Source organism: Pseudomonas sp. LA5 (assembly GCF_028640825.1).
GTDB classification, from domain to species: Bacteria; Pseudomonadota; Gammaproteobacteria; order Pseudomonadales; family Pseudomonadaceae; genus Chryseomonas; species Chryseomonas aestiva.
Window position 1 is genome coordinate 567,694 of record NZ_JAQYZY010000037.1, and the last position, 48,496, is coordinate 616,189.

The 48,496-nt window shown below is 66.6% G+C and carries 48 protein-coding genes and 1 tRNA gene (1 of these 49 cut by a window edge); 17 read left to right on the forward strand and 32 right to left on the reverse strand.

The genetic code is table 11. From position 1 onward, the window contains the following. Positions 1 to 420: the beginning of an alkaline phosphatase family protein gene (locus tag PVZ72_RS14555; protein WP_273862302.1), read on the reverse strand. It extends 1,473 nt beyond the left edge of the window; the window shows 420 of its 1,893 coding nt (coding positions 1–420); it begins with the start codon at positions 418 to 420; its stop codon lies off the left edge, out of view. Between the two features lie 138 nt (positions 421 to 558). Here PVZ72_RS14555 and PVZ72_RS14560 point away from each other — a divergent pair, with 138 nt between their 5' ends. Then, positions 559 to 1,875 carry a DEAD/DEAH box helicase gene (locus tag PVZ72_RS14560; protein WP_273862303.1) on the forward strand — a complete coding sequence of 439 codons (1,317 nt, stop codon included), beginning with the start codon at positions 559 to 561 and terminating at the stop codon, positions 1,873 to 1,875. Between the two features lie 150 nt (positions 1,876 to 2,025). On the opposite strand, the gene cysS is transcribed toward PVZ72_RS14560, so the two are convergent. Together cysS and PVZ72_RS14570 are read right to left on the reverse strand one after the other, a co-directional pair. Beyond that, on the reverse strand, positions 2,026 to 3,411 hold the full coding sequence (gene cysS / locus PVZ72_RS14565; RefSeq protein ID WP_273862304.1) for a cysteine--tRNA ligase: 1,386 nt from the start codon (positions 3,409 to 3,411) through the stop codon (positions 2,026 to 2,028). Next, positions 3,411 to 5,099 (reverse strand): glutamine--tRNA ligase/YqeY domain fusion protein, encoded by a 1,689-nt coding sequence (locus tag PVZ72_RS14570; RefSeq protein WP_273862305.1) that lies wholly within the window; start codon positions 5,097 to 5,099, stop codon positions 3,411 to 3,413. Before PVZ72_RS14570 ends, cysS begins: the two co-directional genes overlap by 1 nt. Before the next feature lie 146 nt (positions 5,100 to 5,245). Here PVZ72_RS14570 and PVZ72_RS14575 point away from each other — a divergent pair, with 146 nt between their 5' ends. The 3 genes from PVZ72_RS14575 (at position 5,246) to PVZ72_RS14585 (ending at position 7,462) form a co-directional block, all read left to right on the forward strand. Further along, complete coding sequence (locus PVZ72_RS14575) at positions 5,246 to 5,740, forward strand: peptidylprolyl isomerase (RefSeq protein ID WP_007158996.1); 495 nt, start codon at positions 5,246 to 5,248, stop codon at positions 5,738 to 5,740. Further along, entirely contained in the window at positions 5,737 to 6,465 is a 729-nt protein-coding gene (lpxH, locus tag PVZ72_RS14580) for a UDP-2,3-diacylglucosamine diphosphatase (protein ID WP_273862306.1), read from the forward strand. The genes PVZ72_RS14575 and lpxH overlap by 4 nt, the downstream gene beginning before the upstream one ends. A gap of 184 nt (positions 6,466 to 6,649) precedes the next feature. Further along, the gene (locus PVZ72_RS14585; RefSeq protein ID WP_187979714.1) at positions 6,650 to 7,462 is read left to right on the forward strand and encodes an HDOD domain-containing protein; all 813 of its coding nucleotides are present in this window, start codon (positions 6,650 to 6,652) and stop codon (positions 7,460 to 7,462) included. Positions 7,463 to 7,536: 74 nt separating this feature from the next. Here the strand turns inward: PVZ72_RS14585 and PVZ72_RS14590 are convergent. The 13 genes from PVZ72_RS14590 to aroC form a co-directional block, all read right to left on the reverse strand. After that, a tRNA-Ser gene (locus PVZ72_RS14590) sits at positions 7,537 to 7,626 on the reverse strand. A gap of 533 nt (positions 7,627 to 8,159) precedes the next feature. Further along, entirely contained in the window at positions 8,160 to 8,897 is a 738-nt protein-coding gene (locus tag PVZ72_RS14595; protein WP_273862307.1) for a proteasome-type protease, read from the reverse strand. A 97-nt stretch (positions 8,898 to 8,994) separates the two neighbouring features. Next, the gene (locus tag PVZ72_RS14600; protein ID WP_273862308.1) at positions 8,995 to 9,795 is read right to left on the reverse strand and encodes a transglutaminase family protein; all 801 of its coding nucleotides are present in this window, start codon (positions 9,793 to 9,795) and stop codon (positions 8,995 to 8,997) included. Then, positions 9,792 to 10,745 (reverse strand): alpha-E domain-containing protein, encoded by a 954-nt coding sequence (locus PVZ72_RS14605; RefSeq protein ID WP_158891247.1) that lies wholly within the window; start codon positions 10,743 to 10,745, stop codon positions 9,792 to 9,794. Before PVZ72_RS14605 ends, PVZ72_RS14600 begins: the two co-directional genes overlap by 4 nt. 62 nt (positions 10,746 to 10,807) lie before the next feature. Beyond that, positions 10,808 to 12,217, reverse strand: coding sequence for a circularly permuted type 2 ATP-grasp protein (locus PVZ72_RS14610; RefSeq protein ID WP_187979718.1), 1,410 nt, complete (start codon positions 12,215 to 12,217; stop codon positions 10,808 to 10,810). 257 nt (positions 12,218 to 12,474) lie between these two features. After that, on the reverse strand, positions 12,475 to 12,816 hold the full coding sequence (locus PVZ72_RS14615; protein ID WP_133861144.1) for a ribonuclease E inhibitor RraB: 342 nt from the start codon (positions 12,814 to 12,816) through the stop codon (positions 12,475 to 12,477). A gap of 103 nt (positions 12,817 to 12,919) precedes the next feature. Then, positions 12,920 to 13,771 carry a polyamine aminopropyltransferase gene (speE, locus tag PVZ72_RS14620; protein ID WP_273862309.1) on the reverse strand — a complete coding sequence of 284 codons (852 nt, stop codon included), beginning with the start codon at positions 13,769 to 13,771 and terminating at the stop codon, positions 12,920 to 12,922. 96 nt (positions 13,772 to 13,867) lie between these two features. Further along, a complete protein-coding gene (locus tag PVZ72_RS14625; protein WP_026083979.1) occupies positions 13,868 to 14,080 on the reverse strand; it encodes a PLD nuclease N-terminal domain-containing protein in 213 nt (70 codons plus the stop codon). A 105-nt stretch (positions 14,081 to 14,185) separates the two neighbouring features. Then, the gene (gene mtnC, locus PVZ72_RS14630) at positions 14,186 to 14,872 is read right to left on the reverse strand and encodes an acireductone synthase (RefSeq protein WP_187979720.1); all 687 of its coding nucleotides are present in this window, start codon (positions 14,870 to 14,872) and stop codon (positions 14,186 to 14,188) included. Further along, positions 14,869 to 15,420, reverse strand: coding sequence for a 1,2-dihydroxy-3-keto-5-methylthiopentene dioxygenase (locus PVZ72_RS14635; RefSeq protein ID WP_263258927.1), 552 nt, complete (start codon positions 15,418 to 15,420; stop codon positions 14,869 to 14,871). Before PVZ72_RS14635 ends, mtnC begins: the two co-directional genes overlap by 4 nt. Then, a complete protein-coding gene (locus tag PVZ72_RS14640) occupies positions 15,417 to 16,031 on the reverse strand; it encodes a methylthioribulose 1-phosphate dehydratase (RefSeq protein ID WP_133861148.1) in 615 nt (204 codons plus the stop codon). Before PVZ72_RS14640 ends, PVZ72_RS14635 begins: the two co-directional genes overlap by 4 nt. Before the next feature lie 139 nt (positions 16,032 to 16,170). Further along, complete coding sequence (locus tag PVZ72_RS14645; protein WP_133861149.1) at positions 16,171 to 17,334, reverse strand: MFS transporter; 1,164 nt, start codon at positions 17,332 to 17,334, stop codon at positions 16,171 to 16,173. A 14-nt stretch (positions 17,335 to 17,348) separates the two neighbouring features. Next, positions 17,349 to 18,440 carry a chorismate synthase gene (aroC, locus tag PVZ72_RS14650; protein ID WP_273862311.1) on the reverse strand — a complete coding sequence of 364 codons (1,092 nt, stop codon included), beginning with the start codon at positions 18,438 to 18,440 and terminating at the stop codon, positions 17,349 to 17,351. 135 nt (positions 18,441 to 18,575) lie between these two features. Here aroC and PVZ72_RS14655 point away from each other — a divergent pair, with 135 nt between their 5' ends. From PVZ72_RS14655 to PVZ72_RS14700, 10 genes are all read left to right on the forward strand, one after another. Then, the gene (locus tag PVZ72_RS14655) at positions 18,576 to 19,544 is read left to right on the forward strand and encodes an alpha/beta hydrolase (protein ID WP_273862312.1); all 969 of its coding nucleotides are present in this window, start codon (positions 18,576 to 18,578) and stop codon (positions 19,542 to 19,544) included. Between the two features lie 43 nt (positions 19,545 to 19,587). Beyond that, positions 19,588 to 20,367 carry a hypothetical protein gene (locus tag PVZ72_RS14660; protein ID WP_273862313.1) on the forward strand — a complete coding sequence of 260 codons (780 nt, stop codon included), beginning with the start codon at positions 19,588 to 19,590 and terminating at the stop codon, positions 20,365 to 20,367. Between the two features lie 145 nt (positions 20,368 to 20,512). Next, positions 20,513 to 22,894, forward strand: a complete 2,382-nt coding sequence (locus PVZ72_RS14665; protein ID WP_273862314.1) for a penicillin acylase family protein — start codon at positions 20,513 to 20,515, stop codon at positions 22,892 to 22,894. A gap of 242 nt (positions 22,895 to 23,136) precedes the next feature. Further along, a complete protein-coding gene (locus tag PVZ72_RS14670) occupies positions 23,137 to 24,333 on the forward strand; it encodes a CmpA/NrtA family ABC transporter substrate-binding protein (RefSeq protein ID WP_273862315.1) in 1,197 nt (398 codons plus the stop codon). 11 nt (positions 24,334 to 24,344) lie between these two features. Further along, positions 24,345 to 24,917, forward strand: a complete 573-nt coding sequence (locus tag PVZ72_RS14675) for an ANTAR domain-containing response regulator (protein WP_027599890.1) — start codon at positions 24,345 to 24,347, stop codon at positions 24,915 to 24,917. A gap of 133 nt (positions 24,918 to 25,050) precedes the next feature. Beyond that, the gene (gene alaC / locus PVZ72_RS14680) at positions 25,051 to 26,292 is read left to right on the forward strand and encodes an alanine transaminase (protein ID WP_187979727.1); all 1,242 of its coding nucleotides are present in this window, start codon (positions 25,051 to 25,053) and stop codon (positions 26,290 to 26,292) included. Between the two features lie 94 nt (positions 26,293 to 26,386). Further along, on the forward strand, positions 26,387 to 26,581 hold the full coding sequence (locus PVZ72_RS14685; protein ID WP_273862316.1) for a hypothetical protein: 195 nt from the start codon (positions 26,387 to 26,389) through the stop codon (positions 26,579 to 26,581). Further along, positions 26,581 to 27,336 (forward strand): hypothetical protein, encoded by a 756-nt coding sequence (locus PVZ72_RS14690; protein ID WP_273862317.1) that lies wholly within the window; start codon positions 26,581 to 26,583, stop codon positions 27,334 to 27,336. Before PVZ72_RS14685 ends, PVZ72_RS14690 begins: the two co-directional genes overlap by 1 nt. A 123-nt stretch (positions 27,337 to 27,459) precedes the next feature. Continuing rightward, positions 27,460 to 27,975 (forward strand): DUF4142 domain-containing protein, encoded by a 516-nt coding sequence (locus PVZ72_RS14695; RefSeq protein WP_017642172.1) that lies wholly within the window; start codon positions 27,460 to 27,462, stop codon positions 27,973 to 27,975. A 441-nt stretch (positions 27,976 to 28,416) separates the two neighbouring features. Then, the gene (locus tag PVZ72_RS14700; protein ID WP_133861158.1) at positions 28,417 to 29,628 is read left to right on the forward strand and encodes a nitrate/nitrite transporter; all 1,212 of its coding nucleotides are present in this window, start codon (positions 28,417 to 28,419) and stop codon (positions 29,626 to 29,628) included. Between the two features lie 35 nt (positions 29,629 to 29,663). On the opposite strand, the gene PVZ72_RS14705 is transcribed toward PVZ72_RS14700, so the two are convergent. Genes PVZ72_RS14705 through PVZ72_RS14730 form a run of 6 tightly spaced genes read right to left on the reverse strand, consistent with a single transcriptional unit; the run spans position 29,664 to position 37,083 of the window. Then, entirely contained in the window at positions 29,664 to 30,236 is a 573-nt protein-coding gene (locus PVZ72_RS14705; protein WP_273862318.1) for a GNAT family N-acetyltransferase, read from the reverse strand. After that, entirely contained in the window at positions 30,233 to 30,769 is a 537-nt protein-coding gene (locus tag PVZ72_RS14710; protein ID WP_273862319.1) for a GNAT family N-acetyltransferase, read from the reverse strand. The genes PVZ72_RS14705 and PVZ72_RS14710 overlap by 4 nt, the downstream gene beginning before the upstream one ends. Continuing rightward, positions 30,766 to 32,418, reverse strand: a complete 1,653-nt coding sequence (locus tag PVZ72_RS14715) for an ABC transporter ATP-binding protein (protein WP_273862320.1) — start codon at positions 32,416 to 32,418, stop codon at positions 30,766 to 30,768. Before PVZ72_RS14715 ends, PVZ72_RS14710 begins: the two co-directional genes overlap by 4 nt. Then, positions 32,415 to 33,881 carry an ABC transporter permease gene (locus tag PVZ72_RS14720; protein WP_273862321.1) on the reverse strand — a complete coding sequence of 489 codons (1,467 nt, stop codon included), beginning with the start codon at positions 33,879 to 33,881 and terminating at the stop codon, positions 32,415 to 32,417. The genes PVZ72_RS14715 and PVZ72_RS14720 overlap by 4 nt, the downstream gene beginning before the upstream one ends. Positions 33,882 to 33,886: 5 nt before the next feature. Continuing rightward, positions 33,887 to 34,864 (reverse strand): ABC transporter permease, encoded by a 978-nt coding sequence (locus tag PVZ72_RS14725; protein ID WP_273862322.1) that lies wholly within the window; start codon positions 34,862 to 34,864, stop codon positions 33,887 to 33,889. Further along, complete coding sequence (locus PVZ72_RS14730; RefSeq protein ID WP_273862323.1) at positions 34,861 to 37,083, reverse strand: ABC transporter substrate-binding protein; 2,223 nt, start codon at positions 37,081 to 37,083, stop codon at positions 34,861 to 34,863. Before PVZ72_RS14730 ends, PVZ72_RS14725 begins: the two co-directional genes overlap by 4 nt. An 88-nt stretch (positions 37,084 to 37,171) precedes the next feature. Here PVZ72_RS14730 and PVZ72_RS14735 point away from each other — a divergent pair, with 88 nt between their 5' ends. Continuing rightward, a complete protein-coding gene (locus tag PVZ72_RS14735; protein WP_273862324.1) occupies positions 37,172 to 37,693 on the forward strand; it encodes a cupin domain-containing protein in 522 nt (173 codons plus the stop codon). A 450-nt stretch (positions 37,694 to 38,143) separates the two neighbouring features. On the opposite strand, the gene aroQ is transcribed toward PVZ72_RS14735, so the two are convergent. The 6 genes from aroQ to PVZ72_RS14765 are packed head-to-tail and all read right to left on the reverse strand — an operon-like array spanning position 38,144 to position 42,449. Next, complete coding sequence (gene aroQ, locus PVZ72_RS14740; RefSeq protein ID WP_273862325.1) at positions 38,144 to 38,587, reverse strand: type II 3-dehydroquinate dehydratase; 444 nt, start codon at positions 38,585 to 38,587, stop codon at positions 38,144 to 38,146. Positions 38,588 to 38,595: 8 nt separating this feature from the next. Then, on the reverse strand, positions 38,596 to 39,414 hold the full coding sequence (gene aroE, locus PVZ72_RS14745; protein WP_273862326.1) for a shikimate dehydrogenase: 819 nt from the start codon (positions 39,412 to 39,414) through the stop codon (positions 38,596 to 38,598). Continuing rightward, positions 39,411 to 40,643, reverse strand: coding sequence for a CaiB/BaiF CoA transferase family protein (locus PVZ72_RS14750; protein ID WP_273862327.1), 1,233 nt, complete (start codon positions 40,641 to 40,643; stop codon positions 39,411 to 39,413). The genes aroE and PVZ72_RS14750 overlap by 4 nt, the downstream gene beginning before the upstream one ends. Next, positions 40,640 to 41,098, reverse strand: coding sequence for a MaoC family dehydratase (locus tag PVZ72_RS14755; RefSeq protein WP_187979738.1), 459 nt, complete (start codon positions 41,096 to 41,098; stop codon positions 40,640 to 40,642). The genes PVZ72_RS14750 and PVZ72_RS14755 overlap by 4 nt, the downstream gene beginning before the upstream one ends. 8 nt (positions 41,099 to 41,106) lie before the next feature. After that, the gene (locus PVZ72_RS14760) at positions 41,107 to 41,502 is read right to left on the reverse strand and encodes a VOC family protein (protein ID WP_273862328.1); all 396 of its coding nucleotides are present in this window, start codon (positions 41,500 to 41,502) and stop codon (positions 41,107 to 41,109) included. Further along, positions 41,499 to 42,449 carry a ketopantoate reductase family protein gene (locus PVZ72_RS14765; RefSeq protein ID WP_273862329.1) on the reverse strand — a complete coding sequence of 317 codons (951 nt, stop codon included), beginning with the start codon at positions 42,447 to 42,449 and terminating at the stop codon, positions 41,499 to 41,501. Before PVZ72_RS14765 ends, PVZ72_RS14760 begins: the two co-directional genes overlap by 4 nt. 91 nt (positions 42,450 to 42,540) lie before the next feature. Between PVZ72_RS14765 and PVZ72_RS14770 the strand changes: the two genes are divergently transcribed. Next, positions 42,541 to 43,449: a LysR family transcriptional regulator gene (locus PVZ72_RS14770; RefSeq protein WP_273862330.1), complete on the forward strand. Its 909-nt coding sequence runs from the start codon at positions 42,541 to 42,543 to the stop codon at positions 43,447 to 43,449. Positions 43,450 to 43,515: 66 nt separating this feature from the next. On the opposite strand, the gene PVZ72_RS14775 is transcribed toward PVZ72_RS14770, so the two are convergent. From PVZ72_RS14775 to PVZ72_RS14790, 4 genes are all read right to left on the reverse strand, one after another. Beyond that, on the reverse strand, positions 43,516 to 43,962 hold the full coding sequence (locus tag PVZ72_RS14775; RefSeq protein WP_017642155.1) for an Hsp20 family protein: 447 nt from the start codon (positions 43,960 to 43,962) through the stop codon (positions 43,516 to 43,518). A 130-nt stretch (positions 43,963 to 44,092) separates the two neighbouring features. Next, entirely contained in the window at positions 44,093 to 44,251 is a 159-nt protein-coding gene (locus tag PVZ72_RS14780; protein ID WP_007160293.1) for a hypothetical protein, read from the reverse strand. Further along, positions 44,248 to 44,832 carry an alpha-ketoglutarate-dependent dioxygenase AlkB family protein gene (locus PVZ72_RS14785; protein WP_187979742.1) on the reverse strand — a complete coding sequence of 195 codons (585 nt, stop codon included), beginning with the start codon at positions 44,830 to 44,832 and terminating at the stop codon, positions 44,248 to 44,250. Before PVZ72_RS14785 ends, PVZ72_RS14780 begins: the two co-directional genes overlap by 4 nt. Before the next feature lie 2 nt (positions 44,833 to 44,834). Then, positions 44,835 to 45,101: an aspartate-semialdehyde dehydrogenase gene (locus PVZ72_RS14790; RefSeq protein ID WP_183629357.1), complete on the reverse strand. Its 267-nt coding sequence runs from the start codon at positions 45,099 to 45,101 to the stop codon at positions 44,835 to 44,837. A gap of 105 nt (positions 45,102 to 45,206) precedes the next feature. On the opposite strand from PVZ72_RS14790, the gene rapA reads away from it, so the two are divergent. Beyond that, complete coding sequence (gene rapA, locus PVZ72_RS14795) at positions 45,207 to 48,041, forward strand: RNA polymerase-associated protein RapA (protein WP_273862331.1); 2,835 nt, start codon at positions 45,207 to 45,209, stop codon at positions 48,039 to 48,041. The last annotated feature ends 455 nt before the right edge of the window (positions 48,042 to 48,496 follow it).

The window sequence follows — 48,496 nt, forward strand, 5'->3', positions numbered from 1 at the left end:
CAGGCGATCCACCGCGATCAGGCCATCGGCCGAGGCATGATGAGGCTTGCGGCAGGAGCCATGGAGCAGGTGATCGAAACGCGCGCGCAGCACGAAGCGTGGCAGCTCGCCCTCGGCGGAGAGCAGGTGTGGCGCCCAGTCGCGGATCCCGCCGCCGGCCAGCCGGACGTCGTACTGGATGAAGGCGTCGACCGGCAACACGACGGCGGGCCGGACATCGATCAGTTGCAGATAGGCGTGCTCGCCCAGGCGCAGGCACCGCACCTCGGCCTGCGCCCCGAGCTCGACCGCGCCCTGCCATAGCCGTGGGACAGGCACCTCGGCCGTGGTGGTCACCAGCCAGAGCAGCAACCGGGAGGCCTCGGTGCGCCGCAGCAGCGGGCCGGCCAGGAACGGGGGCAAGGTAGGGGTAGCGCTCATGGGGTCTCCTGTAGCCACGGAACTGACCACTATGCCGTGCCGGGATTCCGCCTGCAGCCGCCGCTTGGCTACAAAGTTTGAGCACGCGTCACAGTCGGCCTAGAATTCGCTCCCTTTTCGTCGCCTTGCGGGCCCGTCATGACCTTTGCCGACCTCGGCCTCATAGATCCGCTGCTGCAGGCGCTCAGCGCCCTGGAGCACAGCTCCCCTACCCCCATCCAGCGCCAGGCCATCCCGGCGGTGCTGGCCGGTCGCGACCTGCTGGCCGCCGCCCAGACCGGCACCGGCAAGACCGGCGCCTTCGGCCTGCCGCTCCTGCAGCGACTGGTGCAGGAAGGCCCGGCGGTGGCGCCCAACCATATCCGTGCGCTGATCCTCACCCCCACCCGCGAGCTGGCCGAACAGGTCCATGCCAGTCTGCGCGACTACGCCCAGCACCTGCCCTTGCGCACCGCGGTGGCCTATGGCGGCGTCAGCATCAATCCGCAGATGATGAAGCTGCGCAAGGGCGTGGACGTGCTGGTGGCGACCCCCGGGCGCCTGCTCGACCTGTTCAGCCAGAACGCCGTACGCTTCGACCAGGTGCAGCTGCTGGTGCTGGACGAAGCCGATCGCATGCTCGACCTGGGCTTTTCGCGGCAGCTGGGCGAGTTGTTCGTCATGCTGCCGCGCAAGCGCCAGACCCTGCTGTTCTCGGCGACCTTCTCCGACGCCGTGCGCCAGCTGGCCGCGCCCGTGCTGCGCGATCCCCAGACGATCGACGTGAGTCCGCGCAACACCGCTGCCGTCACGGTCAAGCAGTGGGTGGTGCCGGTCGACAAGAAGCGCAAGACCGAACTCTTCCTGCACCTCCATCGCAGCGGTCGCCATGGCCAGGTGCTGGTGTTCGCCAAGACCCGCAAGGGTGTGGAGCAACTGGTGGAGGCGCTGCAGGCCGAAGGTCTCGCCGCGGAATCCATCCATGGCGACAAGCCCCAGCCCGCGCGGCTGCGCGCCCTCGCCCGCTTCAAGGCCGGCGAGGCGGACATCCTGGTGGCCACCGACGTGGCTGCCCGTGGCCTGGACATCCAGGACCTGCCGCTGGTGGTCAACCTGGACCTGCCCATCGTCGCCGAGGACTATGTCCACCGCATCGGCCGGACCGGGCGTGCCGGCAACCAGGGCCAGGCGGTGTCCCTGGTCTGCGCGGATGAAGTGGAGCAGTTGGCCGCGATCGAGACGCTGATCGGCCAGGTCCTGCAGCGCCGCGACGAACCGGACTTCATCCCCGATCACCGGGTCCCGGAAACCCGACCCAACGGCCTGGTCGTGAAGAAACCCAAGAAGCCGAAGAAGCCCAAGGTGGACGCGCCGGTGTCGGACAAGCCCCTGGGTCGCTGGGTGGAAGACGGCAAGCCGAAGGTCAAGTCGGTACGCAAGTCGCCCGGTTTCGGCAAGCCGCGCAAAAAGCCCTGAGGTTTGGAGCGATGGACAAGGCTTCGCCGTTGTCCATCCTACGACGCACTCCGTAGTCCGGAAAACCGCACAGCGTTTTCCGGGGATGGGACGGTGGACCAGGCCAGATCAGCTGGAAGACGCAGAACCGTCATCCAGCTGATCGCAGACCTATTCCGCCAGGCGCCAGGTGGTGCCGCCCTTGCCGTCTTCCAGCACCACGCCCAGGGCGGTGAGCTGGTCGCGGATGCGGTCGGATTCCGCCCAGTTCTTTTCCGCGCGCGCGTTCAGGCGCGCCTGGATCAGCGCCTCGACCTCGGCCGCATCCACCCGCCCCGCCGCGTCGGCGCGCAGGAAGGCCTCCGGCTCCAGCTGCAGCACGCCCAGCACCTCACCCAGTTCGCGCAACCGCCCGGCCAGGCCACCCGCCGTGGCAGGATCGCTCTCGCGCAGGCGGTTGATCTCGCGGGCCAACTCGAACAGCACACCGCAGGCGCCGGCGGTGTTGAAGTCGTCGTCCATGCACTTGGCGAAGCGCTCGGCATAGCTTTCGCCGCCCTGCGCCGGCGCCTGGGGCAGGCCCTTGAGCGAGTGGTAGAAGCGCTCCAGAGCACCCTTGGCCTCGCGCAGGTTGTCTTCCGAGTAGTTGATCGGACTGCGGTAGTGACTGGCGATCAGCAGGTAGCGCACTACCTCGGGGTGGTACTTTTCCAGCACCTCGCGCAGGGTGAAGAAGTTGCCCAGGGACTTGGACATCTTCTCGCCATTGATGGTGATCATCCCGCAATGCAGCCAGGCGTTGGCGTAGGTCTTTCCGGTGGCCGCCTCGCTCTGGGCGATCTCGTTCTCGTGGTGCGGGAATTCCAGGTCGTTGCCGCCGCCGTGGATGTCGAAGGTCTCGCCCAGGCAGCAGGTGGACATCACCGAGCACTCGATATGCCAGCCCGGCCGCCCGGCGCCCCAGGGCGACGGCCAGCTCGGCTCGCCCGGCTTGGCGGCCTTCCACAGCACGAAGTCCAGCGGATCTTCCTTGGCTTCGCCCGGCTCGATGCGGGCACCGATGCGCAGGTCCTCGATGCGCCGCCGCGACAGCTTGCCGTAGCCGGCGAAGCGATTGACCCGGTAGTAGACGTCGCCATTGCCCGCGGCATAGGCGTAGCCCTTGTCGATCAGGGTCTGGATCATGGCGTGCATGCCGTCGATATGCTCGGTGGCGCGCGGCTCCTGATCGGGCTTGCGGATATTCAGCCGCGCCTCATCCTCGTGCATCGCCTCGATCATCCGCACCACCAGGTCGGTGAAGGGCTCACCGTTGGCGTTGGCGCGGTTGATGATCTTGTCGTCGATGTCGGTGATGTTGCGCACGTAGGTCAGGTCGTAGCCGCTATGACGCAACCAGCGGGTAATGACGTCGAAGGCCACCATGCTGCGACCATGGCCCAGGTGGCAATAGTCGTAGACAGTCATGCCGCAGACATACATCCGCACCTGCCCCGGCACCAGCGGCGTAAAGGCTTCCTTGGTCTTGGTCAGGGTGTTGTAGAGGTGCAGCGCCATCATTGCCCCCAGGAATCGCGCAGGGTCACGGTGCGGTTGAACACCGGCTTGCCGGGCGCCGAATCCTTGGGATCGACGCAGAAGTAGCCCTCGCGCTCGAACTGGAAGCGGTCTTCCGGCCGGGCCTGAGCCAGCGACGGCTCGGCGCGACAGCCCTGGAGCACCACCAGGGAGTCGGGGTTGATGTTGTCGAGGAAGCTGCCGCCCTCTTCGCTCTTCTCCGGCTGCGCCGAACGGAACAGGCGATCGTAGAGGCGCACCTCGCACTCCACGCTGCCCTCGGCCGGCACCCAGTGGATCACGCCCTTGACCTTGCGGCCCTCGGGATTCTTGCCGAGGGTGTCCGGGTCGTAGCTGCAGCGCAGTTCGACGACGGTGCCGTCGGCGTTCTTGATGGCTTCGTCGGCACGGATCACGTAGCTGCCGCGCAGGCGTACCTCACCACCCGGCTCCAGGCGCTTGTAGCCCTTGGGCGGATTCTCTTCGTAGTCACCCTGGTCGATGTACAGCTCGTGGGTAAAGGGCAGCTGGCGCACACCCAGATCCTGCTTGGGATGGCGCGCCAGTTCCAGATTCTCGACCTGGCCCTCGGGGTAGTTGGTGATCACCACCTTGAGCGGCTTGAGCACGCACATGGCGCGCGGGGCGTTCTGGTCCAGGTCCTCGCGGATGGCGAATTCCAGCATGGCCACGTCGACCACGCCGTTGGAGCGGGTCACACCGATCATCTCGCAGAAGTTGCGGATGGCGGCCGGGGTGTAGCCGCGACGGCGATAGCCCGACAGGGTCGACATGCGCGGGTCGTCCCAGCCGTGTACGTGGCCTTCGTCCACCAGCTGCTTGAGCTTGCGCTTGCTGGTGACGGTGTAGTTCAGGTTGAGGCGGGCGAATTCGTACTGGCGTGGCTGGGCCGGCACCGGCAGCTTGGCCAGGAACCATTCGTACAGCGGGCGATGGTCCTCGAACTCCAGGGTGCAGATGGAGTGGGTCACGCCTTCCAGGGCATCGGACTGGCCATGGGTGAAGTCATAGCTCGGATAGATGCACCAGGCATCGCCGGTCTGGTGGTGATGGGCGTGGCGGATGCGATAGAGGATGGGATCGCGCAGGTTCATGTTGGGCGAGGCCATGTCGATCTTGGCGCGCAGCACCTTTTCACCGTCCTTGAATTCGCCGGCCTTCATGCGGGCGAAGAGGTCCAGGTTCTCGGCCACCGAACGGTCGCGGAAGGGGCTGTTGCGACCCGGCTCGGTGAGGCTGCCACGGTATTCGCGGGCCTGCTCGGGGGTGAGGTCGCAGACATAGGCCAGACCCTGCTCGATCAGGTTGACGGCCCAGGCGTAGAGCTGGTCGAAGTAGGCGGAGGCGTAGCGGACCTCGCCGGCCCAGTCGAAGCCCAGCCAGTGCACGTCGCTCTTGATGGCGTCGATGTATTCCTGGTCTTCCTTGGCCGGGTTGGTGTCGTCGAAGCGCAGATGGCAGTCGCCGCCGAATTCCTTGGCCAGGCCGAAGTTCACGCAGATCGACTTGGCATGACCGATGTGCAGGTAGCCATTGGGCTCGGGCGGGAAACGGGTGACGATCTTGGCCTGCTTGCCGGCGTCCAGGTCAGCCTGGACGATCTGCCGCAGGAAATGCGCGGGGGCGGCTTTGGCGGCGGTGGACGAGTCGGAAGTCGGCTTGCTCATGGGATCCTTAACTGGGCAGACGCACGGCCAGGGTAGGCCGGGCAAAGGTAAACCCGTATCATAGCCCAACCCGTCAAGTCCCGGCGAAACCCTTGAGGCCCTCGCCGGGTCTGGATGCTGTCCCCCTTAGCTACGGATTCGCTGCCATGATCAAGCTGCACACCAACCACGGCGTCATCACCCTGGAACTCTTCGAGGACAAGGCGCCCGAAACCGCGGCCAACTTCAAGGAATACGTCAAGAGCGGTCACTACGACGGCACCATCTTCCACCGTGTGATCAGCAACTTCATGGTCCAGGGCGGTGGTTTCGAGCCGGGCATGAAGCAGAAGCCCACCCGCGCCCCGATCAAGAACGAGGCCAACAACGGCGTCTCCAACGCGATCGGCACCGTCGCCATGGCCCGCACCATGGACCCGCACTCCGCCTCGGCGCAGTTCTTCATCAACGTGTCCGACAACACCTTCCTCAACCATACCGCGCCCACCAGCCAGGGCTGGGGCTATGCGGTGTTCGGCAAGGTCGTCGAGGGCATGGACGTGGTCAACGCCATCAAGGGCGTCGCCACCACCAGCAAGGCCGGTCACCAGGACGTGCCGAGCGAAGACGTGATCATCGAGAAGGCCGAGATCGTCGAGTGATTTTACTGGTCTCCGACCTGCATCTCGAACCGCAACGCCCGGACCTGGTCCGGGCGTTTTTGCATCTCCTCGAAACCCGTGCCCGCGGTGCCGAGGCCCTGTACATCCTTGGCGACCTGTTCGAAGCCTGGATCGGCGACGACGCCATGGGTCCCTTCGAGCAGGAAATCGCCACCGCCCTGCGCCAACTGGCCGACAGCGGCACGGCCGTCTACCTGATGCATGGCAATCGCGACTTCCTCATTGGCAAGGCCTTCTGCCGCCAGGCTGGCTGCCGCCTGCTGCCGGATCGCCATATCGCCGACTTCCACGGCCGCCGGGTGCTGCTGATGCATGGCGACACCCTCTGCACCCGTGACGAGGGCTACCAGAAGCTGCGCCGCATCCTGCGCAACCCCCTCACCCTCTTCGTCCTGCGCAACCTGCCACTGGCCAGCCGCCAGAAGCTGGCACGCAAGCTGCGCAGCGAGAGTCGCCAGCAGACCCGGGCCAAGGCCATGGACATCACCGATGTCACCGAGGCCGAGGTCGAGCGGGAAATGCGCGCCGCCCGGGTGACGACGTTGATCCACGGCCATACCCACAGGCCCGCCCGCCATGAACTGCTGCTCGATGGCCAGCCGGCCGAACGTATCGTGCTGGGCGATTGGGACCGTCGCGGCTGGGTGCTGGAAGCCAGCGAAGCGGGCCTGACCCAGGTCGATTTCGCCCTCGACGAACGGTAAGGGCGTAGCCAGGCAGGCCTGGCTCGCTGGCGGCAGGTCCCTGACCAGCAAAGCAATTTTTCCCGGCTAGCCGGTATTGGCCGCCCGGGCTGCGACCGATCGTCACATGACAGCTACAGAAATCCGCGCAGGCGACCGATGACGAGGGTGTAAGGAGATGTAACCCTTTTCCGCGGAGACGCCCATGCAACTCGACACCCTCTTTGCCCAGCTGCACAACCTGCCCAACGTTCCCGAGGTGGCGCAGGTTCTGATCCGGCAGTTCGACGACCCCAACACCAGCATCGAAACCCTGTCGCGCACCGTGGCGCGCGATCCGGTCATCGCCGCCAAGGTACTGCGCCTGGCCAATTCGGCGCGCTTCCGCGGCGCCCGTGAATCCACCAGCATCGAAGACGCCGCCCTGCGTCTGGGCTTCAACACCCTGCGCACCCTGGTGCTGGCCTCGGCCTTCGCCAGCGGCTTCAAATCCGCGCCCGGCTTCGATCTGCAGGCCTTCTGGTACAACAGCTTCCTGGTCGCCAGCCTGTGCAAGCCGCTGGCCAAGCAGGCCGGCCTGGATCAGGAAACCGCCTTTACCTGCGGCATGCTGCATGACATTGGCGAGTTGCTGATCCAGAGCGGCGCGCCGGAGCTGGCGCCGAGCCTGGCCGGTCGCGCCACTGCCAGCAGCCATCGCGCCGCGGACGAAACCCTGCAATTGGGATTTGGCTATCCGGAGGTAGGCGCCGAGCTGGCGCGCCGCTGGCAGCTGCCCCAGGTGCTGCGCGACGCCATCGGCTACCAGGCGCGCCCGTTGCAGGCACCGGAAAGCAATGGCTATGCGCTGATCGTGGCCCAGGCGGTCGCCGTGGCCGAGGTGCTCCACGAGAACGCCGGCGACAGCAAGGTGCAGGACCTGAGCGGCCCGCTGTTCGCCAGCATCGACCTGGCGCAGCTGAGCGCAGTCCTGCCCAACGCGCGGGATACCGCCGCGACCTTCGCCCAGGCCGCCTGATTTCTGGATGGCCTGGCCAAATCGCAGGCAAGAAAAAACCCCTGGAGCTGGGCTCTCAGGGGTTCTCTCAGATCTGGCGGTGAGGGAGGGATTCGAACCCTCGATAAGATTTCTCCTATACACACTTTCCAGGCGTGCTCCTTCAACCGCTCGGACACCTCACCAGATTTGCTCGGCGGCTGCATCTGCATCACCGAGGCGCGCAACTATAGGCAAAGGCGATTTCGATGGCAAGCTTTTTCTTCAATCTATTCATGCATTTGCATTCATGACCTGGAAGGGGCTCCGCCCTGCCCCGTTCATGGGATGACCGGTTGGTCGCCGCCCCCTGGCCCTGGGTCACTGATACCTCCGACCAACGGTAGCGTCGCAAGCATTTTTCTAATCGGCTGAAAGCAAAGGAAAAATCGCCTGGTACGACATTTCTGATAACCGCCTGGCCGGTTACCGCCACAAAACTGAAATTTATGTTCTATAGCTATTGGATAGTGCTCAAGCCTGCGGGTATCAGTAATTGCATGCCGCTGTTGCGCAAGCGCTTCCCGCTGAAGACGTAAAGGCTCTAAACAGCTAACAATAAAGGCCCCGAGTCATGTTCAAGAATCCCGTCCCCAAGTGGCGTCAGGCGAGTTTCGTGCTCATCGTCACCACCGTAGTGCTGGTCATCCCCAACCTCTCGCGGTTCGTTGGCTGATCCCTAGCGCCAATAGTCCGCAGGGGCTGCCGGCAAGGCTGCCAGCAGATCCCGCAATCCCTCCCCCCAGCCCTTGCGCAAGGCCTGGAAGTAGGGATCGTGTTCGTCGATCCGATGACTGCTCACCTGCGCCAGTCGATCACGCGGATAGACCACCAGATCCAGCGGTAGCCCAACCGACAGATTGCTGCGAATGGTGGCATCGTAGGACAGCAGCGCGCAGCGCAGGGCTTCCTCCAGCGGCGTCGCGAAGGTCAGCGCCCGATCCAGGATGGGCTTGCCGTATTTGCTCTCGCCGATCTGGAAGTAAGGCGTGTCCTCGGTGGCACTGATGAAGTTGCCGTGGGGATAGAGATTGAACAGCTCCGGCGCCGCGCCGCGGATCTGCCCACCCAGCAGAAAGGAACAGCTCAGGTCCAGGCCGTGCCCCTGGGGCGCATCCTCGGCGTCGCGTTGCAGGACCTCGCGCAGGGTCTGGCCCAGCAGTCGGGCGGCGTCGTACAGGGTGGGCACCCCGTGCAGGTTGTCCCGCTCGCTGTCCAGCCGTTGTCGGAGGAGACTGACGACCGCCTGGGAGGTGGCCAGATTGCCCGCTGACTGGATGGCGATCAGGCGCTCGCCGGGGATCCGGAACAGATGCAGCTTGCGGAAGGTAGCGATGTTGTCGACCCCGGCATTGGTGCGGGAGTCGGCGACGAATACCAGGCCATCTTGCAGTTTCATGGCGACGCAATAGGTCATGCGAACCTCGGGTGATGGAACGGTCGACGCAACAGGCCCGACCCCAAAAGAAAAGACGGCCCGTGGCCGCCTTCTCGTCTGCTGTGGGCAGCGCTGATTATTGCTGTTGCTGCACCTGCTGCAAGGGCTCGACCAGTACCTTGGCCTCCATGTGCTCCACCCCGCCACCGCGGCGCATGCCGCGCACCGGACAGGCATCCAGGTAGTCCAGGCCGATGGCCAGGCGCAGGTGCCGCTCCGGTCGGATCAGGCGATTGGTGACGTCATAGCTGTACCAGGCGCCGTCGTGCCAGGCTTCCGCCCAGGCGTGACTGGAAAGGTGCGCGCTGTCATCGGTGCACAGATAGCCAGACACATAGCGTGCCGGGATGCCCAGGCTGCGGGCGCAGGCCAGGAAGGCATGGGCATGGTCCTGGCAGACCCCGGACCCCTTGGCGAAGGCCTGGGCGGCATTGCCGTCCACCTCGGTGGAGCCGGGCACATAGGTCATGCGCTCGTGCAAGTGCTCCATCAGCTGGATCAGGGTGGCGCGATCCCGGCGACCGTCGCAGACCTCGCGGGCGAAGGCGGTAAGCGCCTCGTCGGCCTCGGTCAGCCGGGTCTGGCGCAGAAAGGGAAAGGCCGAGGCCTGGCAGGGTTCCGCCTCGAAGGTCTCGTCGATCTCCACCTGGCCGCTGGCGGTGATGGTGATGGCGTCGTGCGGGGTGTCCAGGGTCAGCACATGGAGAATGTTGCCGAAGGGATCGCGCTGCGCGAGCGCCGGGCGTGGCAGTGCCAGCTCCCAGCTGAGAATCTTCTGTCGCGCGTCGTCCTGTGGCGTGAGACGCAGGTACTGGATGCTGGCGCGGACCAGGTCGGCGTAGCGATACAGGGTTTCGTGATGGATCGCGAGTCTCATACGATCTCCAGGTAAGCGGTGTTGATGCCACTGCCGAGTTGGCGGACGTGGACAATGAAATCGCCGATCCAGGCATGCAGGCCTTCTTCGAGCACCTCGTCGATGCTGGTGTAGCGCAGGCGTGCCTCCAGGCCTGCCGCCAGGCGCTTGGCCTCGCGACCGTTCTCGCCGGGCAGACTGACCAGCACCCGGTGCAGCTCGATCACGCAGGCCAGCAGCGAGCGCGGCAGGTCTTCCTGCAACAGCAGCAGCTCGGCGCCGTTGCGCACGTTGAGGGCATCGCGATAGAGCTCGGTATAGGCCTCGAAGGCGCTCAGGGCGCGTAGCAGGGCGCTCCACTGATAGAAGCCGCGGGCGGAGGCATCGCTGATGGCTTCCGCTTCCTCTTCGCCGAGCACCTGGTAGCGAGCGTCGAGCATGCGCAGGGTGTTATCGGCGCGTTCGACGAAGGTACCCAGGCGGATGAAGCGATAGGCGTCGTTTCTCATGATGGTGCCGACGGTGGCGCCACGGAACAGGTGGGAACGCTCCTTCACCCACTCGCAGAAACGGCTGATGCCGAAGCGGATCAGGCCGGTGACGGCGATCTCGCGCATCTCCAGCCAGGTGGAGTTGACGTTCTCCCACATGTCGGCGGTGATGCGCCCACGCACCGCGTGGGCATTGCTGCGCGCAGCCTGCAGACAGCAATAGATGCTGCCAGGGTTGCGCTCGTCCAGGGCGAAGAAGTGCAGCAGGCGCTCGGGGTGCAGGGCCCCGTGCTTTTCCCGGTAGTCATCCAGGGTGCCGGTGATGAGCAGTGGCATGGCCAGTTCATCCAGGCCTCCGCCCTGCCCGCTCTGCGGCATCATCGACAGCGAATAGCTGACGTCCAGCATCCGCGCGAGATTCTCGGCGCGCTCCAGGTTGCGGGACATCCAGTACAGATCGGCAGCGGTACGACTCAACATGGTGGGGTCGCCTTTCAAAGGTCCTTGCGGGGCCGCCGGAGCGGCCACTGTTCTGTGGCGATCTAGTCCTGGACCACCCAGGTGTCCTTGGTGCCGCCGCCCTGGGAGGAATTCACCACCAGCGAGCCTTCGCGCAGGGCGACCCGGGTCAGGCCACCAGGCACCAGACGCGTCTTGCGCCCGGACAGCACGAAGGGCCGCAGGTCGATGTGGCGCGGCGCGATGCCGTTCTCGACAAAGGTCGGGCAGGTGGACAGCGACAGAGTCGGCTGGGCGATGTAGGCACTGGGGTTGGCCTTGAGCCGCGCGCGGAAGGCTTCGATCTCCAGGCTGCTGGCGGTGGGGCCGACCAGCATGCCGTAGCCGCCGGAACCATGGACTTCCTTGACCACCAGCTCGGGCAGGTTGGCCAGCACATGGGACAGTTCGTCCGGCTTGCGGCACTGCCAGGTGGGCACGTTATAGAGGATGGGTTCTTCGCTGAGATAGAAGCGGATCATCTCCGGCACATAGGGATAGATCGACTTGTCGTCGGCCACCCCAGTACCTATGGCATTGGCCAGGATGACATTGCCGGCGCGATAGGCGGCGAGCAGACCGGGCACGCCGAGCATGGAATCGGGATTAAAGGCCAGCGGGTCGAGGAAGGCGTCGTCGAGACGCCGATAGATGACATCGACCTTGCGGAAGCCAGAGGTGGTACGCATGAACACCTGCTCGTCACGCACCAGCAGATCGGCACCCTCCACCAGCTCCACGCCCATCTCGCGCGCGAGGAAGGCGTGTTCGAAATAGGCGCTGTTGAAACGACCCGGGGTAAGGACAACCACCGTGGGGTTGTTGACCGGGGTGGAGCTGCGCAGGGTATCGAGCAGGATGTTCGGATAGTGGTCGATGGGCGCGATGCGCTCCAGGGTGAACAGCTCGGGAAACAGCCGCATCATCATCTTGCGGTTTTCGAGCATGTAGGAGACACCGCTGGGGGTGCGCAGGTTGTCTTCCAGCACGTAGTAGGCGCCATCGCCATCTCGTACCAGATCGACCCCGGCGATATGGGCGTAGATGCCATTGGGCAGGTCCAGCCCCTGCATGGCCAGCTGATACTGGTCGTTGGCCAGCACCTGCTCGGCGGGAATGACCCCGGCCTTGATGATGCGCTGGTCATGATAGAGGTCGTGCAGAAAGAGATTCAGCGCCTGGACACGCTGGATGCAGCCGCGTTCGATGATCTGCCATTCGCTGGCGGGAATGGCGCGCGGCAAGGCGTCGAAGGGAATCAGGCGTTCCGTGCCCTGTTCGTCGCCATAGAGGGTGAAGGTGATCCCGGCGCGATGGAACAGCAGATCGGCTTCACGCCGACGCTGGGCCAGGAGTTCCGGGGGTGTCTCGCTCAGCCACTGGGCATAGCGACCATAATGCGGTCGACACTGTGCCTGGACGTCATACATCTCATTATACAGTTGGCGGCTCATGCCGATCTCCTTGTCACCCACGGTGCAGCTTCGCAAGCCGCGTGCCAGCGCCAGAGCCTTCAAGATCAAGCCCTTGCGCGGCTGCGAGTCGCACGATGCACCAAACCCAGGCACGTCAGCGTGCGCATGCACCGCAACGTCTCCGTCATGAGCCTAAGACGGTGCGCCACGCGGAAAGTGCGATGATTGAGGGGCCGAGCGGTAACCGGAGATGAAACAGGCACCCCGTCTGGAATGCCGCCTCGGGACGTGCAGGATCAGGCGGAGCTGCGGCTGACTTCCTGGGTGACGCCCCAGCCATCGAGCTGACCGCCAAGAGGCGCCACCACCGCCTCGAGATCGCTTTCGAAATCATCGATGGTGGCGTGGGTGGCGAACATCACCTTGCTGACCTGCAGATGCCAGCCGCCCTCTTCATGGGGGAGCACCTGGGCGTTGAGGGATTCGCCGTGAAACTGGTCCGCAGCGATGCGGGCCTTGCCTTCATCGGCGAAAATGGCAAAGAAGTCGATGGGATGGAAGCGGGCGAAATCGAAGCCGCCCTCCTTCATCCGCTGCAGCAGGTTCAAGCTCACATCATCGGCAAACGACAAGGACATAGGACTTCCCTCCTCTGGTTCGGATGATCGTCTCGCTGGACGTCGCTACCGACGCCTGGCGAGTCGCGGCTGAGAACTCGAACGGTGCAGCGACCGCCAGGGCTTACGCCTTGCCGATGGCCTCCAGCACGTATCGAGGTAGAGCAAAGGCTGCGGCATGCAGCTCCGGAGTGTAATAACGGGTCTGGATGCCTGTATCACTGTAGCGCTGCGCCAGGGTTTCGGCATTCTGCCGACGCAAGGTCGAGTCCTTGCTACCCCAGGCCAGGGTCATGACGCCCCCTATGTAAGTAGGCACCGCCGACAGATAAAAGTGCCAATCGGCGAACAGCCCGGACATGCGGCTGGCAGTGGTCTTGACCTCGTCCAGTTGCAGGAACGGAGTACCGTTCTGGGCCACCATCACGCCGCCGTCGTTCAGACAACGATGGCAGGCCTGATAGAAGTTCTCCGAAAAGAGAACCTCGGCCGGTCCGATGGGATCGGTGGAGTCGGAGATGATGACGTCGTAGCGTTCGGTGGTGTTGGCGACGAAATTCATGCCGTCGTCGATCACCAGCTTCAGCCGCGGGTCGTCGAAGGCGCCTGCCGAGTGACCGGGAAAGTGCTCCTTGCACATCGCCACCACCGAGCCGTCGATCTCGACCATGGTGATGTGCTCGACACCCCGGTGCTTGGCCACTTCGCGCAGGATGCCACCGTCGCCACCGCCGATGATGAGCACCCGCCTGGGCGCCGGATGGGCCAGCAGGGGGACGTGGGTGAGCATCTCGTGATAGATGAATTCGTCGGCCTCGGTGGTCTGGATGACGCCATCCAGGGCCATGACCTTGCCCAGCACGGCGTTCTGGAAGATCACCAGGTGCTGATGCTCGGTGCGCACCTCGTGCAGCATGCGCTCGACGGTGAATCGCTGACCGTAGCCGTCGTAGAGGGTTTCCAGGTAGTCGCTCATGTCGATCTCCGCAGGTGGCTGGCCGAGACAGACAATGCCCGGCCAAAAGCCGGGCATTGTAAGAGCTGGATGTGACAGGCTCCAGCGTTGTGCTGGCTAGCCCTTGTGCGTGGGTGCCGTGGCCGAGCGATTGCCGCGTGGTCCGGCGGCAGCCCAGGCGATCAGGCCGATCACCGGCAGCACGATGATGAGCACCGTCCAGCCGATCTTGGCGTTGCTGGTGCTGTCACTGCGGATGACGTTGACGATGGCCCAGATGTCGAGCAGGAAGACGATGAAGCCCAGTACACCGCCGATGGTGGAATTGATCATGTCGCGACTCCCGTTGCGAGGACACAGGTCTCGTCAATTGGGACTGGCGATGAGGGCGTCGAGTTCGGCCGGCTCGCTTGGCAGCGAGGCCGGCCGTGGGCTTCAGCTGAGTCCGGCGAGATCGATGTCGGCAAAGGACGCCACGCACGGATGATCGCCCAGCTGGCCACCGGCACGTACCAGCCCGCAGGTCGGCAGGCCCGCCTGGCGCGCGGCATCCAGCTCTTCCACCACATCGGAGAGAAACAGCAGTTCCGCCGGCGCGTGGGTGGTGGCCGAGGCGATGCGCGCATAGGACTCGGCGTCGCGCTTGCCGCCGGTCAGGGTATCGAAATACCCGGAAAACAAAGGCGTGAGATCGCCATGCTCGGAGCAGCCGAAGATCAGCTTCTGCGCCTGGATCGATCCGGAGGAATAGACGTACAGCGGCAGCCCCGCCGCGTGCCACTGGCGCAGGGCCTGGACGGCGTCGGGATAGACGTGGCCCTTGAGGGTGCCGGCACGATAGCCCTGCTCCCATACCTGACCCTGCAGCGCCTTGAGCGGTGTGGCCTTGCGGTCGGTGGCGATCCATTCCAGCAGGATGGCGATCACCCGCTCCACGTCGGCGTCCAGCTCGCCGGCTTCGGCGCGCACGGCATCGAGTTGCTCGGCCACCGCCGGCTCTCCGGCATGGGCGCGCACAAGGGCCGGCAGGTGCTCGCGGGCATAGGGAAAGAGCACGTCGAAGACGAAGCTGACGGCGCTGGTGGTACCTTCGATATCGGTGAGGATGGCCTTGATCGTCACGCCTCGACCTCCAGGCGCGGGAAGCGCTGGGCGATGTCGACGCCGGTGAAGTGGGCGACCCAGCCATCGGGATTGTCGAACAGGCGGATGGCGACGAAGGACGGCGACTCGCTCATGTCGAACCAGTGCGGCGTACCGGCCGGCACCGAGATGAGGTCGTCCTTCTCGCAGAGCACGGCATAGACCTGGTCGTCGATGTGCAGGGTGAAGAGGCCCTGACCGGCGACGAAGAAGCGCACCTCGTCCTCGTTATGGCGATGCTCTTCGAGGAACTTGGCGCGCAGCGCCTCCTTCTGCGGATGCTCGGGATGCATGCTGATGACGTCGACGGTCTGGTAGCCGCGCTCCTGGATGAGACGATCGATCTCCGGCCGGTAGGCGGCGATCACCTCCTCCTGGCTGGCGCCCGGCGCCACCGGGGCGGTGGCCTGCCAGCGCTCGAAACGCACCCCGACCTCGGCCAGGGTGGCGGCGATGTGGTCGCCATCGCTGATCACCTTCAGCGGCTGGCGCGGTTCGGCATCGTGGTAGACGGTCAGTCGGCTCATGGACGCAGGCTCCGGGTCTTGAGTTCGCATTCGAAGAGGAATTCGAAGGCTTCCACGTGGCGCAGGGCATCGGCCATGCGCGGCCCCCAAGTATAGAGGCCGTGTCCGCGGATCAGGTACCCCACGCAGTCGGGATGCACGTCCAGCCAGGTCTGCACCTGGTCGGCCAGACGCGGGATGTCCTGGTCGTTGTCGAACACCGGGATCTCCACTCGCACGTCGTGGGTGGTGACGCCATGCAGGGCCTTCTGCAGCTCGTAGCCGTCCAGCAGCAGGCGATCGCCTTCGAGCTGGCGCGAGAGCACCGTCGAATTCACCGAATGGGTGTGCAGTACGGCACCGATCTCCGGCTGCCAGCGATAGAGCTGGGTGTGCAGCGCGGTCTCGGCCGAAGGCTTCTTGTCCTCCAGCGGCGTGCCGTCGAGATCGGTGGCGAGGACGTCGTCCAGCTCCAGCTGACCCTTGTGCTTGCCGGAGACGGTCAGCAGCAGGCGGCTGTCGGACAGCCGTACCGAATAGTTGCTGCTGGTGGCCGGCGACCAGCCGCGGCCATAGAGGAAGCGACCGGCGTCGATGATTTCCCGGGCCAGTTGCTCACGCTGCTGGATCATGGAGGGTTCTCCTAGGTTCTGTACGAAAAGTCGCCGAGCGACGGTCAGGCGAGGCGAAAAACGCTGAGGAAGCGGAGTTTACGAGAGGTAAATGAGCATTGCGACCGGGCTGGCGATCCAGGTGTTTTTCAACGAAGCATCACCGAGCGCAGGCACTTTTCGTACTGGACCTAACGGACAAGAGGATGAGGAAGGCGCCTGCCAGCGCCGCCAGGGAGGCGCCGGCAAAGGCGGCAAGGGCACCGGACACCTGCCAGGCATAGCCAGCATACAGCGCGCCCAGCGCCCCGCCAGCCCCGGAAAGTGCCGCGTAGAGCGATTGGGCCTGGCCCTGGCGGCGGCGGTCGAAATGGGATTGCACGAACTGGATGGCGGCGGCGTGGAAGCAGGCGAAGGTGGCCGCATGCAGGAGCTGAGCGAACAACAGCACTGGCAACTGGTCGGCCAGGGCGCCCAGCAGCAGCCAGCGCCCGGCGGCGATCAGAAAGGCGCCGACCAGCAGGGTAGTCAGAGCGATCCGCGCCAGCAGTTGCGGCATCACCAGGAAGATCAGCACCTCGGCGACCACGCCCAGCGACCAGAGCTGACCGATGACGCCGCGGCCATAGCCGAGTTCTTCCAGATGCAGGGTGAAGACCGTGTAGTAAGGGCCGTGGGACAGCTGCATCAGCGCCGCGGCAGCGAAGAAGGCCAGCACCCGCGGCTGGCGCAGGGTCGTCAGGAAGGGCTCGGCCGGCGCCTCGGGCCGCTGGCCTGGATCGACCTTGACCCCTGGCACCGCCAGCGAGGCCAGCAGGATGATCGCCATCACCAGCAGCAGATAGGCCGGATAGAGATCCAGGCTGACGTATTCGAAGGCCCAGCCGAGCCCCGCCACCGCGGCGATGAAGCCGATCGAGCCCCAGAGGCGGATACGCGCATAGCGCTGTGGCTGGTCGCGCAAATGGGCCAGGGTGATGGCTTCGAACTGGGGCAGCACCGCGTGCCAGAAGAAGGCATGGCCGGCCATGATCAGCGCCAGCCAGGCGAAGCCCTGGCCGAGGTAGATACCGGAAAAGCACAGCAGGGTGCAGGCGGCGCCGAGGCGGACGATGCTCAGCCGGCGGCCGGTGCGATCGGCCAGCCAGCCCCAGAGGTTGGGCGCCAGTACCCGCATCAGCATGGGGATGGCCACCAGCTGGCCGATGGCGGTGCCGGAAAAGCCCAGGTGGTGGAAGTACAGCCCCAGGTAGGGCGCCGTGGCCCCCAGCAGCGCGAAGTAGGCGAAGTAGAAGCCCGACAGCCGCCAATAGGGAACCGGCATCGTCCGTCCGCGGATCAGAGTTGCGGCAGGATGGGCGTGTGCACTTTCACCTCGGCGTTCTGCGCGCGGTGACGCAGCAGGTGATCCATCAGCACCAAGGCCATCATCGCCTCGGCAATGGGCGTGGCGCGGATGCCCACGCAGGGATCGTGGCGACCCTTGGTGATGATATCCACCGGATTGCCATGGACGTCGATGGAGCGCCCCGGAGTGGTGATGCTGGACGTGGCCTTCAGCGCCAGGTGGGCGACAAGGGGCTGACCAGAGGAGATACCGCCCAGCACGCCTCCGGCGTTGTTGGACAGGAAGCCCTCCGGGGTCAGCTCGTCACGGTGCTCGGTGCCGCGCTGGGCGACGCTGGCGAAGCCGGCGCCGATCTCGACGCCCTTCACCGCATTGATGCTCATCAGCGCATAGGCCAGTTCGGCGTCGAGGCGGTCGAAGATCGGCTCGCCCAGACCCGGCGGCACGCCGTCGGCGACCACGGTGATGCGCGCGCCCACCGAGTCCTGATCGCGGCGCAGCTGATCCATGTAGGCCTCCAGCTCCGGTACCCGGTCCGGATCGGGGCTGAAGAAGGCGTTTTCTTCCACGCTGTCCCAGGTCTTGAAGGGGATCTCGATGGGGCCCAGCTGACTCATGTAGCCACGCACCCGGATGCCCTGGGTGGCCAGGTACTTCTTGGCGATGGCGCCGGCCGCCACGCGCATGGCGGTTTCCCGCGCCGAGCTGCGACCGCCGCCGCGGTAGTCGCGCAGGCCATACTTGTGGTGGTAGGCGTAGTCAGCATGGGCCGGGCGGAACAGGTCCTTGATCGCCGAGTAGTCCTTGGACTTCTGGTCGGTGTTGCGGATCAGCAGGCCGATGGGGGTACCGGTGGTGACGCCCTCGAAGACCCCGGAGAGGATCTCCACCTCGTCCGCTTCCTGGCGCTGGGTGGTGTGGCGGCTGGTGCCGGGCTTGCGCCGATCCAGGTCACGCTGCAGGTCGGCGATGTCCAGGGGCAGTCCGGGTGGGCAACCGTCGACGATGGCGACCAGCGCCGGGCCATGGCTTTCGCCGGCGGTGGTGACGGTAAACAGCGTGCCGAGGGTATTGCCGGACATGCGAGGGCTCCGCGCTACGGGTGAAAGGTATGGATTCAAATTGGCAATGGGCGATTTTACACGCGCCGTGGTCTTTTACACGGATTGTGTGCGGGATAGGCCCCCACACCCCAGCTCTCCGGTGCCCTTCCTGCCATGCGTCTGCTGTTCTCCCTGCTGCTGTGCCTCGCCCTGCCCGCCCTCGCCACGGCGGCCGATCCCGTGCTCTACCGCCCCCTCCAGCTCGACACCGGCAGCGGCGTGCTCAAGGGCAGTCTGATCCTGCCCCGCAGCGAGCGTCCGCAACCGGTGGTGCTCTTCGTTTCCGGCTCGGGCCCCATCGACCGCAATGGCAACGCCCCCGGCGCCCGCAATGCCGCCCTGCAGCGTCTGGCCGAGGCCCTGGGCCGGCAGCGGATCGCCAGCGTGCGCTTCGACAAGCGCGGGGTGGCCGAGAGTCGCGGCGCCGAGCCGGACGAGAGTCGTCTCAGCGTGGAGCGCTATGTCGACGACCTGGTCGGCTGGACCCGGCTGCTGCGCGCCGATCCGCGCTTTTCCAAGGTGATCCTGCTCGGTCACAGCGAAGGCGCCCTGATCGCCAGCCTGGCCGCCGACCGGGTGCCGGTCGCCGGCGTGGTCACCCTGGCCGGCAGCGGCCGGCCCATCGACGTGGTGCTGCGCGAGCAGCTGGCCGGCAAGCTGTCGCCCGCCGGCCTGGCCAGCGCCCAATGGATCATCGACCAGTTGCTGCGCGGCACGCCGGTGCCCGAGGTGCCGAAGGAATTGCTGGTGCTGTTCCGTCCCAGCGTCCAGCCCTATCTGATCTCGCTGTTCCGCCAGAATCCGGCCAGGGCCTTTGCCGGCATCCACGCCCCGGCACTGATCGTCCAGGGTACCCATGACGTGCAGGTGGAGGTGGACGATGCCCGCGCCCTGCAGCGGGCCAAGCCGGATGCCGAACTGGCGATCATTCCCGGCATGAACCACGTGCTGCGCATCGCCCCGGCGGACATCCAGGCGCAACTGCCCACCTACGACAACCCCAACCTGCCGCTGGCCCGCGCGCTGGTCGAGCGCGTGAGCGCCTTCGTCGCGCGCTCAGGTTCCCCGCACCCTGGCCGATAAGCCGGCACAGGCGCCCAGGAGGCGCGCCAGCTGGAGTCCGCCCGTGGAAACCCCCGATCAAGCATCGCCGGCCGTCGAAGCCGTTCCCAATGAGCCCCATCCCTGGGCCAGCCTGCCGCCGGAGCGCTTCCAGCTGCTGCGGCTGATGCCGCAGCCGGCGGATCGTCGGGTCGGCGTGCGCCCCCTGCGCTTCGTGCAACTCGGCCTGGTCGAGCGCCATGGCGACGACGAAAGCCTGCTGCGGCTGACGGTGCAGATTCCCGGCCAGCTGCTGCACCGCGAGGTGAACGTGCTGGAGGTCTGGGTCGACCATCGCCTCGGCGAAATCCGCCTGGGCCCCGAACGCGGCCTGCAGATCGAGCCCGAGGAGCGCGGTCTGGGCCGCTTCCTGCTGGCCCGGGCGGCCGCCTGGGCGCGCTTGCGCTGGAACCACTACCGGGTGCAGGACCTGCCCCTGGCGCGCCGCGACGCCCTCGACGAAGACAGCCGCAAGCGTCGCGACCACGTGCTCGGCGCCCAGGGCTTCACCGTCGAGACGGCGGCAGACGACGAGCGCCAGCAGCTCTGCCGGGCGGCCCGGGTCAGCCAGCTGCGCGAGGACTGGAATACCGACAAGGTGCAACTGCTGTCGCTGCTGGACGGCGCCACCCTGCTGGAGCAATGCGACCGGTTGATCGACGAGCGCGATGCCAGCCTGCGTCAGCTGGAAGACCGCATCGCCCTCTATCGTCGTGATGACATCTCTTTGAGATTCGCCATCGGCTGCCTGGCGGTGTTCTGCCTGTTCCAGGCCGCACTGCTGATCTGGATGGCGCTGCGCTGAGCGGTCTGGTGCCGCGCCAGGCGCCTTTCCCGATGACCTGTCGGCAGCGCCCGGACGCCACCCCTCGCCCGAGGCTTGCTCCCCCGGTGGACCCTGCTAACGTAGCCACCCGTTCGCATCCATCCGCTCGGAGTGTCCGCTGTTCATGGTCTCGCCTCTCCCGTTTCGCTCGCGCGCGCCGCTGCGCCTCGCCACTCTCGGCCTGCTGACCGCCCTCGCCGGCTGCCAGTACTTCGCCGAGGAGCCGTCGCCCCGCGGCCAGCCGCAACTCAAGGGCAGCCTGCCGCTGCGCGGTCTGGCGCAGACCGCCTCGGTGCGCCGCAATGCCGACGGCCAGCCGCTGATCGAGACCACCACCTTTCACGATGCCCTCTTCGCCCTCGGCTACGTCCACGCCAGCGAACGCCTGGCGCAGATGGTCGAGCTGCGCCTGCTGGCCCAGGGGCGGCTGGCCGAGGCCTACGGTGAAAGCCGCCTGGACAGCGACAGATTCATGCGTGCCGTGGACCTGCGCAAGGCCGCCCAGGTGGCCTACGGCAACGCCTCGCCGCGGATGAAGACCTTCTTCGAGGTCTATGCCCGGGGTGTCAATGCCTACCTCTATCGCGCCGGCGAGCGGGTCGCGCTGGATGGCCACGACTACCGCGCCGAATACTGGAAAGCCGAAGACAGCGCCCTGCTCTTCGAACTGCTCAACTTCGCCCAGGCGGTGGACCTGCGCAAGGAAACCGCGGCGCTGGCCCTGGCCGCCCAGGTCGGTCCCGAACGCCTGGCCTGGCTCTTGCCCACCTACCCCGACGAACCTCTACCGGAAGAAGAGACCGCCAAGTTGCGCGGCCTGAATCTGCGCGGCCAGCTGCCCGGACTCGACGCCCTGCTGCAGGTCCAGCGGCAATTGGCGGCGCTCGCCCCCTTCGGCGGCCCCACCGGTACCGCCTGGGCCGCCACCCCGGGCCATACCCGCAGCGGTCGCAGCCTGCTCGGCGTCGACAAGGTCAGCGCCTTTGCCGGCCAGTCGCCCTTCACCCTGGTGACCCTGAGGGCGCCGCGCTTCGAGGCCGTGGGCACCACCCTGCCCGGCCTGCCGCTGCTGCTCGACGGCTACAACGGCAAGCTGGCCTGGGGCGCCGCGACCCTGATGGGCGACAGTCAGGACCTCTACCTCGAACGCCTGCAGCGCCAGGGCGGTCGCCTGCAGGTGCAGAGCGGCGGCCAGTGGCAGCCGGCCGGCGAGCGGGTGGAGACCTTTTTCGTCCGCGGTGAAAAGCCGCGGCGCGAGACCCTCTACACCAGTCCGCGCGGTCCGCTGCTGAATCTGGCCCTGGCGCCGGACGCCAACGGCTACGGCCTGGCCCTGCGCAGCAGTCGCCTGGAAGCCGACAAGAGCCTGGACGCCCTCTTCGACCTCACCCGCGCCAAGGACGTGGAGCGCGCCTTCGAACTGGCTCGCGAGCTGCGCGCCAGTGACTGGAATCTGGTATTCGCCGATGCCGAGCATGTCGGCTGGCAGGTGACCGGCCGTTATCCCAATCGCCGCAGCGGCCTGGGGCTGCTGCCCTCGCCCGGCTGGGACGAGCGCTATGCCTGGGATGGCTACGCCGACCCCATGCTGCACCCCTACGATCAGGACCCGGCCCAGGGCTGGCTGGGCGCCGCCAACCAGCGCGTGGTGCCGCGTGGCTACGGCATGCAGCTGTCCAGCAACTGGTCGGGCCCCGAGCGCCAGGAGCGCCTGGCACAACTGGCCGGGCGCTCGGCGCGCCTCGATACCCGCGACGCCATGGCCCTGCAGCAGGACCAGACCACCACCCTGGCCGCCAAGCTCAAGACCCAGCTCGACGCCCCCGGCTTCGCCGCGCCACTGCGCCAGGCCATCGCCGCCCTGCCGGCCACCCAGCGCCAGCAGGCGGAAGAAGCCCTGCGCCGTCTGCAGGGCTTCGACGGTCGCCTGGCCGCCGGTTCCGCGGATGCGGCGCTCTACGAGGCCTTCTTGCAGGCCCTGGCCGAAAAGACCTTCGCCGATGAATTGGGGGGCACCAGGAGCCCGGCCTGGCAGGCCTTCACCACCCTCAGCGACACCGGCTACAACGCCATCGTCGATCATCTCCTGGCCCGTGACGACAGCCCCTATTGGGATGACGTCAGCACGCCGGCCCGTGAAGACAAACCGGCGATCTTCGCCCTCGCGCTGGCCGGGGCCGTCGAAACCTGCGAGGCCAAGCTGGGCAGTGATCGCGCCGCCTGGCAGTGGGGCCGCTTGCACCGCCTGGATGGCAATGCCAGTGGCGGCGACGGCTCGACCCTGGACCTGACCGCCAGCCACTGGGGCGGCGATGACCAGGCCTGGCTGGCGCCGGCGCTGCGTCTGGTGGTGGACTTCGGCCTGGCCGAGCCCCTGCAGGCGAGCCAGGCCGGCACCCCGGGCAAGGGCTGGACCCGCGGCCAATACCAGAGCCTGCCGTTGCAACCGCAGAATCTGGAGCGCGTCTATGGCCGTGATCGCCTGCTGCTGATCCCGCAGAAGTAATCTTCCCCTGGCAACCCGTGACTTGGCGCGGGTTTTGCCCTTTCTCTGTCAGACCTCAGCCGGCGCCCCTCCTCCCGCCGCGCCGCGGACCGCCGCAGAGGCGCTGTCCGGCAAGCGCCGTGGCCGTGAGAGCGCCCGGTGATGGTGCCGTGCCTGTCACCAAAATGGTGCAGGCTCAAGCCGAGACGTCCACAGCGGTGCACAAAGCGGTGCCTGGACGTCCGTCAGCCGCCGGAGACACCATGCCTGCCCAGCCTTCCCCCCACGCCGCGCATCTTTGGGTCGCGGGTTCGGATGCCCCGGAAAAGCCCGAGCTCAATCTGGGCTTCCTGCCCCTGAGCGATGCCGCCTCGCTGATCGTGGCGGCGACCCAGGGCTTTGGCGAACCCCATGGCCTGACACTCAATCTGCACCGCCAGCCCTCCTGGTCGGCGCTGCGCGACAACCTGCTCAATGGCCAGCTCGATGCCGCGCATTGCCTCTATGGCCTGGTCTATGGCGCCCAGCTCGGACTGGGCGGTGCCGCCGCCACGCCGATGGCGGTGCTCATGAGCCTGGCGCAGAACGGTCAGAGCCTCAACCTGGCCCGCAGCCTGACCCGGGAAGGCGTCCGGGATACGGCCTCCCTGGTCGAGCGGATTCGCCAGCCGGATGCCAGGCCGCTGACCCTGGCGCACACCTTTCCCACCGGCACCCATATCTTCTGGCTCTACTACTGGCTCGCCGCCCAGGGCATTCATCCCCTCAAGGACGTGCGTACCGCACTGGTGCCACCGCCGCAGATGCCCGAGCACCTGGCTGCCGGCCGAGTCGACGGCTTCTGCGTCGGCGAACCCTGGGGCGCTGCCGCCGTGGCGCGCGGCCAGGGCTTCACCCTGACCACCACCCAGGCCATCTGGCCGGACCACCCGGAAAAGGTGCTGGCCTGCACCGGCAGCTTCGCCGAGCGCTATCCCAACACCGCCCGGGCGCTGATCCGCACCCTGCTTGATGCCAGCCGCTTCATCGAGGAAAGTCGTGAGAATCGCCTGGGCACCGCCCAGCTGATCAGCGGCGCCGACTATGTGGATACCGATCCGGCGTTGCTCGCCCAGCGCTTTCTCGGTCACTACGAAGACGGCCTCGATGGCCACTGGGAGGACGAGCATCCCCTGGCCTTCCATCGCCAGGGCACGGTCAATCCGCCATACCTGTCCGACGGCCTCTGGTTCCTTACCCAGTTCCGCCGCTGGGGCTTGCTACGCGAGGAGCCGGATTACCTGGCCATCGCCGAGGCCGTGCAATGCACCGAACTGTACCAGCAGGCTGCCACCGACCTCGGTCTGGCGGTGCCGCCGACCCGGCGCAGCAGCACCCTGTTCGACGGTCGCATCTGGGACGGCAGCGATCCGGCCGGTTACGCCCGCAGCTTCGCCATCCACGCGCTCAGCGATCACTAGGGAGAACGACCTTGCGCATCTTGCTCATCGACGACACCCCCAAGCAGGTCGGCCGTCTCAAGGCCGCGCTGATCGAAGCCGGTTTCGAGGTCATCGAGGAATCCGGCCTGACCATCGACCTGCCCGCGCGCATCGAGGCCCTGCGGCCGGACGTCATCCTGTTCGACACCCAATCACCCGGTCGCGACGTCATGGAACAGGTCTGCCTGGTCACTCGCGACCGGCCACGCCCCATCGTCATGTTCACCGACGAGCACGACCCGGCGGTGATGCGCCGGGCCATCCAGTCCGGGGTCAGCGCCTACATCGTCGAGGGCATCCAGACCAGCCGCCTGCAGGCCATCATCGATGTGGCCCGCGCCCGTTTCGAGACCGACCAGGCCCTGCGCGCCGAACTCCAGGCCCGCGAGCAGCAGTTGCTGGAGCGCAAGAAGGTCGACCAGGCCAAGGGCCTGCTGATGAAGATGCGCGGTTGCAGCGAGGACGAGGCCTATACCCTGATGCGCCGCCAGGCCATGAGCAAGCAGCAGAAGCTGATCCAGGTGGCCGACCAGATCATCGCCATGAGCGAATTGCTCGGCTGAGACAGGCCGCGCGGACCAGTCAGATTTTTTCCTCGACAAGCGCAGCGACCTGCGGCTAATGTCCGCGGCAGGTCACCTCCTGTGACCCACGTCGCTCGGACGGTTCCGGGCGCTTACGTACTTCGAGGAACGCATGACTGATTCCAGTCCCGTGCGCCGCTTTGCGCGCATCGATCGCCTGCCCCCCTATGTCTTCAACATCACCGCCGAACTCAAGATGGCCGCGCGCCGTCGCGGTGAGGACATCATCGACCTGTCCATGGGCAATCCCGACGGTCCGACCCCGCCGCACATCGTCGAGAAGCTCTGCCAGGTCGCCCAGCGCGAGGACACCCACGGCTATTCCAGCTCCAAGGGCATTCCGCGTCTGCGTCGCGCCATCTCCCACTGGTATCGCGACCGTTATCAGGTGGAAATCGATGCCGACAGCGAAGCCATCGTCACCATAGGTTCCAAGGAAGGCCTGGCGCATCTGATGCTGGCCACCCTGGATGCCGGCGACACCGTGCTCGTGCCCAACCCAAGCTATCCGATCCACATCTACGGCGCGGTGATTGCCGGCGCCCAGGTGCGTTCGGTGCCCCTGGTGCAGGGCATGGACTTCTTCGCCGAACTGGAGCGGGCCATCCGCGAGAGCATTCCCAAGCCGAAGATGATGATCCTCGGCTTCCCCTCCAACCCCACCGCCCAGTGCGTGGAGCTGGATTTCTTCGAGCGCGTGGTGGAACTGGCCAAGCGCTACAACGTGCTGGTGGTGCACGACCTGGCCTATGCCGACATCGTCTTCGACGGCTGGCAGGCGCCCTCCATCATGCAGGTGCCCGGCGCCAAGGACATCGCGGTGGAATTCTTCACCCTGTCCAAGAGCTACAACATGGCCGGCTGGCGGATCGGCTTCATGGTCGGCAATCCCGAGCTGGTCGCCGCCCTGGCGCGGATCAAGAGCTATCACGACTACGGCACCTTCACCCCGCTGCAGGTGGCCGCCATCGCCGCCCTGGAGGGCGACCAGCAGTGCGTGCGCGACATCGCCCAGCAGTACCAGCAGCGCCGCGACGTGCTGGTGCGCGGCCTGCATGAAGCCGGCTGGATGGTCGAGAATCCCAAGGCGTCGATGTACGTCTGGGCCAGGATTCCCGAGCCCTATGCCCACCTGGGGTCGCTGGAATTCGCCAAGAAGCTGCTGGCCGAGGCCAAGGTCTGCGTCTCGCCGGGGTTGGGCTTCGGTGACTATGGCGACGACCATGTGCGCTTCGCCCTGATCGAGAACCAGGACCGCATCCGCCAGGCGGTGCGCGGCATCAAGCAGATGTTCCGCGCCGACGGCCTGCTGCCCAAGGCGGCCCCGCGCAAATCCGGCGTCGAGCCGGCCTGAGTCTTCGCCGCGCCGTCGACTGGCGGCGCGGCGAATTCTTGTCAGTCCGGGTGTTCCAAGCTATAAGCGCCTAGTGCATCCCCAGGATATCGTCATGCTGAAACGCCTGTTCAACCTGCTCAAATCGCCCTCCGCGGACGATCTCAAGCTGGCCGCGAGCATCAACAACTCCTACAAGTCCATGCGCGTGGTCGGCCGCGGCACCCTGCGCATCGATCCGGCGGAGGTCTTTGACTCCCCCGAATTCAAGGAAGACCTGGACCGCGCCCGGCGGCTCATCAACCGCTGATGTTCCTGCTGCTGCTCCTGCCGATCCTGGTCAGTGGCTTTCTCGTCTGCCACAAGCATCCGCTCTATTTCTATCGCCTGCATCGCTACGAGGGCCAGTACCTCTATCTGCAGAGCGCCCGTTTCGGGCTGTTCTGCACCCTGCTCGCCGTGATCCTGCACCTGGGCATCGCTCAGGTCCTGCAGGGGCGCCACTGGTCATGGGGCGAGCGGATCTTTTCCCTCGACTACTTCGCCGGTCTCGCCGAGCTGCTGCGCCGCACCGGCACCCTGGAGGACCCGCTGCAGGCCGCCTGGATCCTGGTGGTGACGGTGACCGCCCTGCTGATCCCCGGCGCCTGGGCCGCGCTGGCGCGCTGGACCATCAAGCGCAAGTACGGCCTGAGCGAGGACAACTACCGTACCTTCATCCTCGCCGGGATCCTCAAGGACAGTCCGCTGGACGATCTGCTGATGACCGCCTCCATCAACAGGGAGACGCTGATGCTGACCCTGGAAGAGCGAAAGGTGTATGTCGGTCGTATCACTACCCTCGGCGAGCCTAGCGAAACGGAAGGGGCCGACCAGGACGTCTGCATCAAGCCGATCATGAGTGGCTACCGCGACAAGGACAAACTCTGGGTGACCTTCACCACCCACTATGCGGACAAGGGCAAGGACATCTACCTGACCCTGAAACAGAGCCAGATCGTCTCGGCGACGCGCTTCGATTTCGACGCCTACGAAGCGTTTCGCTCAAGCGTAAGCCGCACCTGATCTGGCTTCGCACGCTTTCTTCAGGGAACGTATGACTTTTTAGACAGGTCCCATTTTGCAGGCGCGTTCACTGCCAGCCGGTGACGCCCTTCCCTTACTGCCAAGAAAATCAGGAGCACGTCCATGACGCCCATGCTGAAGAAAGCCTCCAGCCTGTCCCTCGCCATCCTGCTGGCTGCCGGTGCCGGTCTGGCCCAGGCCGCCGACAAGCTGTCTCCGGCCGAATTCGTCGACGACGCCTCGGCCAAGGGCATCGCCGAGATCGAGGCAGGCAAGCTGGCCCTGGAAAAGAGCCAGTCCCAGGACATCAAGACCTTCGCCCAGAGCATGATCGACGATCACACCAAGGCCAACGAGCAGCTCAAGAGCCTGGCCCAGGAGAAGAAGCTGAAAGTCTCCACCGACGCCGAGCTGATGGACAAGGCCAAGGCCATGATCCTGCAGGTGCGTGACGATTCCTTCGATCGCTCCTATGCCAACAACCAGGTCGTGGCCCATGAGCAGACCATCGAGATCTTCCGCAACGAAGCCAAGACCGGCGATGACGCCGCGCTCAAGGCCTTCGCCGAGAAGACCCTGCCGAAGCTGGAGCACCACCTCCAGGAAGCCAAGGCGCTGCAGACCAAGTACGCGAAGTAACAGCCAGGAGCGGCCGTATCGGCGTCCTGTCCTGCCCACCCGTTCGTGGCGTTGCAGGTAGTGCACCGAAGACGGACGGAAGGTATCGAGCACGTTATCGCGGCCATGGGCCGCTCCTACAGACGCTGCTGTACCCGTAGGAGCGGCCCATGGCCGCGATCCAACCTAGCCCATACTACCTCTTCACAAGCGCCAACAAGGGGCAACCTGTCGTGACGGCGCTCAATCCTTGTGCAGCGCTTTGACCGGTTCAGACGCTGCCAATATCGCGATCCCCGGCTAACACTGGGCTTGCGCAACTTGGCTTCGCTCTTGCAAAGACCTGGGTAGCGGTGGCCAACGGCGGTCACCCCAATCGACAACGGCGTCAGTTCACCTCCCGGCAACGGGCAAGGGTGACTGGCGCCTTTTTCATGCCCGTGACGTGCCCGAGGTGCCTCCATGAGTCCCAGTTTCTGGAAAGCCGGCCATGCGCCGACCCTGTTCGCCGCCTTCCTCTACTTCGACCTGAGTTTCATGGTCTGGTACGTGCTCGGCCCCATGGCCGTGCAGATCGCCACCGACCTGCAGCTGACCACCCAGCAGCGCAGCATGATGGTGGCGACGCCCATCCTCGCCGGCGCTGTCCTGCGCCTGATCCTGGGCTTCGTCGCCGATCGACTGTCACCCAAGACCGCCGGCATCATCGGCCAGGTGGTGGTGATCCTGGCGCTGCTGGTGGCCTGGCAGCATGGCGTGCACAGCTATGAGCAGACCCTGGTGCTGGGCCTGTTCCTCGGCTTCGCCGGCGCCTCCTTCGCCGTTGCCCTGCCGCTGGCCTCCCAGTGGTATCCGCCGCAGCACCAAGGCAAGGCCCTGGGCATCGCCGGCGCGGGCAACTCGGGTACGGTGTTCGCCGCCCTCTTCGCCCCGGCACTGGCCAAGGCCTTTGGCTGGACCAACGTGTTCGGCTTCGCGCTGATCCCGCTGATCCTGACCCTGGTGGTCTTCGTGCTCTGCGCCCGCAACGCCCCGGAACGCCCGGCGCCGAAGAAGCTGGCGGACTATGGCCGCGCCCTGGGCGACCAGGACAGCTGGTGGTTCATGTTCTTCTACAGCGTGACCTTCGGCGGCTTCCTCGGCCTCGCCAGCACCCTGCCCGGCTACTTCCATGACCAGTACGCCCTGGAGCCGGTGGTTGCCGGCTACTACACCGCGGCCTGTGTCTTCGGTGGCAGCCTGATGCGGCCCCTGGGTGGCGCCCTGGCCGACCGCATCGGCGGCATCCGCGCGCTGCTCGGCATGTACACCGTCGCGGCCATCTGCATCGCCGCTGTGGGTTTCCACCTGCCCAGCGCCATGGCCGCCCTTGCGCTGTTCGTGGTCGCCATGCTCAGCCTGGGCGCTGGCAATGGCGCGGTGTTCCAGCTGGTCCCCCAGCGCTTCCGCAAGGAAATCGGCGTCATGACCGGACTGATCGGCATGGCGGGCGGCATCGGCGGCTTCGCCCTCACCGCCGGCCTGGGCGCGGTCAAGCAGGCCACCGGCGACTATCAGCTGGGGCTCTGGCTGTTCGCTGCCCTCGGCGTGCTCGCCTGGTTCGGCCTGCTCAGCGTCAAGCGCCGCTGGCGCACCACCTGGGGCTCGGCGGCCGTCACCGCGGCGCGGGTCTGAGGGAAGTCCGGCGGCCAGGTGCCGCCGGTTTTCATTCAGGGGGCGGGACGCACATAGCTGGTCAGTACGTGATCCCGCCAGACCCCGTCGATCTCCAGATAGCGCCGCGCCAGGCCCTCGCGCTCGAAGCCGAGACGGGTCAGCAGATGAGCGCTGCGGGTGTTCTCCGGCAGATGGTTGGCCATGATCCGATTCAGGCCCAGCTCGGCGATGACGAAGTCCCGCCCCAGGCGCACCGCCTGGCGCATCAGCCCCCGTCCCTGCCAGGCTGCATCCAGGCCATAGCCCAGGTAGCAGGCCTGGAAACCGCCGCGAACCATCTGGCTGAAATTCACCGTACCTATCACCAGCGGCCCCGCCCGCAGCACCAGGCGCAATTCGCTCAGGCCTGGGCCGCCGGCGCGGTACGCCGCTACCTGCCCCTGCCATTGCGCCAGGGTATAGAAGGCATCCGAGCGCCGTGGCATCGACAGCGCCAGGTGCTGACGATTGCGCCGATAGTAGTCGGCTACCGCGCCAGGATCGGCCAGGGTCAGGTCGATCAGTTCCACCGCCTCGGTCACGGCGAAGCGGGGCGGATACTGCAGCGGAACGCTCAGGGCGGTCATGGCTTCACCTGCGGTGGCAATTCATAGACCCAGATGGCGCAGCGCTGCCCGTCCGGACCTTGCCGATCGTTTTCCAGCACCCGCACGCGCCGGAAACCCACCCGCTCGGCGAGCCGTTGGCTGGAGTGGTTGGCGGCCGAAGTGGTGAGAAAGAGCCCCGCCGCGCCCCGCTGCTCGACGAAGTAGCGCAACGCGGCGGTCATCAGGCCCTGGCCGGTATGCAGGCTGTGCAGCCAGTAGCCGATCTCGTAGCGCCGCCCGCCGTCCAGTGGCGTGAGCCCCAGGCAGCCGAGCAACGCGTCACCGCGCACCAGGAAGTAGCGTTTCTCGCCCTGGACCAGGGTGAAGGCACCGCGCGCGGCGAGCAGACTGTCGCGGGCCTGGGCGACCGTGGTGTGTTCCCGGGCCCAGCCGAGGAAGCGGCGATGCTCGGCATAGCTCCAGTTCAGCGCCTCGGCGAAGGCCTCGGCCAGGCGCGGTTGCGGCCAGACCAGCGCGAAGTCGGCCAGGGCGATGCGCGGTGGAAAATTCATGACGGGGTCCCGAAATCCAGGCGCGGCACGGCGGCCAGCAGGCGCTGGGTCATGGCGTGAGCGGGCGCACGCAGCACCCGTTCGGCGCTGTCCTGTTCGACGATGTGGCCGCCGTCCATCACCGCGATGCGATCGGCCAGGTACTCGACCACGCCGAAATTGTGGGTGATGAACAGATAGGCCAGCCCCCGCTCCGCCTGAAGCTCGCGCAGAAGATCGAGGATCTGCGCCTGCACCGAGACGTCGAGCGCCGAGGTGGGTTCGTCGCATATCAGCACCTGCGGCTCGACGATCAGCGCCCGGGCGATGGCGATGCGCTGCCGCTGGCCGCCGGAAAATTCGTGGGCGAAGCGCTGCAGGGTGTCACCGGGTAGCCCGACCCGCTCCACCAGGGCGGCAGCGCGGCGCTGGCGCTCGGCGGCATCCAGCTCGGGACGCAGCGCCAGCAAGCCCTGCTCCAGGGTAGCGCCGATGCGCATGCGCGGATCCAGCGAGGCGAAGGGATCCTGGAAGACGATCTGGATCTGCCGCCGTAGCCGCTGCAGGGTACGCCGATCCGCCGTGAGCAGGTCCTCGCCGCCCAGCTGGGCGCTGCCGCTGATGCGTGGTCCATCGAGCAGGCGCAGCAGCGCCTTGCCGGTGGTGGTCTTGCCGCACCCGGACTCGCCCAGCAGCGCCAGGGTCTCGCCCGCGTGCAGGTCGAAGCTCACCCCGTCCACCGCCCTGACCCAGTCCCGCGTTCGACCCCAGGCCCCGCGGCGGAGCGGATAGTGCACGGCCAGCTCACGCACCTCCAGCAGCCGCGCGCCCGGCTGGCGCTGCGGCAGGGCACGCGGGGTGCCGGCCAGGGTCTGGCCGCGCTTGGCGAAGGTGGGAATGGCGGCGAACAGCTCGCGGGCATAGGGATGCCGGGGCGCCTCGAAGAACTCCGCGGCCGGCGCGCTCTCGACGATCTCGCCATGGCGCATCAGGGCCACGTGATCGGCCACCTGGCGCACCACCGCCAGATCGTGGGTGATGAGCAGGATGGCCATGCCCAGTTCACGCTGGATATCGGCCAGCAGCGTGAGGATCTGCGCCTGGACGGTGACGTCCAGCGCCGTGGTGGGTTCATCGGCGATCAGCAGGTCCGGTTCGGCGGCCAGTGCCAGGGCGAGCATGATGCGCTGCTTCTGGCCACCGGAGAACTGGAAGGGATAGTCGTCGATCCGCCGCTCCGGCTCGGGAATGCCGACCCGGCGCAGCCATTCCACCACCCGGGCACGGGTGGCGGCACCGCGCAGCACGGTATGGGCGCGCAGGGTTTCCTCGATCTGCTCGCCGATGCGCATGACCGGATTCAGGCTGGTGGCGGGCTCCTGGAAGATGGTGCCGACGCGCCCGCCGCGCAGTTCGCGCAGGCGTCCTTCCGGCAGTCGATGCAGGTCGGTCCCGGCCAGCAGCGCCGCGCCGCGGGCGATACCCAGCGACGGTGGCAGCAGCCGCAGCAGCGAGAGCGCGGTGACGCTCTTGCCACTGCCCGACTCGCCTACCAGGGCGAAGGTCTCGCCACGCGCGATGGCCAGGCTCAGGCCGCGGACCGCCTGCCGTGTGCCCTCCTCGCCCTCGACCAGGATCTCCAGATCGCGAATCTCCAGCACCGGGGTCATGGCTGCACCTCACCCTGGCCGGGACGGCGCCTGAGCCAGGCGGATCTCAGCCGGCGACTGCGCGGATCGAAGGCGTCGCGCACGGCATCGGCGAACAGATTGGCCGCCAGCACCAGGGTCAGCATGAAGGCGAAGGCGCTGAGCAGATTCCACCAGATCATCGGGGTACGGGACATCTCGGTCCGGGCATCGTTGATCATGGAGCCAAAGGAATTCATGGTCGGGTCGACGCCGATGCCCAGGTAGGACAGCACCGCCTCGTAGAGCACCAGGCTGGAGAACTCCAAGGTCAGGGTGATGAGCACCAGGTAGAAGACGTTGGGCAGCAGGTGCCGGCGCAGGATGGTGAAGTGGGAGACGCCAAAGGCTCGTGCGGCCTGGACGTATTCCAGCTCGCGCAACTTGAGCGCCTCGGCGCGCAGCAGACGGCACAGCCCGGCCCAGCCGGTGAGGCCGAGGATCAGGCAGAGCATGAAGAGGCGCAGGTCGGCCCGCGCCGCACCGGTGTCGAACAGCTCGGGATGGCGGTCGATGAACACCTGCATCATCAACACGCAGGCCGCCACCAGCAGCACCCCGGGGATGGAGGTCAGGGTGGTGTAGAGGTAGGTGATGACGTCGTCCACCCGGCCCTTGAAATAGCCGGCGGCCAGGCCGAAGCCGATCGCCGGCGGCAGCATGGCCAGGGTGGTCAGGCTGCCGATGACGAAGGCGGTGCGGATGCTCTTGAGCGACTGGTAGAGGACGTCGTTGCCGGTGCTGTCGGTGCCCAGCACGTGATAGCCGCTGGCTAGGGCGATCACGCTGCCGGTCACCAGGCAGACGCCCAGACAGGTCAGCAGGATGGCGCGCCAGGGGGTGGCGGTGTGGCCACGGAGGATGAGTCCGCAACGTACCGCGAAACCACCCGTCTCGCGCAACCGTGCCGTCGCCAGGGCCGCGGTCGCCAGGGCCAGCGCCAGACCGCCGAGCAGGCCCAACGTCAGTCGCTTGAGAAGATCGCCCCGCCACTCGGTAGCGGGATCGCTCAAGGTGGTGCCGGCATGCCTGAGGCGCGGGAAATCGCGCAGCGGCAGGCCCTCGGCGCTGGTACCCAGGGTTTCCTTGGTGAACTGGTGGGTGGCGAGTGGCGCGGAATAGGTCTTTTCGCGCTGGGTCAGGCTGGTGTCGGCCAGCAGGCCATCGAGGGCCGAGAGCACCGTGGGGGAATAGATCGGCGCCGTGGCGCCGGGCATGGCGGGCATGGCGGGCAACTGGGGCCGGTAGTGCACCGAATCTAGCAGGGCGATGGCGACGAAGCTGGCCAGTATCACGGCCGCGCTCATCGCCGGCGCATCCTGCAGCACCCGCCGCCAACTGGCGCGCAGGGCCGGCTGGCGACGCGTGCGCCAGGCGTAGACCAGGGTACCGGCCACCAGCAGGTAGAGGGCGAGGTCGGTCCAGAGCAAGACGAATTTCGGCATGGCGGCTACCTGAAGCGAACGCGAGGATCGGCGAGGGTGTAGGACAGGTCCGCCAGGATCAGGCCGACGATGTAGAGCACCGAGCCGAGGAACACCATGGTGCGCACCACGGCGAAGTCCTGGCCGTTGATGGCGTCGATGGTGTAGCTGCCCAGGCCGGGAATGCCAAAGAAGGATTCGGCGATCAGGCTGCCCATGATCAGCAGTGGGATGGCCGAGACCACGCCGGTGAGAATTGGCAGCGCCGCATTGCGCAAGACGTGGTGCAACAGCACCTGGCGCTCGGCCAGGCCCTTGGCGCGGGCGGTGCGCACATAGTCCTTGCCGATCTCTTCGAGAAACAGCGCGCGATAGAAGCGCGCCTGGCTGCCCAGCCCGGAAATCACCGCGACCACCACCGGCAGCGCCAGGAAGCGCAGCAGATTCCAGCCTTCCTCATAACCCGAATAGGGCACCAGCCGCAGGATCTTCGCGAACAGCCACTGGCCGGCGATGATGTAGAACAGCGAGGAGATCGACAGCAGCAGCACGCAGAGCACCACGCCCCAGAAGTCCAGGCGGGTGGCGCGAAAGAACACCAGCAGGAGGGCAAAACCGACGCTCGCCAGCAGGCCGAGGACAAAGGTCGGCAGCGCCAGCGCCAGGCTCGGTCCGGCGCGCTCGGCGATCTCCCGGCCGATGTCGCGACCGCTGTCGGAGGTGCCGAAGTCGAACACCAGCAGACTGACCGACCGGTCGAAGAAGAGGGTATCGGTAAACTGCTCCATCCCTTCACGGGTGGTATTGATGAGCAGTGGCTTGTCGTAGCCGTGCTCTGCCTTCCAGTCCTCGATGGCTTCGGCGGTGACGTACTTGCCACCGATGGCCAGGCGCGCCATGTCGTCCGGGGTGTTGACGGTAAAGAACAGCAGGAAGGTCAGCAGATTCACCCCGATCAGGATGAGCACGCCATAGGCCAGGCGCCGCAGCAGATAGCCGATCATGACCGCCCCTCCCCGGTGTCGTCGCCAAAGGCGGTCTGGCGCTCGCGGCGCCGGAGGCTGCGCCAGGCCAGCCAGGCCAGCAGCAGCGCCAGGCCCAAGAGCAGCCACAGCGGCCAGAGCACCGGCCGGTTCCACTCCAGCACCTTGCGCTCGCGCAGCGCCGGATCCAGGCGCAGGTAGCGCAGCTGATCGCGCACCATCTGGGTCGGCTTGGCGTTGTACACCCACTGTTGATAGGCCCCGGCCGACAGGGGATTCCAGCCGAACAGCCAGGGCGCGTCCTGCTGCACGAGGGCGACCATGCGCCGGATCAGCGCCACCTTTTCCGGACCATCATCGAGACTCTTCATCTGCTCGAACAGCCGGTCGTACTCGGCATTGCTGTAGTTGCCGGCATTCTCGCCACCATGCTTGGCCTTGCCCTGGGGGCCGTAGAAGAGGAAGAGGAAGTTCTCGGCATCGGGATAGTCGGCGTTCCAGCCCCAGAAGAAGATCTGCGCCGCGCCCTTGCGCATCTTGTCCTGGAATCTGTTGTAGTCCGAGCCGCGCAATTCCAGCTGGATACCCAGCTTGGCGGTCTGCTGGCGCATCCAGTCGAACATGGCGCTGTCGCCACTGCTCTGGGCGTCGTATTGCAGGATCAGCGGCCGCCCGCTCCTGGCGTCGCGGCCATCGGGATAGCCGGCGTCGGCCAGCAGCTGCCTGGCCTCTTCGATGGGCCGCCGCTCGGGCTTGCCATCCACCAACCGATAGACCACCGGGTTGCTGCCGGCCGGCGGCGCTTCATAGCCCAGCACGCCCGGCGGCAGAGGGCCATTGGCAACCAGGCCGTTACCGTTGAGGAAGACGGTAATGTAGCTCTCCCAGTCGAAGGCGATGGACAGCGCCTGGCGCAACTTGCGATTGCGGGCCTGTTGCTCGGGTGTGGCGCCCTGCCCCACCACCGGATCCAGCCAGTTGAAACCCAGGTACCAGTTGGACGCCTCCACCGCGGTGGGCAACTTGAGGCCGCGCTCGCGATAGAGTTCGGCGGAATCGGCCGAATCACCGGCCTTGGTGCGCAGCGCCACGCCATATTCGCCGCGCTCGACCTGGGGGGTGTCGTAGTAGCCCTGGATGAACTTGCCCATCAGCGGCACCCCTTCCTTTTCCAGGCTGAACACCGCGCGGTCGATCAGCGGCATGGGCTTGCCGCAATCGTCCAGCCGGCCCTGTTCGCGATCCTCGGGCTCTCCCTCGCAGGGATAGGGATCGGCGTGATAATTGGGATTGCGCGCCAGCACATGGCGGCGATTGGGGATGGATTCGGCCAGGCGATAGGGGCCGGTGCCCACCGGCCAACTGTTGAAGCCGAGGTTGTGCTCGGTCATGCCCGGCTGGCTGTAGAAGCGATCCGCCTCCCAGGGCATCGGCGCGGCGAAGGTCATGGCCAGCCAGTAGTTGAACTGGGGGTACTTGCCGATCACCCGCAGGCGAAGGGTGTGCTCATCCAGCACCTCGACCCCGGGCAACTCGCCCCGGCGCAGGTCCAGCCAGGGCAGCGGCGCGCCCTTGGGCAGGCTGGCGCGCAGGGCCTTGTCGGCGGCGCGCAGACCATCGCCAAACGTCTGCATGCCCACCAGGTGCTCGGCGAAGATGGCATAGCTGGGCGAGACCAGCCGCGGACTGGCCAGGCGGCGCAGACCGTAGGCGTAGTCGGCGGCGGTCAGGGCGCGGCTGCCGGTCTCGGGGAAGTCAGGGATCTGGTAGCGATCGGCCAGATCGTCCGGCTTGATCGGGAAGTAACGGTAATTGCCCTGGGCATCGCGGGCAAAGGCCGGGTGGGGCGCGTAGCGGGCGTCGCGGCGGATGGGGATGTCGTAGACGCTCTGAGCGATCTGCGCCGGCGGTGCATCATCCGGCAGGCGCCGGCCCTGGGTGTCCAGGTAATAGGGCGCGATCACCCGCTCCGCGCCGCGGGGGATCAGCTCGTAGGGCCGCTTGAAGTAGTGGTAGCCGTAGAGCGGCTCATAGATGTTGTAGGTGAAGTTGGTCTCGTCGCCTGAATAGGAACTGGCCGGATCCAGGTACTTCGGCGAACGTGTGGTGAAGGCGGTATAGAGGGTATTCTGGCCTTCGGCTCCAGCGCGGTAGGGGCTGTTGATCGGCGTATCGGGTGAACAGCCACCGAGCAGCGCCAGGGTCAGGAGTGCGAGGAGTTGTCTGGACAGTCTGGGCATCGCGTTCCTGCACCGAAAGAGACCTGAGGCGGCAGCATCCGCCTAAACCACTAAGCTTGAGCTATTTTCCCGCGAGGCGCAGCACCCCATGCAATCCCGGAAAGATTTCGACAAGATCGTGCACTGGACCCAGCTGCAGGCCCCGGATGGCCCCGGCTATCCTGACAGTGACGAGCGCTTTTCCCTGGGCGCCGCCTTCGGCCGCCACTTCGGCTTCGCCCGCTTGGGCATCCACCATGAATGGCTGCCACCCGGGCGCCGCACCTCAAGGCCCCATGCCGAGGCCACCGAAGACGAATTCGTCTATGTGATCGCCGGTCATCCCACCGCCTGGATCGACGGCCACGCCCACCGACTCGAGCCGGGCGACGGCGTGGGCTTCAAGGCCGGCGACGGTGTCGCCCATACCTTCATCAACGAGACCACGGAGCCGGTGGAACTGCTGGTGGTGGGCGATACCAGCCGGGCGGAGAATCGGCTGCACTATCCACTGCATCCGGAATACACCGCAGGTCCGGGGGATAGGCAGTGGCGGGAGTGTCCGCAGCGGGAGTTGGGGCCGCATGCGGGTGAGGCAACGTCGCCACGAGAGGACGACGAATGCCCGTGAATCCGTTGCGACTCCCCGCCTCCATTCGCGCCAACGCAGGACTTCTCACCCAGCTACAATTGGCGCCCGAGACCTGCCTCAGCTATGGCGAGCATCAGCTTGATTCTCATGCCGAGAGAAGCGGTGCCTCCCTACCCTACTTTATCGCGGCCATGGGCCGCGATAGCCTGCACGCGGCTCCTTATCCTACTGTTGGGCTTCGGCGATGGAGCTGCCTCAACCCAACCTACGTCGAGATGCTTTCGTAGGTTGGGGTTGAGCGCAGCGAAGCCCAACAGGGCCTCAGCAACCACTCTTGGCGCGTGGAAAACGCTGCGCGGTTTTCCACCCTACGCGGGGCTCCCCGTTACCTCCCCCTCTCCCTCTGGGAGAGGGCCGGGGTGAGGGTCGCCTCGACGAAAAAGCCTCGGCACGGCCAGGGCTCTCTGGCAGCAGAACTGCAAGCCCCCGTTACCGCCTGGCCTGGGCCTCGCTCACTGCCGCGCGTAGCGCCAGCAGGTAGCTGTCCACGCCGAAGCCGGCGATCTGGCCCAGGACGATCTCGGCGAATACCGAATGATGGCGGAAACCCTCGCGCGCGTGGATGTTGGACATGTGCAGCTCCACCACCGGCACGGCAAGGATCGCCAGGGCGTCGCGGATGCCGTAGCTGTAGTGGGTCCAGGCGCCGGCGTTGATCAGCACCGCGTCGACGCCCTCCTCGTAGCCCCGATGGATGCACTCCACCATCGCCCCCTCGTGGTTGCTCTGGAAGCTTTCCACCTCGACGCCCAGTTCCGCGCCCAGGGCCGTTAGCCTGGCGTCGATCTCGGTCAGGGTCACGGTGCCGTACTGCGCCGGGTCGCGCTTGCCGAACATGTTGTGGTTGATACCGTGCAGCATCAGGATCTTCATGGGTTCGCTCAGGTCAGGGGAAGGGTCAGCTGGTCGATGACCGGCCGGGTCTCGGGGCGTACGCCGCGCCACCAGGCGAAGGCTTCCGCCGCCTGCTCCACCAGCATGCCCACGCCATCGGCCAGCTGCGCCACGCCCTGCTCCTGGGCCAGGCGCAGGAAGGGCGTCAGCCCCTTGCCATAGGCCAGTTCATAGGCCAGCGCCGCCTGGGTGAAGACGCCCACCGGCACCGGCGGCAGTTCGCCAACCAGGCTGGCAGAGGTGGCGTTGACCACCAGATCGAAGGTCTCTCCTTCCAGCGCTGCGTAGCCCTTTACGCTCAGCAGCGGATGGTTGATCTCCTGGGCTAGCTCAGCCGCCTTCCGCTCATCGCGATTGGCCATCACCAATTCGGTCGGTCCGGCGGCGAGAAAGGGCAACAGGGCGCCACGCACCGCACCACCGGCGCCCAGCAAAAGCACCCGCTTGCCGGCCAGGGGTTGACCGAGATTGACCTCGATGTCGCGCAGCAGGCCGATGCCATCGAAGTTCTCCGCCAGCACCCGCTCGCCCTCGAACTTCAGCGCATTGGCCGCCCGGGCCAGCCGTGCCCTTTCGCTGGACTCGGTGGCCAGCTGGAAGGCCTGCAGCTTGAACGGCGCGGTCACGTTCAGGCCTTGCCCGCCCTGGGCGCGAAAGCGCTGCACGTCGCCAGCGAAGTCTTCCGGCGAGCCCTCGATGGCGCCGTATTCCAGGTCTTGCCCGGTGGTGGCGGCGAACAGGCCATGGATCAGCGGCGACTTGGTGTGGTTGATCGGGCGGCCGATCACCGCGTAGTGGTCGGTCATGCGCAGGGCTCCTGGCTGAACAGCACGCCGTCGGCCTGCAGCCGAGCGATGTCTTCCGCGCTGTAGCCCAGGCTCTGAGCGACGGCAGCGTTGTGCTCGCCCAGGTCCGGCGCCACCTGCTGGATGGTGGTGTCGCACTCGGAAAAGCGGAACGGCAGATTGGGCATGCGCAGGGTGCCGAAGCGCGGGTGCTGCTGTTCCTGGATCATGCCGCGCGCCTTGATCTGGGGATCCTCGATCACCTCGTCGATGCGCTGCACCTTGGCACAGGGCACGTCGATCTCGTCGAGCAGGGCCAGCAGCCGTGCGACCGGATTGGCCGCCACCCAGGCCTTGACGATGGGCAGGATGGCTTCGCGATGGGCGTTGCGGCCGGTGGAGGTATGGAAGCGCAGGTCGCTGCCAAAGCCCGGCTGGTCCGCGTCCTGTTCGACCAGGGCGGCGAAGCGCTTCCAGGAGTCGTCCACCTGGGCGGCGATCACCAGGTCGCCGTTCTGGGCGCGAAACACGCCATAGAGGGTCGAGGTGGGCATGTCGTGGCCGGTCTGCTGCGGCAGGATCTCGCCGCCGGACAGGGTATAGCACTGCACGGCGTACTCGTGCATCGATACCAGGGTGTCATACAGCGCCATGTCGATGTGCTGGCCACGGCCGCTGGTGACCCGCCCCAACAGCGCCGCGTTGATGGCGGCCACCGCATGGGCACCGGTGTACATGTCGCCCAGGGAAATCCGCAGCAATGGCGGGGCCTCGCCGGGCGTGCCGACCATCTGCATGATGCCGCTCTTGGCCTCGGCGATCAGCCCGAAGCCGGCGCGATGGGCGTCGGGGCCGGTGTGGCCGTAGGCGGAAATCGAGCAGTACACCAGTCGCGGATTGCGCGCCGACAGTTCCGCATAGCCCAGGCCGAGCCTGTCCAGGGCGCCGGGTCGGTAGTTCTCGATAAAGACGTCGGCGCTGTCGCAGAGCTGCTGCATGAAGGCCTTGCCGCGCGGGTCCTTCATGTTGACGCTGACGCCCTGCTTGCCCATGTTGAGTTGCAGGAAATAGCCGCTCTGCTGGTCATCGAGGACGAAGGCGTGCTGGCGACCGGCATCGCCACTGCCCGGGCGCTCCACCTTGATCACCTCGGCGCCCAAGGCCGCCAGGCAGCGCCCCACATAGGGGCCGGCGAGGAAGTGGCTGTAGTCGATGACCCTCAGGCCGTGCAGCGGCAGTGGCTGGCTCATACCACGCCCTCCCGCCGCGGCACCATCAGCCGGTGTTCGCCGCGCTGGACCACCTCGCCCTTCTGGTTGATCAGCTCCGAGGGCAGCACCACGATGCCCCAGCCCGGCCTGCTCTTGCTCGGGCGCATGGCGCCGACGCGCACCCTGACGTGCAATTCGTCGCCGACGCGGATCGGCAGGAGGAAATCCCAGGTCCAGCCCAGTGACATGCCTGGCAGGAAGCGGTAGTCGCACTGGGTCTTGAGGCCGTCGGCGATGGACAGCCCCATCAGGCCATGGGCGACCAGACCGCCGAAGTGGCTGGCATTGGCATAGGCCTCGTCGACATGGACCGGGGTATGGTCACCGGTGAGGTCGGCGTAGGCCAGGATGCGCTCCCTGGTGACCTGGTAACTCGGCGTGAGCGCCTCGTCGCCCTCGCGGGCATCCTCGAAATATTTTTCCTGTACGGTCATGGTCGCTGTCACTCGGCTTGACGGGCGTTGACGGCCAGGGCGTCGTGCACGGCGCGGGCCGGCACGGCCTGGATGAATTCCAGCGCCAGGCCATCGGGCAGGCGCAGCCAGTTGTGGCCCTGGGGCAGTTGCTCCACCCCCTCGAAGCGCCGGGCCGCGGCCAGGGCGGCCTCGAGGTCCTCGCACATAAGCCCCAGATGACCCAGGCGCCCCTCGGGGCCTTCGAAGTCAGGCTTGCTCATGAATTGCATCCCGCCCAGCGTCCAGTACTGACTGGGCTGTTCGACCGTACCCTGCACCTCGCGCAGGGTCATGCCGAACACCTCGTGGAAGAAGCGGATATGCCAGTGGATGTCCTTCACCCAGATGGCCACGTGTTCCAGATAGGCCTTGGGAATGCTCATGGTTTGGCGTCCTCTTGTTGTCGGTCGGCCAGGGCGCGCTCGATACCCTTGATGCAGGCGACCAGGGTGGCGTTGACCGGCGTGGGCACGCGGTACTGCTGGCCGAGCCGCACCACCGCGCCGTTGATGAAGTCGATTTCGGTGATGGAGCCCTTCTGCAGGCTCTGCAGCAGGGAGGTCTTGAAGGACGGCGGCAACCCTTCGCGTGCCAGCTCCCAGGCCGCCTGGGGCTCGCGCAGGCCCAGCTCGACCCCGGCGGCGCGGGCCACCGCGATGGCCTCGGCGACCGCCTGCAAGGCGGTGTCGCGCAGCTGCGGCTCGCTGTAGAGCTGGCCATAGGTGAGTTGGGTGATGCCGGTGAGGGCACCGGTGGCGACGTTGACCAGCAACTTGTCCCAGAGGGTGCCGCGGATGTTGCTGCTGACCGTGGTGGCCAGCCCGGCGTCCTCGAAGACGGCGGCAACGGCCTGGACGCGTGCCGAGAGCTGACCGTCGAGTTCGCCGATGAGCGTGCGCTTGCCCGCCACCCCGCTGCGGATCCGCCCCGGGCCGAGCAGCACGCCGCCGACATAGGTCTTGCCGGCGATCACCCGCTCCTGGCCGACGATCTCGGCCAGCAGCTCTTCGTGACCGAGGCCGTTCTGCAACGACAGCACCAGGGTATGCGGACCGACCAGCGCCCGGGCATGGCTCATGGCCGCGGTGGTGGCGAAGGACTTGACCAGCACCACCACCAGATCCACTACCCCGACCGCCTCGGCGCTGACCGCCGCCCGCACCTGGACCCGGCGACGGCCATCGGTGGTCTCGATGTCCAGGCCGTCACGCGCCACCGCCTCGATATGGGCATTGGGGCGGTTGAGCAGCCAGGTCTCGTGTCCCGCCTCGCTCAACCAGGCGCCAAAGGTGCTGCCCAGGGCACCGGCCCCGAGGATGCAGATCTTCATGGATCGGGCTCCTTGTTTTCGCCCTACCCTAGGCCCGCGCCTGCTATTGAGCTATACAAAGAGCTCAATTCGCCCATCAGGAATTCTGATAATGCTACCCACGGATGGCATGCCCGAGCCCAAGCTGCTGATGCTGTTCGAGGTGCTCTACCGCACCGGCAGCGTCACCCGGGCCGCCGAACAGCTGGGCCAGAGCCAACCCACCATCAGCCTCTGGCTAAGCAAGTTGCGCCAGCAGCTGCGCGATCCGCTGTTCGTGCGCACACCTGGCGGCATGAAGCCCACGCCGCAAGCCGAGGCCCTGATCACCCCATGTCGCGAAGTGCTCGAATCCCTGCGCCGGCTGGTGGCCTGGGAAGTCGCCTTCGAGCCCGCCACTGCCCAGCGGCTGTTTCGCCTCTGCCTGAGCGATGCCAGTCACATCACCCTGCTGCCACGGATCCTGGCGCAGCTGCGCGAGGTGGCGCCCGGGGTGCGGCTGGAAGTCGCACGGATCGACGGCAACACCGAACAGGCGCTGGAGATCGGCGAAGCGGACCTGGCGGTCGGCTTCATTCCCTGGCTGGGCGGCAGCCTCTATCAGCAACTGCTGTTTCCCCAGGACTGGGTGTGTCTGGTCAGCGCCCGCCATCCGCGCCTCGGCGAGCAACTGACGGCCACGGCCTATGCCGAGGAGGGCCATGTGCTGGTCAGCGCCGGCACCGGGCAGAAGCTGCTGGAAGCGGGCCTGCTGCGCGCCGGGGTGCAGCGCCGCATCGTGCTGGAGCTACCCGGCTTTCTGGGCGTCGGCGCGGTGGTCGGCAACTCCGACCTCATCGTCACCCTGCCGCGGCACATCGGCACCACCCTGGCGCAGACTTACGGCCTCAGGGTCCACGAATGCCCGCTGCCAGTCGAGGGCTTCGCGGTCAGGCAGCACTGGCACGCGCGCTATCACCAGGATGCCGGCAATCGCTGGTTGCGCGGGGTGCTGCTGGAGCTCTTCGGTCACCGTCGCTAGCGCAGTAGCCACAAACGAAAGAGCCCCAGCACAGGGCTGGGGCTCTTGGTCAGGACGCCTGGACGATCAGTTGTCCAGGGCTGGGCGCTGGCCGGAGATGGCGATACGCTTGGGCTTGGCTTCTTCCGGGATCACGCGCACCAGTTCGATGCTCAGCAGGCCATGCTTGAGATCGGCACCCTTCACCTCGATATGGTCGGCGAGGCGGAAGGACAGCTTGAAGGCGCGCTGGGCGATGCCCTGATGCAGGAAGGTCACGCTCTCGGCGCTGTTCTCGCGCCGGCCACCCTTGACGGTGAGCACGCCACGCTCGACTTCGATGTCCAGGTCATCTTCCTGGAGACCGGCGGCGGCGATCACGATGCGATACTGGTCGTCACCGTGCTTCTCGACGTTGTAGGGCGGATAGGAGCTGCCAGCGTCGTTGCGCAGCGCGGATTCGAACAGGTCGTTGAACCGGTCGAAGCCGACGGAATGACGGAACAGCGGGGCCAGGGACAGTACATTGCTCATGGTGAATCTCCTGATAGGTTCAGCAAGTTTCGGTATTGCCTGCGGGACCCGACTTCGGCATCCCGCACGAACCTAGATAGGAATTCTCCAAAAAATTTCAAGGGCAAAACCCGACGAACGGTAGTGCCCGCTACTTCTTCTTCGGCTTGCGCTTTTTCTTCTTGGCCGCGGTCAGCGGCAGCGCCTGCTCGAAGGCCGAGCGCACCTCCTGCAGGCGGCGCTCCTTGAGGTCGTGGATGCGCTTGCCGCGCTCGGTGGTGAAGTCGATGAGATTGCTGTCGTCGCTCATGTCGCTATCCGGCGAAAGGTGAGATTCAGCCGCAACCCGCTGGCTTTGCGGGTCTTGGCGATCTGGTGCTGCCAATGATGCTGGGTCGCGCCGGCCATGACCAGCAGGCTGCCGTGACCCAGTTCCAGGGAATGGCCGATGCGGCTGGTGCCCTTGCGGCGAAAGTCGAAGCGCCGCGCGGCCCCGAGATTGAGCGAGGCGATCAGCGGATTGGCGCCGAGACTGGCCTCGTCGTCGCTGTGCCAGCCCATGGAGTCCTGGCCATCGCGATAGCGATTGAGCAGCACGCCGTTGAAGCCCCGGCCGCAGGCCGCCTCAACGGCTTCGCGAATCCGCTGCAGCAGGGGTGTCCAGGGCAAGGCGGCGTGGTCCAGGCCGGCGTAGCCGTAGACCACGCCCGGGTCGGCGTACCAGGCCACCTGCCGCGGCACCGGGTGCCAGCGCCCGTACACCCGCACCTGCGGCTGGTTCCAGGGCGTTTCGGCGTCGAGTTGCCGCAGCCAGGCGTCGGCGGTTTCCGCCGCCAGCCAGTGCGGCTGGAAGATCAGCTCGGCATCGTCCAGCTCCAGGCGCTCGACCATGGCTAGACCCGCAGATCCACCTGGGCGCCCACCTGCTCCGGCTCTTCCAGGGCCTGGGCACGCTCGGCGCCGAAGCCCTGGCGCAGGGCTTCGCGCTGCCGGCGACGACGACGCGCCTCGCGGTCCAGGGTGGCCTCGTCCTCCAGGGGTGCGTGGGCGGTCTCGGCCGCCGGCTGCACGGGCGCGATGGGGGCGCTGGCGGGACGCACCGGGGCGGGATCCAGCTGGTTTGGCGGGGTCACGCCGGGCGGCGGAATGACAGGGATCATGACGGGGACCTCGAATTCGCGGACTGCGGCAAAGAGCGCGTTAGGCTTCTGACTCCGCTTTCGCTAAAATAGCCGGCTTTTTGATAGCTGGGGAGAAGCTTCCACATGGCGTCGCATCAACCGGGACAACGCTGGATCAGTGACAGTGAGGCCGAACTGGGCCTGGGAACCATCCTGGCCCTGGACGGCCGCCTGCTCACGGTGCTCTATCCAGCCACCGGTGAGACGCGCCAGTATGCCCAGCGCAACGCCCCGCTGACCCGGGTGCGCTTCGCCCCGGGCGACGAGGTGACTCACTTCGAGGGCTGGAAGCTCACCGTGCGCGAGGTCTCCGAAGCGGACGGCCTGCTGACCTACCACGGCTTCACCGCCGAGCGCGAGGCACGCAGCGTGCCCGAGGCCCAGCTGTCGAACTTCATCCAGTTCCGCCTGGCCAGCGACCGCCTGTTCGCCGGGCAGATCGACCCCCTGCCCTGGTTCGGCCTGCGCTATCACACCCACGAGCATCGCAACCGCCTGCTGCAGTCCAGCCTCTGGGGCCTCGGCGGCACTCGCGCCCAGCCGATCCCGCACCAGCTGCACATCGCCCGCAGCGTGGCCGACCGGGTCGCACCGCGCGTCCTGCTGGCCGACGAGGTGGGCCTGGGCAAGACCATCGAAGCCGGCCTGGTGATCCATCGCCAGCTGCTCAGCGGTCGTGCCAGCCGCGTGCTGATCCTGGTTCCGGAAAATCTCCAGCACCAGTGGCTGGTGGAGATGCGCCGCCGCTTCAACCTGGAAGTGGCGCTGTTCGACGCGGAGCGCTTCATGGCCAGCGAAGACGGCAATCCCTTCGAGGACGCCCAGCTCGCCCTGGTCTCCCTGGACTGGCTGGTGCGCGACGAAAAGGCCCAGGACGCCGCCTTCGCCGCCGGCTGGGACCTGCTGGTGGTCGACGAAGCCCACCACCTGGTCTGGCACCCCGAGGGCGCCAGTCGCGAATACAGCCTGGTCGAGCAACTCGGCGAGGTCATCCCCGGCGTGCTGCTGCTCACCGCGACCCCCGAGCAACTGGGTCAGGACAGCCACTTTGCCCGTCTGCGCCTGCTCGATCCCAGCCGCTTCCATGACTTCGCCGCCTTCCAGCAGGAGTCCCAGCACTACCGCCCGGTGGCCGAAGCCGTGCAGGAACTGCTCGACGCCGGCGCCCTGAGTCCGGCCGCCCAGGACGCCATCGGCGGCTTCCTCGGTCAGGAAGGCGAGACCCTGCTGGCCGCCGCCGCAGCCGGCGACGCCGACGCCCGCGCGCGCCTGGTGCGCGAGCTGCTGGATCGCCACGGCACCGGCCGGGTGCTGTTCCGCAACACCCGCGCCGCGGTCAAGGGCTTCCCCGAGCGCGAGCTGCACGCCCACGCCCTGCCCTTCCCGGATGCCTACCTGGACGAGGGCGTCATGCCCGGCCAGTCGCTGCAGCCGGAGACCGAATTCGCCCCGGAAGACGACAACGATCGCTGGTGGCGTCACGACGGCCGCGTCGAATGGCTGATCGACACCCTCAAGGCGCTCAAGCCGCACAAGGTGCTGGTCATCTGCGCGCGCATGGAAACCGCCCTGGATCTGGAAGACGCCCTGCGCCTCAAGTCCGGCATCCCCGCCACGACCTTCCACGAAGGCATGAGCATCCTCGAACGCGACCGCGCCGCCGCCTACTTCGCCGACGAAGAATTCGGCGCCCAGGTGCTGATCTGCTCCGAGATCGGCAGTGAAGGCCGCAACTTCCAGTTCGCCCATCACCTGGTGCTGTTCGACCTGCCGGCCCACCCGGACCTGCTGGAGCAGCGCATCGGCCGTCTCGACCGGATCGGCCAGCGCCACACCATCCAGCTGCACGTGCCCTATCTGGAAGGCAGCCGCCAGGAACGCCAGTTCCAGTGGTACCACCAGGCGCTGAACGCCTTTCTGGCCACCTCGCCGACCGGCAGCGCCCTCCAGGCACGCTTCGCCAGCGAGCTCGACGAGCAGCTGGCCGGTGGCGACGAAGCCACCTGGCAGGCACTGCTGGAACAGGGCGCCCAGGCGCGCGCCGCGCTGGAGACGGAACTGCACAACGGTCGCGACCGCCTGCTGGAACTCAATTCCTCGGGCGCCGGCGCCGGCGAGCAACTGGTCGAGGACATCCTCGACCAGGACGACCAGTTCGCCCTGCCGATGTACATGGAAGAGCTGTTCAACGCCTTCGGCATCGACAGCGAGGACCACTCCGACAACGCCCTGATCCTCAAGCCCAGCGAGAAGATGCTCGACGCCGGCTTCCCCCTCGGCGACGACGAAGGCGTGACCATCACCTACGATCGCAACGTGGCCCTGGTCCGCGAAGACATGCAATTCCTGACCTGGGAGCACCCCATGGCCCAGGGTGGCATGGACCTGGTGATGTCCGGCTCCATGGGCAACACCGCCGTGGCGCTGATCAAGAACAAGGCGCTCAAACCGGGCACCGTGCTGCTGGAGCTGATCTACATCAGCGAGGCAGTGGCGCCGCGCGCCCTGCAACTGGGTCGCTACCTGCCGCCGCTGGCGATCCGCTGCCTGCTGGATGCCAACGGCAACGACCTGGCTGCCCGGGTGGCCTTCGAGACCCTCAACGATCAGCTGGAAAGCGTGCCGCGTACCAGCGCCAACAAGTTCGTCCAGGCCCAGCGTGACTCCCTGGCCAAGCTGATCGGCGGTGGCGAAGACAAGGCCCTGCCCCGCCACGAGGAACGCGTCGCCAAGGCCCGCCAGGCCTATGTGTCGGGTATGGACGAAGAAATCGCCCGCCTGGAAGCCCTGCGCGCGGTCAATTCCAGCGTCCGCCAGGACGAGATCGATCGCCTGCGCCAGCAGCGCGAAGAAGGCCTGACCTACCTGGACAAGGCCTCGCTGCGCCTGGAAGCCATTCGGGTGCTGGTGGCGGGCTAGGCCGGTCGCACTGTTGGGCTTCGCTAGCGCTCAACCCAACCTACGAGACTCGCGCTTGGGCGTGACCTTGTAGGTTGGGTTGAGACAGCTCCATCGTCGAAGCCCAACGGACGGACGCGAACACGCCGCGCTGGCGCTCAACCCAACCTACGGAACTGCGGACGCCCGTAGCGTGGAAAACGGCGCAGCCTTTTCCACTGGACTCCGTCGCTGGGCGCGCCCTCACCCCAACCCTCTCCCGAGGGGAGAGGGGGCTGTTCGAGCGAGCGCTCCGCATCATCAGCCCCGGCAAGCTCGGGATCGCTCACCGCGCCCGGCCGTAGGTTGGGTTGAGGCTTTATCGTCGAAGCCCAACGGAAGGACGCGAACCCGCCGCGTTGGCGCTCAACCCAACCTACGGAACTACGGACGCCCGTAGCGTGGAAAACGGCGCAGCCTTTTCCACTGGACTCCGT

Excerpts from the sequence above, each read along its gene's own strand:
- PVZ72_RS14760 (WP_273862328.1), bottom strand. The coding sequence starts at position 41,502 with ATGAGCATTCCCAAGGCCTATCTGGAACACGTGGCCATCTGGGTGAAG.
- PVZ72_RS14570 (WP_273862305.1), bottom strand. The coding sequence starts at position 5,099 with ATGAGCAAGCCGACTTCCGACTCGTCCACCGCCGCCAAAGCCGCCCCC.
- PVZ72_RS14790 (WP_183629357.1), bottom strand. The coding sequence starts at position 45,101 with ATGATCCCTGTCATTCCGCCGCCCGGCGTGACCCCGCCAAACCAGCTG.
- PVZ72_RS14600 (WP_273862308.1), bottom strand. The coding sequence starts at position 9,795 with ATGAGACTCGCGATCCATCACGAAACCCTGTATCGCTACGCCGACCTG.
- PVZ72_RS14700 (WP_133861158.1), top strand. The coding sequence starts at position 28,417 with ATGAGTCCCAGTTTCTGGAAAGCCGGCCATGCGCCGACCCTGTTCGCC.
- PVZ72_RS14780 (WP_007160293.1), bottom strand. The coding sequence starts at position 44,251 with ATGAGCGACGACAGCAATCTCATCGACTTCACCACCGAGCGCGGCAAG.
- rapA (WP_273862331.1), top strand. The coding sequence starts at position 45,207 with ATGGCGTCGCATCAACCGGGACAACGCTGGATCAGTGACAGTGAGGCC.
- PVZ72_RS14755 (WP_187979738.1), bottom strand. The coding sequence starts at position 41,098 with ATGACCGTACAGGAAAAATATTTCGAGGATGCCCGCGAGGGCGACGAG.
- PVZ72_RS14775 (WP_017642155.1), bottom strand. The coding sequence starts at position 43,962 with ATGAGCAATGTACTGTCCCTGGCCCCGCTGTTCCGTCATTCCGTCGGC.
- PVZ72_RS14665 (WP_273862314.1), top strand. The coding sequence starts at position 20,513 with ATGGTCTCGCCTCTCCCGTTTCGCTCGCGCGCGCCGCTGCGCCTCGCC.
- PVZ72_RS14735 (WP_273862324.1), top strand. The coding sequence starts at position 37,172 with ATGCAATCCCGGAAAGATTTCGACAAGATCGTGCACTGGACCCAGCTG.
- PVZ72_RS14695 (WP_017642172.1), top strand. The coding sequence starts at position 27,460 with ATGACGCCCATGCTGAAGAAAGCCTCCAGCCTGTCCCTCGCCATCCTG.
- PVZ72_RS14750 (WP_273862327.1), bottom strand. The coding sequence starts at position 40,643 with ATGAGCCAGCCACTGCCGCTGCACGGCCTGAGGGTCATCGACTACAGC.
- PVZ72_RS14720 (WP_273862321.1), bottom strand. The coding sequence starts at position 33,881 with ATGCCGAAATTCGTCTTGCTCTGGACCGACCTCGCCCTCTACCTGCTG.
- aroC (WP_273862311.1), bottom strand. The coding sequence starts at position 18,440 with ATGTCCGGCAATACCCTCGGCACGCTGTTTACCGTCACCACCGCCGGC.
- PVZ72_RS14715 (WP_273862320.1), bottom strand. The coding sequence starts at position 32,418 with ATGACCCCGGTGCTGGAGATTCGCGATCTGGAGATCCTGGTCGAGGGC.
- PVZ72_RS14585 (WP_187979714.1), top strand. The coding sequence starts at position 6,650 with ATGCAACTCGACACCCTCTTTGCCCAGCTGCACAACCTGCCCAACGTT.
- PVZ72_RS14655 (WP_273862312.1), top strand. The coding sequence starts at position 18,576 with ATGCGTCTGCTGTTCTCCCTGCTGCTGTGCCTCGCCCTGCCCGCCCTC.
- aroE (WP_273862326.1), bottom strand. The coding sequence starts at position 39,414 with ATGACCGACCACTACGCGGTGATCGGCCGCCCGATCAACCACACCAAG.
- PVZ72_RS14765 (WP_273862329.1), bottom strand. The coding sequence starts at position 42,449 with ATGAAGATCTGCATCCTCGGGGCCGGTGCCCTGGGCAGCACCTTTGGC.
- PVZ72_RS14640 (WP_133861148.1), bottom strand. The coding sequence starts at position 16,031 with ATGATCCAGCAGCGTGAGCAACTGGCCCGGGAAATCATCGACGCCGGT.
- PVZ72_RS14615 (WP_133861144.1), bottom strand. The coding sequence starts at position 12,816 with ATGTCCTTGTCGTTTGCCGATGATGTGAGCTTGAACCTGCTGCAGCGG.
- PVZ72_RS14595 (WP_273862307.1), bottom strand. The coding sequence starts at position 8,897 with ATGACCTATTGCGTCGCCATGAAACTGCAAGATGGCCTGGTATTCGTC.
- speE (WP_273862309.1), bottom strand. The coding sequence starts at position 13,771 with ATGAGCGACTACCTGGAAACCCTCTACGACGGCTACGGTCAGCGATTC.
- PVZ72_RS14785 (WP_187979742.1), bottom strand. The coding sequence starts at position 44,832 with ATGGTCGAGCGCCTGGAGCTGGACGATGCCGAGCTGATCTTCCAGCCG.
- alaC (WP_187979727.1), top strand. The coding sequence starts at position 25,051 with ATGACTGATTCCAGTCCCGTGCGCCGCTTTGCGCGCATCGATCGCCTG.
- PVZ72_RS14575 (WP_007158996.1), top strand. The coding sequence starts at position 5,246 with ATGATCAAGCTGCACACCAACCACGGCGTCATCACCCTGGAACTCTTC.
- PVZ72_RS14725 (WP_273862322.1), bottom strand. The coding sequence starts at position 34,864 with ATGATCGGCTATCTGCTGCGGCGCCTGGCCTATGGCGTGCTCATCCTG.
- cysS (WP_273862304.1), bottom strand. The coding sequence starts at position 3,411 with ATGGCGCTGCACCTCTACAACACCCTGACCAAGACCAAGGAAGCCTTT.
- PVZ72_RS14705 (WP_273862318.1), bottom strand. The coding sequence starts at position 30,236 with ATGACCGCCCTGAGCGTTCCGCTGCAGTATCCGCCCCGCTTCGCCGTG.
- PVZ72_RS14770 (WP_273862330.1), top strand. The coding sequence starts at position 42,541 with ATGCTACCCACGGATGGCATGCCCGAGCCCAAGCTGCTGATGCTGTTC.
- aroQ (WP_273862325.1), bottom strand. The coding sequence starts at position 38,587 with ATGAAGATCCTGATGCTGCACGGTATCAACCACAACATGTTCGGCAAG.
- PVZ72_RS14670 (WP_273862315.1), top strand. The coding sequence starts at position 23,137 with ATGCCTGCCCAGCCTTCCCCCCACGCCGCGCATCTTTGGGTCGCGGGT.
- PVZ72_RS14685 (WP_273862316.1), top strand. The coding sequence starts at position 26,387 with ATGCTGAAACGCCTGTTCAACCTGCTCAAATCGCCCTCCGCGGACGAT.
- PVZ72_RS14605 (WP_158891247.1), bottom strand. The coding sequence starts at position 10,745 with ATGTTGAGTCGTACCGCTGCCGATCTGTACTGGATGTCCCGCAACCTG.
- PVZ72_RS14690 (WP_273862317.1), top strand. The coding sequence starts at position 26,581 with ATGTTCCTGCTGCTGCTCCTGCCGATCCTGGTCAGTGGCTTTCTCGTC.
- PVZ72_RS14710 (WP_273862319.1), bottom strand. The coding sequence starts at position 30,769 with ATGAATTTTCCACCGCGCATCGCCCTGGCCGACTTCGCGCTGGTCTGG.
- PVZ72_RS14730 (WP_273862323.1), bottom strand. The coding sequence starts at position 37,083 with ATGCCCAGACTGTCCAGACAACTCCTCGCACTCCTGACCCTGGCGCTG.
- PVZ72_RS14560 (WP_273862303.1), top strand. The coding sequence starts at position 559 with ATGACCTTTGCCGACCTCGGCCTCATAGATCCGCTGCTGCAGGCGCTC.
- PVZ72_RS14635 (WP_263258927.1), bottom strand. The coding sequence starts at position 15,420 with ATGAGCCGACTGACCGTCTACCACGATGCCGAACCGCGCCAGCCGCTG.
- PVZ72_RS14645 (WP_133861149.1), bottom strand. The coding sequence starts at position 17,334 with ATGCCGGTTCCCTATTGGCGGCTGTCGGGCTTCTACTTCGCCTACTTC.
- PVZ72_RS14610 (WP_187979718.1), bottom strand. The coding sequence starts at position 12,217 with ATGAGCCGCCAACTGTATAATGAGATGTATGACGTCCAGGCACAGTGT.